Origin of the sequence: Streptomyces sp. NPDC048523 (assembly GCF_043199815.1) — a bacterium.
Taxonomy (GTDB): domain Bacteria; phylum Actinomycetota; class Actinomycetes; order Streptomycetales; family Streptomycetaceae; genus Streptomyces.
In genome coordinates, this window is the sequence record NZ_JBICWQ010000005.1 from 451,746 (window position 1) to 507,975 (window position 56,230).

Sequence of the window (56,230 nt, forward strand, 5' to 3'; positions counted from 1 at the left end):
GGCCGTGGCCGGCGACGAGGGCGGCGGGAACCTCGACGGCCCGCTGATCATCTCCGTCCAGCAGATCCACGATCACTTGGCCGGTGTTGTACTCGTAGTCCTTGGCGCACTCCTGCTTGGTGAGGTCGCGGGTGACGGGTATGGGTCCGTTGAAGGTGTCGGCGTGGGTGGTGCCGAGGACGGGGATGTCGCGGTGGGCCTGGGCGAAGGCGACCGCGTGGGTGGAGTGGGTGTGGGTGACCCCGCCGATGGAGGGGAACGCCCGGTAGAGGCAGCGGTGGGTCTCGGTGTCGGTGGACGGACGCAGGTGGCCTCCGACGACCGCGCCGTCGGACAGACGGACCGTCACCAGGTCGTCGATCGTCAGAGCCTCGTAGGGGACCCCGGAGGGCTTGATGACGAAGACTCCCGCCTCGCGGTCGACGCCGCTCACGTTGCCCCAGGTCAGGGTCGCGAGGCCGACCTGGGGGATGGTGAGGTTGGCCTCCAGGACCTCCTGGCGCAGACCCTCGCGGACACGCACGCTCTTGTCTCCCTCGATGCCGGTCACAGGGCCTGGGCCAGTCGGTGGTAGGCGGCGTTCCAGCGGATTTCCTTGGCGAACTGCTCGGTGCGGGTGTTTTCGTCGATGGTGAGGAGTTCGACGCCGGCCATCGAGGCGTAGTCGGTCAGCGTTTCGAGGTCGACGGCGGAGCTGAGGACGGTGTGGTGCGGGGCGCCGGCCAGCAGCCAGCTCTCGGCCGACTCCGCGAGCGAGGGGCGCGGCTTCCACACCGCCCGGGCCACGGGGAGCTGAGGCAGGGGCTCGCTGGGGCCTACGACGTCCACGGCATTGGCGGTCAGCCGGAAGCGGTCGCCGAGGTCCGAGAGGCCGACGACCACGGCGGGGCCTTCGGCCGCGTCGAAGACCAGGCGGACCGGGTCCTCGCGGCCGCCGATGGACAGCGGGTGGATCTCGCAGCTGGGGCGGTCGGCGGCGATGGAGGGGCAGACCTCCAGCATGTGCGCGCCGAGCACGCGGGGGGTGCCGGGGCCCAGGTGGTAGGTGTAGTCCTCCATGAAGCTGGTGCCGCCGGGCAGCCCCTGGCCCATGACCTTCAGGGTGCGCAGCAGGGCGGAGGTCTTCCAGTCGCCCTCGCCGCCGAAGCCGTAGCCGTCGGCCATCAGGCGCTGGACGGCCAGGCCGGGGAGCTGGCGCAGGCCGCCGAGGTCCTCGAAGTTGGTGGTGAAGGCGGTGAAGCCGCCCTCGGTGAGGAAGGTGCGCAGGCCGATCTCCTGGCGGGCCGCGTACAGGAGGGAGTCGTGGCGGATGCCGCCGGGGCGCAGGGCGGGCACGACGTCGTAGGACTCGACGTACTCGGCGGCGAGTTCGGCGGCTGCCTTGTCCTCGACGGCGTCGACGACGGCGACCAGGTCGTTGACGCCGTAGGTGTTGACGGAGAACCCGAAGCGCAGCTGGGCCTCGACCTTGTCGCCTTCGGTGACGGCGACGTCGCGCATGTTGTCGCCGAAGCGGGCCAGGCGCAGGGTGCGTGAGGCGTGGCGGCCCAGGGCGGCGCGGGTCCAGGCGGCGATGCGGCGGATGACGCGGGGGTCGGTGGCGTGTCCGGCGACGATCTTGCGGTCGACGCCGACGCGGGATTCTATGTGGCCGAACTCGCGGTCGCCGTGGGCGGCCTGGTTGAGGTTCATGAAGTCCATGTCGATGCTGGGCCAGGGCAGCGACAGGTTGTACTGGGTGTGCAGGTGCAGCAGGGGCACGTCCAGGGCGCTGAGGCCGGCGATCCACATCTTGGCCGGGGAGAAGGTGTGCATCCACACGATCACGCCGACGCAGCTGTCGGAGGTGGTGGCTTCCAGGCACATCCGGCGGATCGAGTCGGCGTCGGTGAGGACGGGCTTCCACACGATGCGGGCCGGGATCTTGCCGGGGCCGCCGAGGATGTCGGCGATGTTCTTGGACTGCTGGGCGACCTGCTGCAGGACGTCGTCGCCGTACAGGCCCTGGCTGCCGGTCAGGAACCAGATCTCCTGACCGGAGTGGGCGGTGATGTCGGTGGTGGTGTTGCTGTCCATGACGGTTTTCCTTTCAGGAGGAGGTGGAGACTTCGGTACGCAGGCGGCGCAGGCGGCGCATGACGTCGTTGGTGCCGCGGCCGAAGTAGTCGTGCAGCACCTGGTATTCGGCGTAGAGACGGTCATAGGCCGCGGCGCGCTCGGGGTCCGGCTGGTAGACGCCGCGGTCGGCCTTGCCCATGGACCGGGCGGCGGCCTGGATGTCGGGGTATGCCCCGGCCGCCACCGCGGCGTGCATCGCCGCACCGAGGGCCGGGCCCTGGGTGGAGCCGATGACGCCCAGCGGGCGACGCGTGACGTCGGCGTAGATCTGCATCAGCAGCGCGTTCTTCGTCAGGCCGCCTGCGATGATCAGTTCCGCCACCGGCACGCCGGCGGCCTCGAACGCCTCGATGATGATGCGGGTGCCGAAGGCGGTGGCCTCCAGCAGGGCGCGGTAGATGTCCTCGGGGCGGGTGGACAGCGTCTGGCCGACCAGCAGGCCGCTGAGGTCGTGGTCGACCAGCACCGAGCGGTTGCCGCTGTGCCAGTCCAGAGCCACGAGTCCGTGCTCGCCGACCTTCTGCCGGGCGGCCAGCTCGGTCAGGTACTCGTGCGCGGACTGCCCGGCCGCCGCGGCCTTCTCGGCATACTCGGCGGGGAATCCGGTGCGGACGAACCAGGCGAAGATGTCGCCGACGCCGCTCTGCCCGGCCTCGTAGCCCCACAGGCCCGGCAGGATGCCGCCGTCGACGACCCCGCACATGCCGGGTACGGTGCCGAGCTGGTCGGAGCTCATCACATGGCAGGTGGAGGTACCCATGATGGCGACCATCTGGCCCGGCTCCACGGCCGCTGCCGCGGGGGCGGTGACATGCGCGTCGACGTTGCCGACGCAGACCGTGATGCCCTCGGGCAGCCCCGTCCAGGCGGCGGCCTCAGCGGTCAACGTCCCGGCCCGATCGCCGAGTTGCCCGATCGGCTGGTCCAGCTTGTCGGTCACGAAACCGGCGAAGTCCGGGTGCAGGGTCCCCAGATGCGCGGGCGACGGATAGCCCCCGTCCTGGTACTGGCCCTTGTAACCGGCGGTGCAGGCGTTGCGGACGTACGTGCCGCACAGCTGCCACACGATCCAGTCCGCCGCCTCCACCCACCGCTCCGTGCGGCGGTAGATCTCCGGGTCCTCCTCCAGGACCTGCAGCGCCTTGGCGAACTCCCACTCCGAGGAGATCTTCCCGCCGTAGCGGTGGAGCCACGGCTCCTTCGTCTCGGCGGCCAGTGCGTTGATCCGGTCGGCCTGGCCCTGCGCCGCGTGGTGGCGCCACAGCTTGACGTAGGCGTGCGGGCGGGTGGTGTACTCGGGCAGCTCGCACAGGGGCGTGCCGTCCGCGAGCGCCGGCAGGACCGTGCAGGCGGTGAAGTCGGTGCCGATGCCGATGACCTGCTCGGGCGCCACACCGGCGCGGGCGAGGGCCTCGGGTACCGCGGTGCGCAGCACGTCGATATAGTCCGAGGGCACCTGAAGGGCCCAGTCCGGGGGCAGCCGGGTGCCGTCCGGCAGCTCGCGGTCCAGGACCGCGTGCGGGTAGACGTGCTCCGCCGACGCGAGCTCCTCGCCGTCACGGACGCGGACGACGACGGCACGGCCGGACAGGGTGCCGTAGTCGACACCCACGACGCAGGGTTCCTCGGGCATGGCGCCCCACCTCTCTTGTTCGATATCTCGACCACTGTTCGGGATCTAGAGCAGAGGATAAGGGGTCCGGCCTCGGCCGGACCCCTCCACGGGTCAGTTAATCCGCACGACCTGCCACAGTTCGTCATCGGCGCCGTTGTCCGCCGACTGCACGATCAGCGCGCCATTGGCGGTGGAGGCCGAGGCGACGTCCGCCACCAGGCCGCTGCCGCTGTTGACGAGCTTGTAGTAGCCGCCTCCCGCGTCCGTGAGCGTCCACTGCTGGGAGCTCGCGGTGGACGACGCCTTCTGGACGACGGCCGCGCCGGCCGGACAAGAAGATGATCGCGGAGACGGCGGTGACGCGACTCGCACCGGCTCGTCCCGCGGGCGAGCACTATGGGACGGCAGGCCGGGGACACGGCCGAGTGGGCGGCATCACCACCCCTTTTGCACTAATTGGGGAACGCGGAGGATTCCCCACCCCTCCTTCTGTGTGAAGGAAACCGCACAGGTAGGAAATCGGGGATCAACCGGTATGGGTCTGACCAGCGAGACGACCGTGTATGTGATGGCGGCACTCGCCGCCGTGTGTGTGGCACTGCTGGTCTGGTGGTGGCCACGGTTCGCCCGGCAGGGGCTGCTGCAGGTGCTAGGACGCCTGGTGGCCCTCGGTACGACCCAGGTGGTGATCGTCGCCGCGTTCGCCTGCTGGCTGAACTCGTCGTACCAGTTCTTCGGATCCTGGGGCGAACTCTTCGGCCACGTGGAGACGGCCCCCGTCGGGGTCACACAGGCGGGGAACTACGGAGGCACCGCCGGCGCGGGGACGGTGGACGGTGTCGCCGTGAAGGGCGCCCTGGTGCAGCCCGCCACCGACGAGCAGCTGCGCCGGGTCAGCGGACTGCCCACCGGCCCCGCCGCGGTGAACGGGCGGGTGGAGTCCGTGAAGGTCATCGGCCGCCGTACGGGCGTGGTCGACCCGGCGTTCGTCTACCTGCCGCCGCAGTACTTCCAGAAGGCGTACCAGCGCCAGCGCTTCCCGGTGATCGTCGCGCTCAGCGGTTACCCGGGCAGCATCTTCAACCTCGCGCAGTATCTGCGGGTGTCCCAGACGGCCGGGGCACTGCAGAAGAGCGGGCAGATGCAGCCGACGATCATGGTGATGATCCGGCCGACGATCGCCCCGCCGCGCGACACCGAGTGCGTGGACGTGCCGGGTGGTCCGCAGACCGAGACCTTCCTGGCCAAGGACCTCCCCGACGCCCTGAAGTCCGCCTACCGGGTCGGCCATGACGCCAGCGCGTGGGGGGTCATGGGCTATTCCTCCGGCGGCAGTTGCGCCCTGCAGCTGACGATGCGCGATCCGCAGGTGTACACGACGGCCGCCGCCCTGTCGCCCGACTACAAGGTCAAGGACGACCCGACGACCGGCAACCTCTTCGGCAACGGCCCGGAGCGCACCGAGCGGATCAACGGCCACGACCTGATGTGGCGGCTCAAGCACCTGCCCGTCCCCGCGGTCTCCGTCCTGGTGGCCGAGAGCAAGCACGGCGAGCGCGGCTATCCGCAGACGCAGGCCTTCATCAGGGCCGTCAAGGCGCCCATGCGGGTCGCGTCGATCGAGCCCGAGCACGGCAGCCACAACTTCCCCACCTGGGTCCAGGAGATGCCCCCCGCCCTGAAGTGGATGAACCAGCAACTGACGTTCCCCCAGGACGTCGTGCCCCGCCACCACAAGAAGGGCACGGTGGTCGCCGACCCACCGAAGCCCGGTCACGACCCCCTGCGCGCAGACGGCCCGGAGCCCACGCCGACGACCAGGACGCGCAGGTAAAGGTTGCCCCGGCCATCTGCGGCCGTCTGCGGGGAAACTCAACCACCAGAACCCCAAAAACTATGGCAAAGCAGTCTGGGAAGAGGGCGGTTGACCATGCCATCGTGCGGGCCATGACGACATCGCACCTCCTCGACGACCTGGACGACCCGGACGACCGGTCCCGCCGTGCCCTGCGCCCGATGGCGAACAAGGTGCCCGAAGTGACCGCCTGCTTCTGGGTCATCAAGGTGCTGACCACCGGCATGGGAGAGACGGCGTCCGACCTCCTGGCCCGCGTGCTCGGCCCGGTCCCGGCGGTCGCCGCCGGCGCCGTCGCCCTGGTCGCCGCCCTGGCCCTCCAGCTGGCCGTCCGTCGTCACATCGCCTGGGTCTACTGGACCGCCGTCGTCATGGTCAGCATCTTCGGCACGATGGCGGCCGACGTCCTGCACGTCGGCCTCGGCGTCCCCTACGCGGTCTCGGCTCCGGCGTTCCTCGCCGTCCTGGCCGCCGTCTTCGTCCTCTGGTACGCGAGCGAGCGCACGCTGTCCATCCACAGCATCCGCACCCGCCGCCGCGAGACGTTCTACTGGGCGGCCGTCCTCGCCACGTTCGCCCTCGGCACCGCGGCGGGCGACCTCACCGCCACCGCCGGCCTCGGCTACCTGGGTTCGGTCCTCCTCTTCGCGGCCGCGATCTGTGTGCCCGCACTGGCCCACCGCTTCAGCGGCCTGAACGCGGTGACCGCCTTCTGGGCCGCGTACGTCATCACCCGCCCCCTCGGTGCCTCGCTCGCCGACTGGATGGCGGTGAACCGCTCCCGCGGCGGCCTCGCGCTGGGCCTGGAGCCGGTCACGCTGGCGTGGACACTCGCCATCCTGGGCTTCGTGGCCTACCTGGCCGCGTCACAGCGCGACGGGCGTGGCGCCGCGGCGGCCTGACCGTCGTACGGCGGTCCTCCGGCGGGGCGGCCGTCGTCCGTTGTCCTTCGGCCAGGTCAGCGGACGCCCGCCGCGTCGAGCAGGGTGGTCACCGTGGGGGCGACGAGCCCCGGCAGCTTGTCGGCTCCGATTCCCGCCCGTGCGCTGGCACCGTCGAAGACCAGGCTGAGCTGCCGGGCCAGCAGGTCGGGATCGCCGGCCCCGCCCTGTTCGGCCTCTCCGCGGAAGTAGGCGGTCAGGTTCTCCTTGACCCGGTGGGCCACCCGGCTCGCGGGATGGTTCTGATCCTTGAGCTCGATCTGTGCGGCCAGGTAGGGACAGCCGTGGAACTCGGGCGCGGCCGACTGCGACTCCACCTGTGCGAAGACGTGCAGGATCCGCTCCCGGGGCGAACGGTCGTCGTCCGCCGCGGGCAGGAGGGTCGCCACATAGTCGGAAGTACGCTGCTCCAGACTCGCGGCGAGCAGCTCGTCCTTGCTCTCGAACAGCTGGTACATGGAGCGCTTGGACACCCCCGCCGCCTTGCACAGCGCCTCGACGCCGATGTTGACACCGGATCGGTAGGTCAGCGCGGCCGCCGCGTTCAGCAACCGCTCTCGGGGGCTCGGCTTCGCTTCGGTGGTCATACTGCGAGATTAACCCGATTCCGACAGAATAAAAACTGATCGGTTTCCAGGGGTGTCGGCCGGGGAGCATGGTGAGATGCCCGACTTCACGGATCCACCGCTCGTGGTCGACAACCGCGGCAACGCCCTGGTCACGTTCGTCCGCGGCACAGAGGGAGCGCCACCGGGTGACGCCCCGCTTCCCGCGTCGTTGGTCGCCCTCTGGCACGCCGACCGTGTCCTCCTGGTCCTCGACCGGTACCGCCGGCACTGGGAACTGCCCGGTGGGCGCATCGAGGACGGGGAATCTCCTCGTCAGGCGGCCGCACGCGAGCTGTCGGAGGAGAGCGGTCAGGTGTCCGACGGCCCGCTCCGGTTCATCGGATACGCGGGCTTCGTCCTCGCGCCGGACCGTCGAGCCGAGTACGCGGCCCTGTTCGCCGGCAGCACCACCACGATCCGGGGTTTCCAGGCCAACGAGGAGATCATGGCGATCCGCTGGTGGAACCCGGGCCCCCGGGAACCGTTGCCCGCGGGTGTTCACCCCCTGGACGCTCACCTGGCCCGACTCACACGCGACTGAGACACGACCCGGGGGGCCGGCGCTCACCGGGAAGCCGTCCGGCGTGAGACCGGCTTTTTTCGCGTGCCCCTTGTCATCACCGACACGTCCGGCTTCTGTGGCAGCCCCGGACTCGGCTCATCCGGAGCACAGGGCCGTCATCCCGGCCGCCCTCGGCGCGGTCGACGACCTGCGGGGCTGGACGGACGGGGGCCGTGTCGTCGTGTCGTGGTGCCGGAGATCGCGGGGGAACCGCCTACCGCCTGGGCGCGGCCCAGTCCGTCCGTGTCCGCTGCCAGGCGCTGACGCTCGACCCTGCCCTCGCCGACGCCGTGACCGCAGCGTTTTTCCGCCGGTGTGGAGCTCTCTCCCTCGGAGCCGGGCTCGGCCGGTCCGTCCGGCCAACTCAAGCTCACCGTCCGGGCGTTGCTCGTTCGCAGAGGGAACGACGGCAACGCCTCTTTGCCCATACTTTAGTCTGGGGCCCGCGTCGGCAGCTGGTGGAACGTCTGTCGCAGTCTCAGAAGGGGGTCGCCTCATGGCGGATGAATTCAAGGTCGATCTCGGCCAATTGGACTCTTTTGGCCGGGTATTGAAGCAGTCTGTGATTGATCTGGAGGAAGCCCGCAAAGCGCTCTCCGCTGTCGGCGCCGAGCAGATCGGAACTCCGCGGCTGGACGAGGCGTGTGAAACCTTCCAGAACAAGTGGAAGTACGGAACCGGCCAGTTGAAGGACATGATCAAAGCGGTGGACGAAGGCGTGGAAAAGACCGCGCTGAGCTACAAGCAGTTCGAGGAGAACCTCTCGAAGGCCCTCAAGAAGATGGAAGAGACCAACGCCGCGAATACCGGGGGGAAGTAACCGGTGGCCGACAACCCCTACCCGAGCCTCGGCTGGAACCCGGTCCCCGGCGTACCCGAGCAGGTCACCTCCCTCCACCGCAAGGTGAAGTCCGCGGCCGACACCCTCAACAACTGCCACCGTCAGATCGAGTATCTGCTCGGAGCGAGTTCCAGCTGGCAGGGAGACGCCGCGAGCGCGTTCCGCGACACCCTGGACGGCGACCTCAAGACCGCCATGAGGAACGCCGGGCAGTCGCTCGAGAAAGCCGCCGCGGCGCTCGGCACATGGGAAGGCGACCTCACCTCCCACCGCGACCTGGCCAAGAAGTACGACGATGCCGCGCGCGAGAACAAGGCCGACGCCGACAAGGCCCGGAGCCGCTACGACCAGGCCAAGGGGAACCCGGACCTCAAGCTCGCCGGCAAGGAATACCCCAGCCAGGCGGAGGCGGATGCCGCGACGGAGCGCCTGCGTACCGCCGAGCGCGAACTGAACGAGGCCACCACCCACCTCAACACCGCCAACACCGCCTACAACGACGTCATCGCGAAGGCGAAGGAGTTGGAGGGCACCCACACCGACGCGGCCGAGGCCGTCGCCCGCACCCTCGACGAGGCCGACGACAAGCTGGCCCCCAAGGAACCGGGGTGGTTCAGCAAGACCCTCAGCGCCATCGGCGAGGGCCTCAAGGCGGTCGGCGAGTTCCTCGTGGAGCACGCCGGAACGATCGGCGCCATCGCCGGGCTGCTGGCCCTGCTCCCCACCCCGCTGGCGCCGGTCTTCGCGGGTATCGCGGTCGCGGCGAGCGCGGTGTCCATGGCCAAGAACCTCGCCAGCGAGGACTTCAGAGACTCGCTGATGGGCGAGTACGGCTGGAAGGAGGGCGCGTTCGCGTGGGGCTCCATGGTCGGTGACACCCTCGGCATGGTGCCCGGAGTCGGCGCCCTCGCCAGGGCCGGCAGCGAGGCGGGTCTCGCGGCGGCGGTCGCACGAGAGGGCGGCGAGGCCCTGTCGGTCGGCTCGAAGCTGGGGGCATTCGGCAGGGAGATCGTGCCCGCGTTCAACTTCAAGGCTCTCGACGTGGCGACCGACCCCGCGACCGGAGCGCTCCAGTACGGCATCAACGGCGTCAACGTGGCGGCGAACATGGCGTCGTCCCTGGAAACCTTGGGTGTGTTCCCGAAGAACGGCCCCGGACACGACGCGTCCGAGATCACGAAGGGTGCGGCCGCCTCGACCGGCTTCAAGAGCGGCGCGCTGGCCATCGCGGAGGACATCGGTGAACTGATCGGAGGCATTCGGCTGTGAACGGATTCCTCGACACGGTGGAGGCCGAGCCCAAGCCGGAATTCTGGTACGGGCTGCCCTACGGATACCTCCGGCTGGACCTCCAGCCGTCACCCGAGGGCATCCAGGAGGTGGCCCGGCAGCTCGACGCACTGCCCGATGCCGTCCGGGACCGCGCCGACCAGGTGTTCCGGCTCTACTCCGTCGTCCTGACGATGCTGCGGAGCCAGGCCGTGATGGGGTGCGCTCTCGGCATGCACCCGGACGAGCGCGGCGAGCCCACGCTGTCCGTCCTCACCGTCTCCACCGTCCCGACTTCGGGAGCGCACCCCGAAGCCGTGCTCCTCCAGATGCTGGGGGACGGCGGGACGGGGCCGGACAACGGCATCGTGCCCGTGGAGCTGCCCGCAGGCACCGGATACCTGTGGGAGACGGAACGGACCACGGTCGCGCCGACAGCTCCCCCCGAGGGGCAGGAAGGCCCCGCGGAGGGGACCGTCTGGCAGGGCACGGTGGCGATCCCGGTTCCTCGCACCTCGTCGATCATCACCGTGCAGCTGGTCACCGCGTCGGTGGAGCTCGCCGACGACTACCGCGGCGTGCTGCTCGGCGTCGCGCGTACGGTGACGTTCGAAGACCCGGCGGCACCGGACCCGGCCGAAGTGGACAACGCGCCCGGGCCGTTCCCGGATTCCGGCTCAGGGGCAGAGGAAAGGAGCCCGTTCGGATGACGGAGCGAGATCGACGGAGAGATCATCTGGTCTCGGACACCCCGCCCGCGCCGTACCCGACCGACGGAACGGACTTCCGGGGCGCGGTGCGCTACCACTACGGCGTCACGCTGAAGAAATTCCTCAAGTTCTTCCCGGTGTTCCTGCTGCTGTGGGGCCAGATCTTCGTGACCCGGATCGGGTATCTGCTGCCGGTGGCCATCATCGGCATGCTCGGCCTCCTGTGGACGCTGTTCCTCTTCGCCGGTCGCATGGACCTGGCCCGGAAGTGCTCACGAGTGTTCAAGACCTACCCGCTGGAATTCCGCGCCCCGGTCGAGAAGATCGGCATGGAGTCGACCCACACCCTCTTCCTGCGCCTCGGAGATCAGAGCGGCACCCCCTTCACGCTGCGTGCGAGGGACGCCCTGGGCCGTGGTCGGTGGCCTGCCGGCATCACGGACGGCGTCTGGTTCGCCGGTGACGAGCCCTTCGGCGGCGCGATCATCGTGCCGGGCACCGGCGAGATGCTCTTCCTGCAGCCCAGGGACTGGGCCGCGAGGGACGAGGACCGCGACAACGCCGGACCGGAGCGGATCGAGAAGGCGGGGCGCGCAGGCATCAGGCGTCCCGCTCGTCTCAGGTAGTGCGCTGACCGGACGGAGCGGACGGGTCTGCGGGGTTCCCCTGCGGGCCCGTTCGCCGTACAGGATCCCGTGAGGGTCCGCAGCCCCCCCGACGGCGCAGTTCGGCGTTACGCGACCGCGGCGAGGGGTACCGGTGAGACGCGTGGACGCGTCAGGCGGCGGGGAGCGTCGGGGGGTTCGTCAGGGAGGCGGACATGGATGCTTCGGTGGACCGGATCGCCCGGCCGTGGGGAAGCCGGACTCCGTACGGCCGGCACGAGCCGTGGCCCGATCGCGTGGACGCCTTCCTGGAGGAGGGCGTCGACCAGGGCATGGTGCAGCGGTGGGTGCAGGCCGCGTCGATCCTGCACTCCGACGGGGACGCGATGGACATCGCGGTGATGGGCGGGCGGATGGTGGGCGTCCGCGGCCGGGCGCGGGACCGGGTCAACCATGGCCGGCTGGGCCCCAAGGACCTCTTCGGCTGGCAGGCGAACGCCTCGGCGGACCGGCTGACGACGCCGCTGATCCGGCGGGACGGCCGGCTCGTGCCGTGTGACTGGGACACCGCGATGCAGCGGATCGTCGCTCGCTCCCGGGAGTTGCTGGACGAGCGCGGCCCGGGATCGATCGGCTTCTACACCAGCGGGCAGCTGTTCCTGGAGGAGTACTACACGCTCGCGGTGCTGGCGAAGGCCGGGATCGGCACCAACCACCTGGACGGCAACACCCGCCTGTGCACGGCCACCGCCGCCGAGGCGCTGAAGGAGTCCTTCGGCTGCGACGGACAGCCCGGCAGCTACGACGACATCGACCACGCCGACGTGATCGCGCTGTTCGGACACAACATCGCCGAGACGCAGCCGGTGCAGTGGATGCGCGTCCTCGACCGGCTGGAGGGCGACGATCCGCCCCGCCTGGTGTGCGTCGACCCGCGCCCCACGCAGGTGGCGCGCAGAGCGGCCATACACCTGGCTCCGCGGCTCGGCACCAACGTGGCCCTGCTCAACGCGCTCCTCCACGAGATCATCCGTACCGACCGCGTCGACCACGACTACATCGCCGCCCACACCGTCGGCTTCGACGAACTCGCCTCCCGGGTGAAGAAGTGCACCCCCGCGTGGGCGGCCGGTGTCTGTGACGTGCCGGCCGCCCGGATCGGCGAGGCCGCGGAGATCCTCGGCACCGCCGACCGGCTGCTGTCCACGGTGCTGCAAGGGGTCTACCAGTCGCACCAGGCCACCGCCGCCGCCGTACAGGTCGACAACCTGCACCTGATCCGCGGCATGCTCGGCCGACCGGGCGCCGGCGTGCTGCAGATGAACGGCCAGCCCACCGCCCAGAACACCCGCGAGTGCGGAGCCGACGGCGACCTGCCCGGATTCCGCAACTGGCAGAACGACAGCCACGTCGCCGACCTGGCGAAGGTGTGGAACGTCGATCCCGGGACGATCCCGCACTACGCCCCGCCCACGCACGCCATGCAGATGTTCCGCTACGCCGAGCAGGGCTCCCTCCGCATGCTGTGGATCAGCGGCACCAACCCCGCGGTCTCCCTGCCGGAGCTGTCCCGCATCCGCTCGATCCTGGAGCAGGAGCGTCTCCTCGTCGTCGTCCAGGATCTCTTCCTCACCGAGACCGCGCAGCTCGCCGACGTCGTCCTGCCCGCCGCCACCTGGGGCGAGAAGACGGGGACGTTCACCAACGCCGACCGCACGGTCCACCTGTCCGACAAGGCCGTCGAACCGCCCGGCGAGGCCAGGCCGGACCTGGACATCTTCCTCGACTACGCGGCCCGCATGGACTTCCGGGACAAGGACGGCGGCCCCCTGATCACCTGGCACGACCCCGAGTCCGCCTTCGAGGCGTGGAAACGCTGCAGCGCCGGCCGGCCCTGCGACTACACCGGCCTCAGCTACGACCGGCTGCGCGGCGGCACCGGCATCCAGTGGCCGTGCAACGACGACGCCCCCGACGGCACGGAACGCCTCTACACCGACGGCATCACCTGGGCCCACCCGGACGTCTGCGAGAGCTACGGCAAGGACCTCGTCACCGGCGCCTCCCAGGAGGTCGTCGAGTACCGCTCCCTCAACCCCGACGGCAAGGCCATGATCAAGGCGGCCGGGTATCTGCCGCCCCATGAGACGCCCGACGACGCCTACCCCTTCCAGCTGACCACGGGCCGCACCCTCTACCACTTCCACACCCGCACGAAGACCGGACGTGCCCCGCAACTGAACGCGGCGGCCCCCGACGTGTGGGTGGAGGCGTCCGCCTCCGACGCGGCCGGGCTCGGACTGGACGAAGGGGACCTGGTCGAGGTGACGACGCCGCGGGGCGCCGTACGAGGACGACTGCGCCTCACCGACATCCGCCCCGGTCTGCTGTTCGTCCCCTTCCACTACGGCTACTGGGACACCAGGGCGGGGCACGCCCCGGACGGCGACACACCCGCCCGCGCAGCGAACGAGACCACCGTCACGGACTGGGACCCCGTCTCCAAGCAGCCCCTGTTCAAGACCGCCGCGGCCGCGCTGCGCCGGGTGGCACCCGCCGACGGCCACACCGCCCCGGCGCCGACCACCACCGCGTCCGCCCCCGCGCGCGCCGGCACCGTACCCGCCACGACCGGCGGCCCCAGCGCCCTGGCCACCCAGTCGGTCGCATCCTCCCGGGACCGCGACGAGGAGGGCACCGCATGACCGGCATCGACCTCACCCTGCGCGCGCTCCACCACGGCGAGCGGCACCTGGCCGAGGAGCTGACGACGGTGGCCGAACGCCACCGCACCGAACACGAAATCCACTACGTCGCCGCCGACCTCGCCCACTGGTCCCGCGAACACGCCCAACGCCTGGCCGACACCGGCCGGGACCGCGGCCTGCGCCTCGGCGACCTGTCGAAGGACCACTCGCCGGGCCTGCTGTCGGCGGTCCGGGAGAAGGCGGCCGAGTCACTCGGTCACCGGCCGGAGCCCGGTCTGCTCCTCCTGCGCGACCTGCGGGACCTCCATCTGGCCGCCGCGCAGAACTCCCTGTACTGGGAGATGCTCGCCCAGGCCGCACAGGCCACCCGGGACGACGGCCTCCTGGACCTGTCGTCCGCGTGCCATCCGCAGACCCTGCGGCAGATGCGCTGGACCAACACCATGATCAAGATCCTCTCGCCCCAGGTGCTGTCCAGCCTGTGACCCGGTGAGGGACGGCGGACCCGTCAGGGCCGGGGCCGCAGGGCTCGCCCCGGCGACGGCGGGCTCCCGCCGATGTCCCTGATCAACTCCGCGCACACGTCCCGGAGTTTGACGTTGCGGCGCTGTGAGGCGGCGCGCAGCAGGTTGAACGCCTCGTCGGCCACGCACCGCTGCTGCCCCATGATCAAGCCGATCGCCTGGTCGATGACACTGCGCGACTCCATCGCCGTCTGGAGGTCGGCGGCGTACTCCTGCGCGTCGGCGATGCGTTGCGCGAGTGCGAGGGCCCCGGTGGCCTGGGCGGCGAGCGCGCGCAGGCCGGCGAGGTCGGCGTCGGTGAACCCGGAGACCTTCGGCGAGTACAGGTTGAGGGCGCCGGCGGTGTGCGTGTGGGCGGCGATCGGCAGGGAGGCCGACGAACGCGTACCGCAGGCGGCCGCGTAGGCCGGATAGGGGCCCCAGCGCTCCTCGCCCAGCATGTCCGCGACGACGACTTCCTCGCCCGTGCGCAGCGCCTGGAGACAGGGCCCGTCGTCCTGCCCGTACTGGGCCTCGTCCAGTTCGGGAGCGCTCGTACCCACGCTGGCCACGGTCAGGGGCCGCCGCTGCCGCTCCAGGGTGATCCCGACCCCCTGGGCCATGGGCGCCATGGCCAGCGCACTCTCCGCGAGAGCCCGGAGGAACTGTTCGAGGGAGTCGGTGCTCACCAGGAGAGACGTCACGTCCGGCAGTGCATACGGTTGATCGGTCATGATCGCTGTGTCCTTCCGGGCGTGAGATCCGCCGGCCGGCGTGGTGGGGACCGCCAAAGACCACGGGGATCCAGCCCGAAGGGATACCTCCAGCGAGGTGGCCGACGCGCTCCGGCCAAAGACCTGAGTGACGGCCTGCTCCTCCCACTGTCCTCCCTTTTCCCGCGCACTCCTCTTTCCCGCGCACTCCTCGCTCGCAGGACCGCGGACGCAGGGCGTCGGCGGTCCTCAGACTGTCGGCTGAGTGCACCGTATGAGGGCTCACCCGCCCCGGTGATCATTGCGTCGCGCGGCTGTGCCACGCCGTCTTCATGCCGGTCGGCACCGCTTGACTGACGAGGGACCACCGTTCACGCAGTCAAAAGGAGTAGTGCATGTCGCAGCTCACCGACCCGGCCCCCGCTACCGTGTTTCCGCGTCTGGGCTGGGTTGACGACCTGCTGGTACCGGCGCTGCGGGCGGCCGTGGCCACCCTGCCCGCGAGCGAGAACAGGGTGGCCGGATACCACCGCGGCTGGTGGGAGGCGGACGGCACTCCGCTGGAGTCGGTCTCCGGTGGGGGGAAGACGGTCAGGCCCGCCCTGACCCTGCTGTCCGCGGTGGCGGTGGGCGGTACTGCGGACAGCGCGCTGCCGGGCGCGGTGGCCGTGGAGCTGGTGCACGATTTCACGCTTCTGCACGACGACGTCATCGACGGCGACGCCCTGCGCCGGCACCGCCCGGCCGCGTGGTCGGTGTTCGGCACCCCCGCGGCGGTACTGACCGGAGACGCCCTGCTGGTCGCGGCGGTCCGGACGGTCGCCGACGCCCCCTCGGAGCACGCGGCGGTGGCGGTCCAGGAACTCGTCGGCACGCTGGCGGACCTCGTCCGGGGACAGAGCCTCGACGTGGAGTTCGAGGAAGCGTCGGAGGTGTCGGTGGCGCAGTACCTGGCCATGGCGGAGGGCAAGACCGGGTCCCTGATGGGGTGCGCCTGCGCGCTGGGCGGGCTGCTGGCCGGTGCGCACAGCTCTCGGGTACGCGGGCTGCGGGAGTTCGGCCGCCGGCTGGGCACCGCGTTCCAGTGCGCGGACGACCTGCTGGGCATCTGGGGCCGTACGGCACGCAGCGGCAAGCCGGTCGGAGCCGATCTGGCGGCCCACAAGAGGTCGCTGCCCGTGGTGGCCGCTCTCGCGAGTACGGACCCCGCCGCACGGCACCTGCGGTCCCTGTACCGCCTGCCGCGCCCGCTGGACGGGCAGGAGGTGGAGCTGGCTCGGGAGCTGGTGGAGCAGGCCGGCGGGCGGCAGGCGGCCGAGGAGGAGGCACGCCGGCAGCTGGCGGCGGCGATGCGCGCGCTGGCGTGCGCCCAGCCGACGGCGGACACCTACCGGCAGTTGCAGGAGATCGCCTGGTCGATGATCCGGCGGGAGTCCTGACCGGCTCCCGCCTCCTCGCCTCCCCGGCTCAGGCGAAAGAAGGCGGCATGCGGGCGTGACTTCGCCATCCATGGGCCGTTGACCGTGCGGTGGCCGCCCCACGGTTGTGCCCGGCCATGCCGCCGCCACCACCCGAACGGGACATCTTCGTGACGAAACGCAGTGGAGTTGTGCAACAGACCGAACCCAGCGCGGCCTTCCCCGGTGACGGGCCGGCCGTGTCCGCCTACGGCCTCCAGGTCGTCCGAGGCAGCCACCCGGTCCTGTCGAACGTCACCTTCACCATCCCCCGTGGCTGCATCGTGGGTCTGCTGGGCCCGAGCGGCTGCGGGAAGACGACGCTGCTGCGGTCCGTCGTCGGCGTACAGCAGGCCACCGCGGGCCATGTCCAGGTCCTCGGGTACGCCGTCGGCGCGCCGCAGTTGCGCACCCGCGTCGGCTACGTCACCCAGGCCCCCTCGGTGTACGGGGACCTGACCGTGCTGGAGAACCTGCGTTATTTCGCCGCCGCGCTCGGGATGCGGGGCTGGCACCGGGAGGACGCCGTCGTCCGCGTGGTCAAGGAGGTCGACCTCGTCGGCTACGCGGACAAGCTCGTCACCCGCCTGTCGGGCGGCCAGTACTCGCGGGTCTCCCTGGCCGTGGCCCTGCTGAACAAGCCCGACCTGCTGGTGATGGACGAACCGACCGTAGGACTCGATCCGATGGTGCGCCGGGAGCTGTGGCTGGTGTTCCAGCGGCTGGCCAGGGAGGGCACCACCCTGCTGATCTCCAGCCACGTCATGGACGAGGCGGACCGCTGCGACCGGCTCCTGCTGATGCGCGCCGGCCGACTGCTGGCCAGCACGGATCGCGCCACGCTGCTGCGGCACACCGGCTGTACGGGGGTGGAAGAGGCGTTCATGCACCTGGTCGAGTCCGCGACCGCCGCCGAGGCGCGGGCCTGGCAGCGCGCCGCCGCGCAGAGCATGCTCCCCGAGCTGTCCGGCCTCATCGACCAGCCGGCCTCGCCCGACACGGAACGGGCCTTCTTCGCCACGGACGCCCGGCCGTGAACCGCGCCCGCCTGGCCGACCGGCTGCCGTTCTCCCCGAGCATCACCGGCGCCACCGCCGTCCGGGTCCTCCAGCAGGTCTCCCGCGACAAGGGCAGCACCGCACTGCTGCTGGGTATCCCCTGCATGCTGATGGTGCTGCTCAAGCTGATGTTCCACGGCTCCGAGCAGACCTTCCAGCGAGTCGGCCCCCAGGTCTTCGGCGTCTTCCCGGTCATCGTGATGTACCTGGTGGCCTCCGTCTCCACCCTGCGCGAACGCACCACCGGGACCGCGGAACGGCTGCTCACCATGCCGGTACGACGGCTCGACATCGTGCTCGGCTACAGCGTTGCCTTCGCCCTCCTGGCCCTGCTGCAGGCGGTGCTGTCCACGCTGCTGTCCGTCGGCCCCCTGGGCCTGGACATCAAGGGCCCCGCCTACCTGCTGATGGTCATCGCCATGCTCGGAGCCCTCCTGGGCCTGGCGCTGGGGCTGCTGGTGAGCGCCTTCGCCCGCAACGAGTTCCAGGCGGTGCAGTTCCTGCCGGCCGGGGTGCTGCCCCAGTTCCTGGTGTGCGGCCTGTTCGTGCCACGCGACGAGATGCAGGGAGCGCTGTCGGCCGCGGCCAGGATCATGCCGATGACCTACGCCGTCCAGGCCGCCGGCGAGGCCGCCACCCACTCCGGCGTCACCGGACTGTTCCTCCGGGACGCCCTGCTGATCCTGGCCTGCGTGATCCTGGTGCTCGTGGCCAGCGCCGCCACGCTCAAACGCTGACACACGTACGGCCCCCTGCCGGACGCCCGGGAGGAGGCCGTACGCGATGGGGCCCTCGCTAGTCCCGCACGCCCCACTGGAAGCCGCCGGAGATCGAGCCGCTGCGCGGGAACTCGAACGGCCCGAGGTGCAGAGGCCGTCCGTGTCCGCCCGGGTAGCCGCCCGGGCCGTCGTCGAAGCCGTCGCTCACGGTCCTGGGGTGAAGCGCCGAGGCGGAGGCGGCGGTGGCTGCGCCTCCCGCCGTCAGGGCCAGAGCGGCAAGTGACACGACGACCAGGCGGCGAAACCGCAATGACATGTAAATCCTCCCGGGATACAAATGGAGAATGGCGGGAAATGGAGCATTTTCACCCTAGCTGTTTCCGGGCGCGGTCCCGGACGGAAAATGCCGCGTTCCCTCGAAGGCAGGAAGGCGCGAAGGCACGAAGGCACGAAGGCACGAAAAAGAGAAAGTGAGAAAAGCATGACTGGAGCGGGCAGGACGGCGCTTTCCACGGGATGCGTCCTCCTCACGGTGCTGGCCTGCACGCCCATGGCCTGGGCCGGGCCACCCGTCCCCGGCCCGCCGTCCTACGAGATCCCCCGATGGCATCCGCCTGCTCCCACCCGATGGCAGCCGGCCCGTCGCCCCGCGGCCGACGTGACCGCCGCGGTCAACCGGCACCGCACCGAAGCGGGTTGCCCGCCGGTACGGCCGCGGGCCTCCCTCACCCGGGCCGCCCAGGCGCACAGCACCGACATGGCCCGCCACCGGCGGCTGACCCACACCGGCACGGACGGCAGCAGCCCGGCCGACCGGATGCGGGCGGCCGGATACCGCCCCGGCCGCACCGGCGAGGCCCTCACGGCCGGCCCCGCCACCGCCGGCGCCGCGGTCGCCCAGTGGATGGCCAGCGCCCCGCACCGCGCCATCATCCTCACCTGCGGCTACACCCACGCGGGCGTCGGCATCACCACCGGGCCGGGCGGTCCCTGGTGGACGCTGGACCTGGCCGCCCGGCGGTAGCGGGTGGTGGCTGGGTCCGTGCCGGATCAGCCGAGGTCCGTGTCCCACCACCAGGCGATGCCGGGGGCGCCCTCGACCGGGCCCGGCCGGGTGTCTGACGGCCCGTCGGCCCAGTTCAGCGAAGTGCCTTCCATCTCGTCCGGCCAGTGCCCGATGCTGAGATAGCGGGGTACCCGCAGCCCCCACTCGTTGTTGCCGCGCACTCCGTGACGCAGGCCCTGGAGGTAGGTCGCCAGATCCGCGCCGGCGGTCGGCCGGAGCCGGTCGTGCAACTCCAGGAAACGCAGCATCATCCGGTCGCGCAGCCTGTTGGCCTCCTCCGCCGCCTGTGGGAACGGCAGGCCCCGCTCGGCCATCAGCACCGAGTAGATGTTCTGGTCCGCGTGGTCGCGGGCCAGTTCCTTGCGCAGGGAGTGCCGGTCGTTGTCGAGGGAGGCCAGCATCATCGCCAGCTCGGTCATCGCCCGCACACGCGGATCGTGCAGGTCACGGTCGGGCACCTCGGCCCCGGTGGCCAGTTCCAGCAGGGCGAACGTCGGCTCCCCGCCCGCCGACAGCAAGCGCATGGCCAGGTACTCGTCCAGCCCCGGCATCCGGCCCGCGGCCTGGTTGCCGATCTGCCAGGCCACGCCCGAGAGCCAGGCCCGGTGAGCGTGCACGAACCGGCGGACCTGGGTGGGCGGCGCGAAGGAGCGGAAACGGCTCATGATGTCCTGCAACGCGCGGGCGTACCGGTCGTCGGGCAGGGCGGAGCCGCTCTCGCAGGCCCGCTGTACCTGGCCTGCCAGGGCGTTGAACTGTGCGGGACGGTTGCTGAGCGGTCCGTTGTCACAGCGGGCGTCGTCGAACGCGAAGCCCCAGTAGACCCATAGGGACGCGGCCAGCAGCCGGTCGTCCTCGGCCACCGGAGCGAACCGGGCGAAGAAGTCGGCGCTGTGCGTCGCCACGACCCAGGCCTCTTCCCGCTCCGACGCGCACATGCCACTGTCGGCGATCCACTGCACGGCCCGTTTCTCCACCTGGCGGACGCGGGGATGGACCGCGGATTCCAGTGGGCAGAAAAGGGGCGGCAGCTCCACGTCGGACAGACGGAATTCCATGGCAGCGTGAACCCTCCGGGGAAAGGACGAAGATCGGCCACGATCATCCGAGACGGGACAAGAGGATTCCGGTGAGGCGTGCCCGGTGGCCGCACGCATCCACCGAAGGAATGCAGTCAGGTGCGATGTTGACCGGAATGGGAATGTGCGAGTTCCGTGAGATCACACTTTCGGCGCCGCTGTGACCGGCTGGGATTCGCTTCGTTGAAGCGGGCATGCGATCTCGTACCCGCCTTGCTGCCACGGTCCTGCTCGTCGCTCTGGTCACCCTGCAAGGGGCTGCGCCCGCCCTGGCCGACGGACGGCAACCGAACACCCCCTCGGGTTCCGTCGACCCCTTCACCCCCTTCGCGCACGGCGCGTCGACACTCATCGACATGGCGGCACCGTTCGTGAACGCGGCCAGCGACACCGTGTTCCCGAGGGGGTGACGGGGCGTCGGGCTCCGTAGAGGCACGGTCCCAGGCCGCTTCCCGGCATCGATGCCGGGGCCATCACGTCCTGCCAGGTGCAACGCGCCGAGCTTCTTCACAGCGCATGTGCCGGTGCCGAAGAACGCGGGGCGCTGGATCCATGCGGTGCAGCACCGCATGGCCCGGGCGGGGAGCATCGATGTCGCGGTCGGCCCTCCACCGCCGTTCGAGGTGGATTTCCACACGGTCCGACGCGCGAAAATCTATCGTGGCCGGAGTAGACATTGGGTGCCGCCATGGTTATGGTTTCTCTCGTAGCCCAGAGAGACAGAAGGGCCCGGCAGACATGAACTGCCGGGCAGTAGCACGTAGTTGCAGTGCGCAGGACGGTCCGGTGGTGGAGTTCCGAAGCCAGGGTTTTTGCGGTACGGCGACGGGGCTGACGACCGGACCGGGTGGCCCGCAGTGATCAGGGGCCGCCGTTGGCAGTACCGAGTTGGCAGTACCCAGCAGTGAAGTCACTGAGCAGTACCTCGGTGAAGGCGTCGGCTGCGGGCGCGCGCACCGGGAGGTTCGGCAGTGGGGTTCCAAGCCAGAGCAGACGCAGGACGGGCGACGGGGCTGGCTGCCGGAGCAGTACGCATTACCCGTTTTGCCAAGTGATTTGGTTTCAGAGGGAAGAACGGAGGAGCAGAGCGCCATCAGGATCGCCCGGGCGGACGTCTCGAGCCCGGGTACCGCAGGACATCGACAGCGAGGTGGTCTCCGGTCAGGCAACAGCGATCCCAGCAGCCCCGACAGCATCTCGGTCGGGTCCGCGGAAACAGAAGGCCGGCGCAGTACCAGGGCCGGCAGATGGTGTAGCAGTTCCTCCGGGGTCCTGGTGCCGCACGGCACCAGGACCCCTCCACGCGTTCCGCAGAGAGGTGAGATGACAGCAGACGATCCCATCGGCCGTCTCGACGACGACGATTACCCCGCCTACACCATGGGCCGGGCTGCCGAGATGCTCGGCACCACCCCGGGCTTCCTCCGCGCCCTCGGCGAAGCGCGCCTCATCACCCCGCTCCGCTCCGAGGGCGGACATCGCCGCTACTCCCGCTACCAGCTGCGGATCGCCGCCCGCGCCCGGGAACTCGTCGACCACGGCACCCCCATCGAGGCTGCCTGCCGCATCATCGTCCTCGAAGACCAGCTGGAAGAAGCCCAGCGCATCAACGCCGAGTACCGCCGCGCCGCCTCCCGGCACACGGTCGGCATCTGACCCGCAGTCCGCAGCGAGTGGCAGGCCGCACTCATCCTCCGATCTCAGAATACGGGCGCATGATCGCCGAAGATGCTCAGCCGCCGGAACACAGGACCGATCCCCAGCCTCGTCCCGGCACCGCTCCCGACCTCCTGCGACCCGTGGTCGATGCGCCTGCCGACCCAACCGGCGCGACCGATCCGACCGGCGCGACCGATCCGACCGGCCGGCCGGCTGCCGCCGCTCCGGAAGGCGCGGCGGAGCGTGTGGCGGCCGCGCTGAAGCCGAGGATGCGTGGCTGGCTGCACGCCGGCGTGTTCCCGCTGTCCCTGGTCGGCGGCATCGTCCTGATCGCCGTCTCGCGCTCGGCGGCGGCAGTGGCGGCCTGCTCGGTGTACGCGCTGTCGGCCTGTCTGCTCTTCGGCACCAGCGGGGTCTACCACCGCGGAACGTGGGGTCCGCGCGGGGAGGCGGTCCTGCGACGGCTGGACCACGCGAACATCTTCCTGATCATCGCCGGCACCTACACCCCGCTGGCGGTCCTTCTGCTGCCCACAGGTCAGCAGCGGGTGCTGCTGGCCGTGGTGTGGGCGGGTGCCCTGGCCGGCATCGCCTTCCGCATCCTGTGGATCGGGGCCCCCCGGTGGCTGTACACCCCGTGCTACATCGCACTGGGCTGGGTGGCCGTCTTCAACCTGCCCGACTTCGCACGCAACGGCGGCACCGCGATCGTCGTACTCGTCGTCGCCGGCGGTCTGCTCTACACCGCGGGCGCCGTCGTGTACGGACTCAAGCGCCCCGACCCCTCACCGGCCTGGTTCGGCTTCCACGAGGTCTTCCACGCCCTCACCATCGCCGCCTTCGGCGCGCACTACACGGCCATCCTCCTGGCCGCCGCATGACCGCGGGTCGAAGGCGGCCCTGGTGAAGTCCTGGGCGTCATCGAGCAGTGAGGAACCGACGTGACCGCACGAGGGCCGGACGGCGGGCGGACCTCCCGCCCTCGTGGGGACGAAAGCCGCCAGGGCAGTCGCCAGGACAGGACGATGACTCTGGCCGGGACGTTGGCGGCGGCGGAGGCCGCGGCGCCCGTGGAGTCGCTCGACGTGGTCGCGCGCATGCTCAAGGAGCACCTCGGGGCGGTGTCGGTGTCGTTCCTCATCACCGACTTCACCGGCGACTCGGTCGTACGGCTGGGGGCGGCGGGCAGCGTCGAGACCGACGAACCTGCCCGGCGGATCATGCTGCGGGGCACCGTGTACGACGACGTGGTCCGCACTCAGCGGCCCAGCGTGGTGGAGCGGGGCGAGGGCGCGCTGGTGCGGATCGTCGCCCCGGTGACCAACCGCGGGGACGCCATCGGGCTCCTCGAACTGTTCCTGCCCGCGGCACCGGACGCGACGGTGATGCGGGAGATCGGCGAGACCGCGCACGCCCTGGCGTACATCGTCATCGCCAACCGGTCCTACACGGACGTGTACCAGTGGGGCCGCCGTACCGTCCCGCTGAGCCTGGCCGCGGAGATCCAGCACCGGCTGCTCCCGGCGTCGCTGGCGTGCGAGGCGGCGCAGTTCGCGGTGGCCGGGGCGCTGGAGCCGGCCGACCACGTCGGGGGTGACACCTTCGACTACGTGATCGACCGGGACACGGTCCAGCTCTCCGTCACCGATGCCATGGGTCACGATGTCGACGCCGCGCTGCTGGCCACCCTGCTTGTGGGCGCTCTGCGCCGGGCCCGCCGGGCCGGTGGCGGCCTGGACGATCAGGCGCGCCAGGCCGACCGGGCCATGCGCGAGCACGGCCGCCAGGGCTACGTCACCGGCCAGCTCCTGCGTATCAGCCTGATCGACGGCACCACCGAGTTCGTCAACGCCGGGCACCCCTGGCCGCTGCGGATGCGGGACGGACAGGTGCGGGAGCTCACTCCGAAGATAGACATGCCGTTCGGCTTCCCCGCCCCGCACAGCTACCGGGTCCAGTCGCTGGACCTACGGCCGGGCGACCGGCTGGTGATGCTGACCGACGGCATGCTGGAGCGCAACGGCAGCCTCGATCTGCCCGGCCTGATCGTGCGCACGCGCGATCTGCATCCCCGCGAGGCCGCTCGCACACTCATAGCGGCGGTCGTCGACGCCCACCACGGCCGTCTTCAGGATGACGCGACCGTCATGTGCCTGGACTGGAGGGGCGTCGGCCATGCCCGTCGTGTCGCCGCCACCGGAGCCGACCTCACCGACGCCTCCGCCGCGTCAGGGCCCGGCAGCGGTTGACCCTTTTGGCTATGGGCATTAGCTTCTAGCTAATCAAATTAGCTTACGGATGGCCGTGAGCGAGCTGGGAGATGTCATGGCTGAGTTCGTCTCCGTCCCGGGCGGCACCATCGCCTACGAGGTCGCCGGAGAAGGTCCGCTGATCGTCCTGGCCCACGGCATGGGGGACAGCCGCGCGGCGTACAGGTTCGTCCTGCCGCGTCTGGTGGCGGCGGGGTACCGGGTGGCCGCGGTCGACCTGCGGGGCTGTGGCGAGTCGAGCGCGCAATGGCCTTCGTACTCGCGCACCGACATCGCGGGCGATCTGCTCGCGGTGATCCGCCACATCGACAGCGGCCCGGCCGTCCTGGTCGGCCACTCGATCTCCGGCGGCGCCGCCACCATCGCGGCCGCTCAGGATTCCGGCCTGGTCAGGGGCATCGTCGAACTGGGCCCTTTCACGCGCGCGCAGTCGATCAAGCTCGGCGACTTCCGCTCGAAGAGCTACCGCAAGGGTGCCTTCCGGCTGCTCGGCGCCAGCCTCTTCGGCAGGGTGGGACTGTGGTCCCGCTACCTCGACCACGCCTACCCGGGCCGAAAGCCGGCCGACTGGACCGACCGGCTGGCCCGCGTCGAGGCGATGCTGGGCGAACCAGGCCGGATGCGGGCGCTGCAGAAGATGGGGCAGTCGGCACCGACCGACGCCGGCGCCCAGCTGGGCAACGTACGGTGCCCTGCCCTGATCGTGCAGGGCTCGCTCGACCCCGACTGGGTCGATCCGCGCGCCGAGGGCGAGGCGATCGTGGCCGCGATGCCGGACGGTGTCGGAGAGCTCGCGGTGATCGAGGGAGCCGGCCACTACCCGCACGACCAGTACCCCGAGGAGACGGTGTCCCTGATGCTGGCCTTCCTGGAAGCACACGCCCGTGCCTAGGGCGGGCCTCGACACGAGCGCTGTCGTCGCGGCGGGAGCGGAGCTCGCCGACGAGGTCGGTCTGGCCGACCTGACCATGGGGCTGCTGGCCGACAGGCTCGGCGTACGGCCGCCGTCCCTGTACAAGCACGTCGGCTCCCTGCAGGAACTGCGGCACGGCATCTCCGTCCGGGCCAAGCGCGAGTTCGCCCATCAGCTGGCCCGGGAGTCCGTCGGCCGTTCCGGCCCGGACGCGGTCCGGGCGTTCGCCGACAGCTACCGCCGCTGGGCCCTTGAGCATCCCGGCCGCTACGCCGCCACGCTCCCCGCTCCAGCGGCCGGTGACGAGGAGGACCGCCGCGTCAGCGAAGCGGCGCTGCAGGTTCTGCTCGACGTCCTCGCAGGTTTCGGCTTGCCCGACGAGCGCGTGGTCGACTCCGCACGGGCCATGCGATCAGCACTTCACGGGTTCGTCACCCTCGAGGGCGACGGCAGCTTCAGGATGTCCCGCGACGTCACGCGGAGTTTCCACTTCCTCGTCGACACCCTGATCGCCGGCTTCCAGGCCGACCCTCCCGATCACGCCTGCGGGGGATGACATGGCCGCCACGGATCCCTCCCTGCCCACTCCGCAGCCACCTGTCTAATTGACACAGCCTCAGTCGCTGGCAGGGGCTTCAAAAGAGCGGGTGACGAGAACCTGCGTAGATGGCATTTGCTCGGGCGGTCGCGTGCATCGGATCGCGCCGCTGTTGACCGTGGGGCGTCCTCTTACCGGCACGCTATGGGCACGAGGCGCGAAGACTGGCGGCCAGAGTGCGTTCTCGGACGGGCACGGTGTTGAGCCGGACTCGGTCGGACGTCCAGTCGGGGACGCCTTGGCGCGTGCACAGGGACTGCTGACGCGAGGTTGTCAGTGGCCGGCCCTAGTGTGCCCGCGTGACGACGTTTCGATCCAGCTTCACGCTCTGGCAACTGGTCCAGACGGCACGGGAACTGACCGAGGATGCGCGCGTCCGGGAGCGCATCGACGCGGTGCTGCACATCATGGGTGGCCTCGGTGGGACGTACGGCAAGGGCAGGCCGCTGGTGAACGCCTTGGAGGACGTGGCCCAAGAGGCCATCATCCGGGGCAACTTCGCATTCGCCCAGCGCTTTCAGCGCTTCGCCGCCTATGCCGGAGGCGAGCTGTTCCTCGACATCCTCACGCACTACTACGACGACGAAGCCCGACAGCGCAGTGAGAAACACATGCGCGGGATGGCCGCACTGGGTGCGGACAGGGCGGTCGCCGCCCTTGATGTCCTGTGCCGCGACAAGCCCGGTGCAAGCGCCGCCGACGCCCGTGACCTCTTTCGCGGCATAGCCCAGTCCGTCGACTACCTGGGCCTCGGGGACGGCGAGGGCGGGGTCCGGCTTTCCGCCAAGGAGGCGAGGCAGCTCCAGGCATACGGACACATGGAGTTGGTCCTCCGCAACCTGCCCCGGCCCGCCTCCGCCGAGGCCGCCCGGATGATGAGCGACGTCCTGGCCGATGTCGACGCCGGCATGCTGGCCCAATTGCTCGAACTGCGCGCCAGGCAGGTCGGCCTGGCGGCCCTGCGTACCGCGGTGGAAGACCCGGACAGCTCCGAGAGTGCCCTCCATGCCTGTCTGAAGAACCAGGAATGGATCTTCGGCGGGGCCTACGTGGCCGAGCTGGCACGCCGGCAGTACACCCCGGACGCCATCCTCGACATCCCGCTCCTGCGCGGCGACGGCTCCCTGCACGTGGTGGAGCTCAAGCGCGCAAACATCAACGACCTGGTCATACGACGCTCCGGCCACCTCATGTTGGGCGCTCCGGCGCACCGCGCGGTCTCCCAGGCGCAGAACTACCTCCGGGCCATGGACGAGAACCGCCCGAGCATCTTGGCCGAGCACGGAGTCGACACCCGCCGGGCGTCGGCGACGGTCGTGATCGGGCACCCGCGGTACGTAACCGGGAACGTCACCTCCCAGGAGATCGCGGAAACCCTGCGAACCTACAACACACACCAGGCGCGCATAGAAGTGATCACATACGAGACCCTGCTGGATTCAGCCTCCCGCATGCTGGCTCTGTCATCGGCACGGCAGGACGCAGATCCCGACCCGGACGAGGAGTCCGCCGTATGACCGACACACCACGTGAGATCGAACCACTCCTGGCCCGCTTGTGCGGCGGTGAGATCACCGACAAGGACTACGTCGGATACTTCATGAACGAGTACGGAGAGGAACTCGTGTTCGCCCAGCGGCGGGGCGAGAAGACCGCTCGGCTCTGGCACAGCGACGCGGACTGGAAGAAGTTCCTCGTCGGTGACCACTCGATTCGGCTCGACGGCCCGATGGACGGGATGATCACCGTTGCGGACCTGATCATCAACCGTGAGGAGGCGACATGGCTGTCCTCCTGCCTCGCCGCTTCCCGCCATCTACGGCGGGGACGGCCCTGACCACGCGCTGTGCTGAGGCCTCAACGGACGGGCTCGGTCGCCCACGGTCAGGGTGGTCGTCGTCCGCAGGTACGGCATCGCCGGTAACGTCGGCAGGCTTGGTCACGCTGTGCAAAACGGAGTGGGATGTCAGCGTCGTAGTTGCAGTCACCATGAGGCCGAGGCCCGCTCGGGTACTCCTGGCGACCTTCCGCTCTGATGGCAGGCTCCTACGGTTCAAGTGCCCGCCTCCGCAGGAGGTTTGCGTCCACCCACGACGAGGTGCGAGGGCAGGTCAGCGCCGTGCTGCGATGGGGGCGGCTTGCCTCTGGCCGTCGCCGCGTTTCGCGGGTCTCCCTCCGTCGGCGATTGGGCGCTGCGGTGACCTGGGCGAACGGCCTGGACACTGTCGTTCTGCACCCGGCGGCTTTCACCGTGGGTCCCTGCTGTTCCCCGTCCTATCTGGTGCGCCCGTGGTGCGCGCCTGGGTGGGGACCGCGGGCCTGATGTCGCCGGCCTTGGGTAAGGGAATCTGGTGCATGCGCTCCAGGAGCGGAGTGCGCCCCTGCGGGTGGAAGACGACGAGTTCGTCGGCGATGACAACTGGGCCGTAGGAGTCCAGGAAGATCTTGAAGTTAACCAATTGAGATGACCCGTAAAGCGCTCCGCAGTGAACGCGCGCGTGCCGGCCGCGGTCCCCATCGTGGCCGATGGGGCGCCGGTGGAGTGGGGACCTGCGTCGGTGCGGCGTGCCGCGGTTTCCCCCGAAATCCGGTGGAGTCTCAGCGGCCGGAAGTGGTTGGGTCCTCCTCAATGCTTCGCTGACACGGCCCGGCAGAGTGCGAGGCGCAAGGTCCGAATCGCAGGCGCGGTCCAGTCCGCGTGTCGTCGAGTGATGGAGGTTGTCGCGGTGGCTGGCTATGGGGCGCTTTCCGACGTATACGAGTGGCTGATCGGGGACGACAGGTTGACCCCCGCCAAGGCAGCCGCGGTTTACTACAGCGATGTCGTGGGCTCTCTGCCGCCCAACGCGCGCGTCCTCGACTGCGCGTGTGGAACCGGCCAGCTCGCCGTCGGTCTTGCGAGTCTTGGCCTTGACGTGGTCGCCGCAGACGCCAGCAGTGGGATGGTTCGCCGGACCGAGAAGGCCGCCGACGAGCAGGGTGTCTCGCTTCGAGCCCTCCACGTTAGTTGGGACGAGCTGCCCGACCACCTGGAGGACTCCACGTTCGATCTGGTGTTCTGTGTCGGCAATTCGCTCGGGCACGCTGAGGGCGCAGCCGGGCGCCTGACCGCACTGGACGCGATGTCGCGGCTGCTGAATCCGGGCGGACGCCTCGTGCTCACGTCACGCAACTGGGAGCTTGTGCGCTCCGCCGGCTCACGGGTGGACGTCCGCGATCGACTCATCCGCCGCAACGACCGTGATGCGGTCGTCAGCTACTACTGGCAGATCGAGCAGCGTTGGGAGCAGGAACACTTCCTCGAGATCGTGGTCGCCCAGATCGAGCCGGATGGGGCAGTGCGAGCCTGCTCGGAGCGGTTGTCCATCTGGCCCTACCGGTACGCGGACCTCGTGGCACAGTTGCGGAGCGTGGGGCTCACGGTGCAGTCCACCACCTTCGACCCCGAGAGCGATGGATACCTGGTGGTCGCCGGCCGTGACCAGGCGCGAGGCACGTCTGAGCCGGCGCGCTGATCCGCCTTTCGTCGTCGTTTCCGACCTGCCAGCTCGCGACCGCCTGCAGCGCTTCGTGAAGTGTTCAGCGCTTGAAGCGGTTGCTGCGGGTGCGGTCCTCACCTTGCATCTGACCTGCTCAAGCTGAGGTTGGAAACAGCTCACGGTGAACTTCCACCTGGGGAATTTCGCGGTCTTCCGCACTCCGCCTCGCCGGTGCCTGTGCTGGCTCTGACGACGGCGCAAGGGGCTGGCGTTGGGCCCCGGGGCGCCCCCACGGGTTCGTGGTCGAGGGATCGGCTGTTCTACGGAGCCGGGCTGATGTCGCCGTCGGTGTTCATGTTGAAGATGCCCTGGGTCTTGCCGGCGACCTTCAGGTGCTTGAGCCAGTGCTTCGAGAGGTCGTGCACGTTCTCGTGCTGCATCTCCCACACCACCGAATGCCCGGCGCAGTCCAGCTTGACCATCAGCTTGCGGTCGCCGGCGATGGCCTTGTAGAGCGCGGGGACCGAGAAGTTGAATTCCGGATCTTCGCTCGACGTGTTCACCTGCTTGTCGTACTCCCCGTACGCGATGAGGACCGGCACGCTGCCGCCGAGGACGCCGTCCTGCGCCGCGGTGGTCTTGTTCCAGCCCCACCGGACGAAGTTTCTGATGCGATTGAGCCCTTCACCCACCTTCCCCCACGTGCTGCCCACCGGATCGCTTTTCATGATCGCGTTCCACACCTGGTCGCGCATCTCATCGTCGCGCTGGCCCTCGCAGTGCACCTCGCTGCCCCACCCGTTCCAGGTGCCGTCTTTCGTGCTCACGAACGTCGGGAAGCCGGGCTGCGGCAGCGGGACGGGGGCGTTCGACGTGCCCTCGGGCGGGAAGATCGGCGCCAGCAGGAACAGGCTCGACACCTTGCCCGGGTTGTTGACCGCATAGGGCCCCATCGTGAACGCGGCCGCGGACCAACCGATGAAGGCGACCTTGTTCACCCCGCGCTCGCGGATGATCCAGTCCACGACGGCGTTCAGGTCGTCCCGGTCGCTGATCGAGTTGGTCAGCTGGAACGGATAGTTCGGCGGGCCCGGTGTGAAACCCGGAGGTCTCGGCTTCAGAAGGCCCTGCTGGCCAGGGCTGACGTTGCGAGGGTCGTCCATCTTCGGCCGCGGCGACAGCCCCGAGCCCTGGAGATCCATCATGAAGACGTCGTAACCGGCGTGCGCCAGCGCATCGGCCCAGCTGTACGACTTGAAATCGAGATCAAAACCCGCGAGTACCGGAACACTCCGGCCGTGGAGCATCAGGACGGCCTTGCGCTCGTCGAGGTGGCCAAGGGACGTGCCGTCGCGCTCCCGCACGAAGAGTTCGACGAACTCGTCCTTATTCGCGGGGACGGTGGACTGGTGGCGTACCCGGTGGTTTGTCACGGTGACGGGCATGAGGATCCGTTCTATGAGCTCGGCCGGGGCCGTCGTTGCCCCACCCCAACCACGCTCGATGCGCGGGACCGTCCGCGCCACAGCAGGAGACCAGTCGTGTGACGTGCACTTTCTCCGTACCGGCGGCGGCCAGCTCCTGCTCGTCGTCCTCCGACCCTTTAGACGCCGTTTCATTTGGAGGTAGTGTCACGGCGTGGCGGAGGGGTTGTGGCACTCGGGGTTGGGTGACTGGTACGGGCCCGGGACCCCGATCGTGCAGCGGATACGGGGCTACCGGCCGAATTGGCGAGCACAGATCAAGCTGGTGCGTTGGCTGCGTGTCGGGCTTCTGAGAGGGTTGTCCTGTGCTGCCGTCTGCGCTGGCCTGGTTTTGGCAAGGGACTCATTGATCGGCGGGGTCTGGCAGCGCGCCCTGGTGTGTGCCGTAGTGCTGGCCTGGGCGTCGTTCTTCTGGCGGTGCTCGCTGATCAGGGTGGTGCTCCGGCCAGGCGAGATCGTCCGCCATTACCTGTGGCGACATGTGGTGGTGCCCTGCTCGGCCGTGAAGGAGTGGCACCGCAACTCGTGGCGGGGCGGTCTTGTCCTGGAGACCCATGCTGGGGAGAAGATCGACTTTCTGTGGTTTGACAAGTCCGTGTGGGACATGCTCTACGACTTCTCCAGCGTCTGCGCTGATGCGATGCGGGCTCATGTGAGGGCCGCACCAGGGCTCGGACCAGCACAGAGTCCGGCTGGTCTTCAGCGGCGTTTCACGTGGTCAGTTGGTGCTGATTTGCTGGCTGCTGGTGCTGTGGCGTGTCTTGGTTTGCCCTGTTCGCAGCGGTTCGTGGCTGATGGCTGTCCAGCCCGGCGTTGTGCCAGGCGACGGTGGGCGATGAGAGCTGCGGCAATGGCGACGAAGGCGAGGAAGTGTTCGGCTTTGCGTTCGTAGCGGCGGTGTAAGCGGCGGCACCCGGCCAGCCAGGACACGGTCCGCTCGACCACCCAACGGTGCCGGCCGAGGCGCTGTGAAGACTCGATGCCTTTGCGGGCGATGCGGTGGCGGATACCTCTCTTGCGCAGCCATCGCCGCAGGCTGTCATAGTCGTATCCCTTGTCGGCATGGAGCTTGGCCGGACGTCGGCGGCGTGGTCCGCGGCGGGAGCGGATGGGCGGGTCCCGCACACCAGTGGCTTCAGACCGAGGCTGTCGTGCATGTTGGCGCCGGAGATACCCAGTGACAGGGGCAGACCGTTCCGGTCCGTGATCAGGTGGATTTTCGATCCCGGCTTGCCACGGTCGGTCGGATTCGGTCCGGTCAGCGGCCCCCTTTTGCCGCCCGGACACTGACGGAGTCGATGGCGCACCTCGACCAATCCAAGTCTCCTCTGGCGCCGAGTTCGTCGAGGATGACGCGGTGCAGCCTGGCCCACACCCGGTCCCGGCTCCACCGCGCAAAACGCCGGTAGACCGTCGGCCAGGCCGGGCCGAAAACCGGGGGCAACTGCCGCCACGTACACCCTGAGGTGGCTAGGAAGATGATCAACGCCAGGCATTCACGGTCACCAGCCCGCCGTCGCCCGCCGCCCTGTGGACGTATGACCTGCGTCGTCGGGACCACCCGCCGGAACAGCGTCCATAACTCGTCCGGCACCAACCGCTCAATCAGGTCCGGCGTGCACGGCTCAACGAACGATCACGCCATAAGAAACGGAGTCTTAGAGGAGCAGTCCTCTGCCGACGTCTGGGCTAACTGCCTTCGGGGCGCGGGCGGTCAGGCCAACGCCGTTCGCAGAGGGCTGCTGTTGTCTGCCGACGCTGATGTCAAAGGTGGATGTCAGCGAGCCGGCTCGCCGAGACCTCGGGACATTTGGCTTGCCAACTGCTCGATGGTCTGTGGCACGTAGTGTGGCGTGTCTTCGTGTGCCACTGCCTCGACGTGCCCGGCGGACTTCGTGATGCGTGAGAAGCGCGGGTCCGGTCGACTGCTGGTTCGAGGGAGGCAAGGTTGGCGGCCATGATCGGCTTTGCCTTTCGTACTCGCTGAGGCTGGTGGTCATGGCCCGGCTGATCAGGCGGGATTGGTTGCGCGACCATCGCAGCTTCTCAACAGCGGCATGGATCACTCTTTGCCGATGAGCGGGATGAGGATCAAGACCAGTTCCGCAGCATCCAGCAATTCGAAGTCTGAGTGATCGAAGAATCCGGCGAAGGCCTTTCCTAGCCTCTTGGTGTACACATAGTTGAGGGTGACATTGACGGACATTGCGGCGGCGGTTCCCATTCCGGGAAACCACCTGGCAATTTGAATGAAAACCTTACTCCCGGCTACGTATCCAGCAACGCTGGAAGCGACTGCTGTGGCGACCTTCATGGCGTATGCCCCGTCGATCGGATGGCCGGAATCCTCGGCGATTTTCATGAGCATTCCGACCCAAATTCCGCTTACCACTGATACGTCCAACCCGAAGGAGTAGACGCCCGGGACGCCGATTGCGCCAGCGGCTACGGCGGCACATTCAATGGTGTCAGAGTGCTGATCGGTCATTTCTTCTCTCTCCACTTCTGCAGTGCGGCTACGGTGTGGCTAATCCTGGTGATCCCGACGCGTCGTGCTATCTGGGACTGATGCTTCCCCTGTCTCACGCCACGAGCGCCTCACCTTGTGCCACGCTTCGAACAGTTCTGGCAGTTGTCGGAGTAGCGAAATGGCGAGCATTACACACAGTGCTACAAATCCGAAAATGGCCAAGGCCAGCAGGGTGGCAGTGTTCCAGTCCACGAGGCGGGTGTCCCTTCCCGCGTGGTTGTTAATCATGGGGGTCACAACATCAACAGCGCTCGCGCAGGGTGTCCCCTTGTGGATCGGCTTCAGTGGTTACCAGCGCCTTCAAGTGAGGGTAGGACCAGGAAGGATTTGATTACAAGTAGTAGAGCCAATGCGTGCTCTATTATTTAGTCGCATCGACCCCATCGATATCTTTGGAAACAATGGACGCGGCCGTTTCTCAAGGATTAACGATTCTGCGTAGAAGGTGCAGTTGACTGGTGTCCCCCGGTGCTTGCTGATCTCGCCCGGAGGCTGATCAATTCAGGTCGTGAAGAAAAGCGCCTTGGCAACCCGCATAGATCGTCCATTGCTTGCAGTGACTTCTTAGGGCGCTCCTCGGTGTAGAGAGGTCGCCACCTCATCGCCGGACTCGCCCCGCACCCGTTGCCTCGTGGGAATCGACTGCAAGCGCGGCGTCGAGCCGGCGCCCTTCGCCGACCACCTGTCCGCCCTCGCGCCTGACCAGGACGAAGCCGCAGAGCTGCTGCCCGTGTGGGTAAACGCTCTTTGACCCGCTCGGGGGCCACCCTCAAGGACACGATGGTCTGCGCGGGCCGGTTTTCCGAGAAGTCTCCGCTGATCTGTCAGCACTCCGACGAGGAGCGGCAGCGAGACGATGCCTCCCGGCCTCGACGACATGGTCCGTGCCGAGCGTGCGAAGCGTCACGAGCAACAGAGCAACCGTCCCGTGCACCACAGAGAGGAGCCACCTGGAGGCCAGATGTGGTGCGCGACCCGCCCGTCGGCCTAGACAACAAAGAACCCCCGGGCCGATGACCTGGGGGTTTCATGGAGCGGGTGACGAGAATCGAACTCGCACTCTCAGCTTGGGAAGCTGATGTTCTACCACTAAACTACACCCGCGCGTGACGCCGAACGGACCGGTGTCGGAACGCACTGTCACTTTACCTCATCCCAGGCCCCCGGCGCCGAAGCCGTGGGGCCTGAGTGTGTTCGTGGGGTGGGACGGGGCTGCGGGGCGCGGGAGTTGGGGCGTACGGTGGAGAGGTGGGAGAGGGGCCGGGCGGGGTCGGAGTGCCGCCTGGAGGACCGTCCCGTCCATCCCGTAATGTGGCTTTTGTCGTCAGGCGAGTAGCAGCCGGACGCGGCTCTTGGGGAAGGGACTCTAGGACTTGATGGAGCGCACCGTCGTCCGTTGTGCCGATGGGCACGTGTTCAGCACCGCTTCGTTCCCGATGCAGCAGGCCGAGCGCCTCGGCCCCGGACGGCTCGTCCGGTGTCCTCGCTGTGCCCGGCTTCGCAGCGTCGTTCCGGTGACCTTGGAGAAGCGCTGAAGATCAGGTACCAGGCGCGCGGGCCGTCCGATGGTGGTCGGTCCGCGCGCCTTGCGTATCCTCGGGGCGTGCTTCTCTCAGACAAGGACATCCGGGCCGAGATCGACGCCGGACGGGTACGGATCGATCCCTACGACGAATCCATGGTGCAGCCGTCCAGCGTCGACGTACGGCTGGACCGTTACTTCCGGGTGTTCGAGAACCACCGGTACCCGCACATCGACCCCTCCATCGAGCAGGCCGATCTGACGCGGCTCGTGGAACCGGAGGGGGACGAGCCGTTCATCCTCCACCCCGGGGAGTTCGTCCTCGCCTCCACGTACGAGGTCATCACGCTCCCCGACGACCTCGCCTCCCGTCTCGAGGGCAAGTCCTCCCTCGGCCGGCTCGGACTCGTCACCCACTCCACCGCCGGCTTCATCGACCCCGGCTTCAGCGGACACGTGACCCTGGAGCTGTCGAACCTCGCCACGCTCCCCATCAAGCTCTGGCCGGGCATGAAGATCGGCCAGCTGTGTCTGTTCAAGCTCTCGTCGCCGGCCGAGTTCCCCTACGGCAGTGAGCGCTACGGCTCCCGCTACCAGGGCCAGCGCGGCCCGACCGCCTCCCGCTCGTTCCTCAACTTCCACCGGACCCAGGTATGAGCAACGCGGACGTGCGGGAGAACCTCACCTACGAGGCGTTCGGCACCGCCGTGCGCGAGCTCGCGCAGACCATCGCCGACGACGGCTACGAGCCCGACGTCGTGCTCTCCATCGCCCGCGGCGGAGTCTTCGTGGCCGGCGGCCTCGCGTACGCCCTCGACTGCAAGAACATCCATCTTGTCAACGTCGAGTTCTACACCGGCGTCGGGACCACCCTGGAGATGCCGGTCATGCTGGCCCCGGTCCCCAACGTCATCGACTTCTCCGACCAGAAGGTCCTCATCACCGACGACGTCGCCGACACCGGCAAGACGCTCAAGCTGGTGCGCGACTTCTGCCTCGACGCCGTCGCCGAGGTCCGCTCCGCGGTCATCTACGAGAAGTCGCAGTCCCTGGTGAAGTGCGAGTACGTCTGGAAGCGCACGGACGACTGGATCAACTTTCCGTGGTCCGTCCAGCCGCCCGTGGTCCGGCGTACGGGGCAGGTTCTCGACGCCTGAGTGGCGTCCGTCGTAGCGGAAGAACCACGGAAGAACCGCCGAAGAACCGCCGAAGAACCTAGAACGTCCCCAGCTTCACGATCGACAGCAGTGCGATCAGCTGGATCGCCGACGCGCCCAGCGCCTTCGGCCAGGGGAGGTCGTGGGACCTGGAGACCATCAGGGTGAGCAGGGCGCCGGCCGCAACCCACGTCGCCCAGCCCAGGAGCTGGACGAAGGACGCGTCGCCGCCGAAGAACATGGCGACGATCAGGCGGGGCGCGTCGGTCAGGGACATGATCAGCATGGAGAGGCCGACCGTGGGCTGCCATGCTCCGTCGCCGCCGAGCTGGCGGGCCAGGGCGTGGGTGACGACGCCCAGGACGAACGCCGACAGGACCATGGCGACGGCCGTGGTCAGGACGATGGGGATCGCGTTCGACAGGGTGGCGCTGATCGCGTCCTTGCGGGCGTCCTCGAAGCCGAACACCGCGAGCAGGCCGTAGAGGAAGGTCACGACGAGGGCCGGGCCCCACATCGTGTAGTCCCGCATCCGGAGGAAGGTCTGCTTGGGCGAGAGCAGGATGCCCTTCAGGAGTTCCTTCCAGTGCAGGCGGGGGCCCACGGGGCCGGCCGGGGCCGAGCCCGCGCGGTAGGTGCCGCCCTGGTTGTAGGGGTCGTCACCGACCGAGAACGCCTGGGTGTGGCCCGGGTTGTTCGCCGCGTACGGGTCATGGCCGCCCTGCGGGTGCGGGGCACTACCGGGGCCCGCGCCGTCGCCGAAGTACTCCGGCTCGTCGTAGCCCCCACCGCCGCCCTGGGTCCACTGGCCCGGGTGGGGCTGGGGCGCGGGGGGATAGCCGTACGGCTGTCCCTGGGGCGCCTGCTGCCCGTACGGAGGTTGTTGCGGTCGCGTGTGAGGAGCGCCGTTGTCCCGGCCGCGTCCGATCCTGAATCCAGCCACGTCTTCGAACGTACCTGGTCCTGGAGAGTGACGGGCGCGGCCGGGCGTTTCGGGGACGGCTTTGCTGCCGAGCTGTGACATCCCCTAGGGGGCGGTCAGAGAGGAGTCGGGGGCCGCTCAGGGGGGTGCCGTACGGGGCGTACGCGGATGTGCGAGGCCGCACGGCTCCCCTCTCTACGTCCTCTACGTCACCTCAGCCGATGAGCCCCGTGCCGAAGCCGCCGTACACCCGCGGCCGGCCCACGCTCCCGGGCCCGAACGTCCGCGCCCCCGTCGTGGTCACACCCGTCAGGGCCGTCACCGCGCCGATGCCCTCGTCTTCGAACCCGGCCGCGACCGCGAGGTCGGCGTGGCCGTCGCCGGTGACGTCCGACAGGAGCACGTCCGAGCCGAAGTAGTCCGTCGCCTCTGCCGCGCCGGGTATGCCGGAGGTGTTCTGGGTGAAGGTGCGGGCACCTTCACGGGAGACGCCCGACGCCGCGCCGTTCATGACGATGGTCGCGCCGGCGTCCTCGGTCGTGCCGAGGTCCTCGAAGACGACGCCGATCGCCAGCTCGCCGTGTCCGTCGCCGTCGACGTCGGCGATGGACACCGCGCCTCCGAAGCCGTCGCCGGCTTCGTCCGCGCCCGGAACTCCCCTGGAGGACTGGGTGAGTTCGGCCATGGGGGCGTCGCCGTTGACCGGGCCGCCCTCCGAGCCGCGGATCACGACGACCCGGCCGCCCAGGCTGCCGCTGTGGTCGTCCTCCTCGCTGAAGACGTTGCCGAGAGCGATCTCGTCGTAGCCGTCGCCGTCGATGTCGCCCAGGGCGATGGAGGTGCCGCCGTTCAGCGGGCGCGGCACCGAGGTGTCCAGGCCGGAGGGCGAGCCAAGGTACGCGAGGCCCTTCGACCAGCTGCCCGACGGGTCCGTCGTCCGGTTCGTGCGGTAGGTGAGGACCAGGTCGGCCCTGCCGTCGCCGTTGGTGTCGCCCGCGTCCAACGCGTCGACGGCGTACGCCTGCTCGGGCACGTCGATCCGCTGAGCGGGCCCTGAGACGCCACCGCTGATGACGTACACGTGTGGGGAATCGCTGCCGACGGCGAGGTCGGCCGTGCCGTTGCCGTCGAAGTCTCCGGCGGTCAGCGTCCTGCCCCATTCGCCGTGTGCGGCGGGCGCCGGGTCCGTGACCGTGGTGCCGTTCGTGAGGCCGCTCGCCGAGCCCCACAGGACCGTCACCGAGCCCTCGCCGTCGTCCTCGCCGGATGCTCCCACCGCGAGGTCGGTGTAGCCGTCGTCGTTGAAGTCGGCCACGGCGAGGGCGGAACCGAAGGTGTCGTCGGTCTCCGCCGTGTCGGGCACGCCCGCGCTGTCCTGGCCGACCGTGGTGTGGTGGACGGGGTCGAGGCCGGTGGAGCCGCCGTGGACCACGGCCACGTAACCGGCGGATCCCTTGCCGTCGAGCTTCGCGTACGGGGCGGCGAAGGCGGCGTCGCCGTATCCGTCGCCGTTGAAGTCCGCCAGGTGGTGGTCGGTGTCCGCGGCCGTCGCCGGTGCGGCGGCGAAGGTGAGCAGACCGCCGGTCAGTGCGGCGGCGGTGGCCGTGGCGAGGGCGAGTCGCATCCGTCTCGGGTGCGGCTGGGGCATGCGGGTCCTCCTGCTCGGGTGCCGATCGTTTCGGTGACACGGAAGACCCTCGCCGGTGTACCGGGGTTGTACGGATGTCATGAATCAGTCAGGAACTCCGAGGTGGAGAAGGTGACGGACGGCTCAGCGGTGACCAGCCCCTTCTTCGCGCCGGAGAACACCGCGACGGTGTCCTTCGTCTCGCTCCGGTACGTCCGCACGGCGAGGTCCACGCGCCCGTCGCCGTCGAAGTCGCCGACCGCGACGACCCGGGTGGAGCCGGTGGCGGGGGGTTCGACGACGACCGTCGCCTTGGTGGACGGACCTGTCGTACGGCCCTGGAAGACGCGCAGGCGTGAGCCGCTGGAGACGAGTTCGCTCAGGCCGTCGCCGTCGAAGTCGGCGGCGTCCAGGACCGAGCCGGGGGAGGACAGGGAGCCCTTCGCCCCGGTCGGGAGGTCGTAGCGCAGTGACGTTCCTCCCATGGCGCCGACCGCCGCGTCCAGGGCCTTGCCGCGGCCGAAGGAGCCCAGGGCCACGTCGATGCCGGACGGCAGGACGGCTCCGGTGCGGGTCGGGCCCGCCGGACCGCCGAGGACGACGGCGGAGGGGCCGGTGCCCTGGGTCGTACGGACGATCAGGTCGTCGTAACCGTCGCGGTCGACGTCGGAGGCCGGGCCCGTGGGGACCTCGCCGGGCGACCGGATCGGGGCGCCGGCGGCGCTGGGGGCACCCGCGCGGGTGAACGGGCCGCGCAGGTAGGTGAGATGGCCGCCGGTCGCATGCAGGACCAGGTCCTTCGCGCCGTCGCCGTCGAAGTCGCCGCAGACCGGCTGGTCGGGCCAGTCGTTGCCGACGCGGGCGGCGGGCGGGACGGTGAGGTGAACGGCCTTGGCGGTCAGGCCGGTCGGGGAGCCGAAGAGGATCTGGAGCGGGACCGGGGGTTGGCCCTGGCCGTCGTAGGGCGGGTCGGTGGAGACGACGAGGTCCGTGAAGCCGTCCTTGTCCAGGTCGCAGGTGGCCTCCGCGTCGAACAGGGCGGGGAGTTGGCCGTCGGTGGCCGCGCCCTGCCGGGCCGGGGCGATCAACTGCCGAGCGCCCGGGACGAGTCCGCGCTCGCTGCCGTAGACGATCCCGATGCCGGGGTCGTCGGCGTGGGCCTGCTCCTTGACCAGGTCGCCCAGGACGAGGTCGCGGTGTCCGTCGCCGTTGAAGTCGTCCGGGGTTTTGCTGCCCTTGCCCTTCGGGACGGGGAGTCGGGCCGGGGCGTCGGCGTTCCGTACCGGGGTGCGGTCCGCGGATCCGGTGTGCGGGGTGGGACCGCAGGCGGCCAGGAGGAGGGTGCCACACAGGGCCGCCGTACCCACAACACCTCTACGCGCGCGCACCGTTCACCCCGTCAGCATCATGGACAACGACCCCGGCAATGATGCACGTGTTCGACAGGTGGCGACAGCCCCGTACGACCCTGGAGTCAAGTGGTGGACGTGGACGCGGTGTTGCACATCCTGGACCTGTTGCGGCGGGCCGGGGCGGAGGTCTGGGTCGGGGGTGGGTGGGGGATCGACGCGCTGGTCGGCGAGCAGACCCGGGACCATCGCGACCTGGACCTGATGCACCGGCGGGAGCAGGAGCCCGCTGTGGTGGCGGCCCTGGCAGGCGCGGGCTTCGTGGAGAGCCTCGACCTGCGGCCGGTGCGGTTCGTGGTCACCGCTCCCGGCGGACGGGAGGTCGATCTGCACCCGCTGGTCTTCGCCGGGGACGGTTCCGCCGTGCAGGCGTCGGGGGAGCCGGAGCGGCCCTTCGCGTACCCGGCCGCCGGCTTCGTGACCGGGAGCATCGGCGGGACGGCCGTTCCGTGTCTGTCCGCCGAGCAGCAGGTCTACTTCCACCAGGGGTACGAGCCCTCGGAGCATGACCGGCACGACATGGCTCAGCTCTGGCGGGTCTTCGGGATCGCCACCCACTTCTGAGCGGAGACCGCTTCTGCACGGAGACCTCAAAGACGCGGAGACCGCAAAGACGCGGAGACCGCAAAGACGCGGCGCCCCCGGGCCCGGTGGGACCCGAGGGCGCCGAACAGCACCGTCGTGAGCGCTACTTCACCGGCTCCGGCTCCGGCTCGCTCTCCGCCTCCGCCGCGTCCTGCGGGTCGCCCGGGGTCTTCACGGACTGCAGCAGCAGCTGGGCGACGTCGACGACCTGGATCGACTCCTTCGCCTTGCCGTCGTTCTTCTTGCCGTTGACCGAGTCGGTGAGCATGACCAGGCAGAACGGGCAGGCCGTCGAGACGATGTCGGGGTTGAGGGAAAGAGCTTCGTCGACGCGCTCGTTGTTGATGCGCTTGCCGATCCGCTCCTCCATCCACATCCGCGCGCCACCGGCGCCACAGCAGAAGCCGCGCTCCTTGTGGCGGTGCATCTCCTCGTTGCGCAGGCCCGGGACGCCCGCGATGATCTCGCGCGGGGGCGTGTAGATCTTGTTGTGGCGGCCCAGGTAGCAGGGGTCGTGGTAGGTGATGATGCCCTCGACCGGCGTGACCGGGACCAGCTTGCCCTCGTCCACCAGGTGCTGGAGCAGCTGGGTGTGGTGGATGACCTCGTAGTCGCCGCCGAGCTGCGGGTACTCGTTGCCGATCGTGTTCAGGCAGTGCGGGCAGGTCGCGACGATCTTCTTCGCGGACTTCGGCTTGGCGGACTCCGGGACCACCTTGCCGTCGTCGTCCAGCTCCTCGCCGAACGCCATGTTCAGCGCCATGACGTTCTCCATGCCGAGCTCCTGGAACAGGGGCTCGTTGCCCAGGCGGCGGGCGGAGTCGCCGGTGCACTTCTCGTCGCCGCCCATGATCGCGAACTTGACGCCCGCGATGTGGAGGAGTTCGGCGAACGCCTTCGTGGTCTTCTTGGCGCGGTCCTCGAGGGCGCCCGCACAGCCGACCCAGTACAGGTACTCGACCTCGGTGAGGTCCTCGATGTCCTGGCCGACGACCGGGACCTCGAACTCGACCTCCTTGAGCCACTCCAGGCGCTGCTTCTTCGCCAGGCCCCAGGGGTTGCCCTTCTTCTCCAGGTTCTTGAGCATCGTGCCCGCCTCGGAGGGGAAGGCCGATTCGATCATGACCTGGTAGCGGCGCATGTCGACGATGTGGTCGACGTGCTCGATGTCCACCGGGCACTGCTCGACACAGGCGCCGCAGGTGGTGCAGGACCACAGGACGTCCGGGTCGATGACGCCGTTCTCCTCGGCCGTGCCGATCAGCGGACGCTCGGCCTCCGCGAGAGCCGCCGCGGGGACGTCCTTCAGCTGCTCCTCGGACGCCTTCTCCTCGCCCTCCATCGTCTTGCCGCCGCCGGCCAGCAGATACGGCGCCTTGGCGTGCGCGTGGTCGCGCAGGGACATGATGAGGAGCTTGGGGGAGAGCGGCTTGCCGGTGTTCCACGCGGGGCACTGCGACTGGCAGCGGCCGCACTCGGTGCAGGTGGAGAAGTCCAGCAGGCCCTTCCACGAGAACTGCTCGACCTGGGAGACGCCGAAGACGTCGTCGTCACCGGGGTCGGTGAAGTCGATCGGCTTGCCGCCGCTCGTCATCGGCTGGAGACCGCCGAGGGCCGTCTCACCGGTCGCGTTGCGCTTGAACCAGATGTTCGGGAAGGCCAGGAAGCGGTGCCAGGCCACACCCATGTTGGTGTTGAGCGAGACGACGATCATCCACACGAAGGACGTGCCGATCTTGATCGTCGCGACGAGGTAGACGAGGTTCTGCAGCGCGGTGACGCTCAGGCCCTTGAAGGCCAGGACCAGCGGGTACGAGGCGAAGTACCCGGCCTCGTAGCCGTCCACGTGGTGCAGCGCGCCCTCCAGGCCGCGCAGCACGTAGATGGCGAGGCCGATGGTGAGGATGACGTACTCGACGAAGTACGCCTGACCCGCCTTGGAGCCCGCGAAGCGGGACTTGCGGCCGGGGCGGGAGGGCAGGCTCAGCAGGCGGATCACGATGAGCGCGGCGATGCCGAGCACGGTCATGACACCGATGAACTCGATGTACATCTCGAACGGCAGGAACGCGCCGATGACCGGCAGCACCCAGTCGGCCTTGAAGAGCTGGCCGAACGCCTGCGCGAGGGTGGGCGGCAGGGTCAGGAAGCCGACGGCCACGAACCAGTGGGCGAAGCCCACGACGCCCCACCGGTTCATCCGGGTGTGGCCGAGGAACTCCTTCACCAGCGTCACGCTGCGTGCGTAGGGGTTGTCGGTCCTGCTTCCGGCGGGGACCGGCTGGCCCAGCTTGAAGTACCGGACGAACTGGCCGATGGCGCGTGCGAGCAGTGCCACGCCGACCACGGTCAGGACCAGCGACACGATGATCGCGGCGAGTTGCATTTCGGGGCTCCTCGGGCCTGCGAGGGGTCTACGAGAGGTCCGCGAGGACGGATTCTCGTCATTACTAAGCGGTAACTTATGCAGTCCGTCTGAGACTACCCCCATCCTCCGCCGCACTGTAGCCGGGCACGCAGTGATCTGAATCGCTGAGGGTTACCTTAAAACCCGATCGTGTTATTCGTGATGAATTGGTACATACGGCGCTAATTTAGGCTCGTGCTCTACGGGATCCTTGCCGCCACCTCCGCCCTGCTCCTCGCCGCCGTGCTCACCGCCGTGCTGCGGGTGGCCGCCCTGCGCCTCGGGATCGTCGACCGGCGATGGCGACGGCCGATGCCGCTGTCCGGAGGTGTGGCGATGGTGGCGGCCACCTGTGGCGTGGCGTTCGTCGGGGACTGGCGGGGCGTGACCCCGCTCGGGCCCGATGTCGGACGGCTGCTCGTCGCGGGGGCCGGCGTGGCCCTCCTCGGGCTCGTCGCCGACGTACGGCGGGTCAAGGCACGGTTCCTCGTGGGCGGTACGGCCGTGGCGGCGGCGTGTGTCGTGCCGTACGAGGAGACGGGGGTGGCGGCAGGTCTCCTCGCGGCCGGCTGGATCGTCTTCGTCGCCCTCGGGTTCAAGGCGCTGGACCACGCCGACGGGCTCGCCGGGACCGTCGGGGTCGTCACCGCCTTCGGGGCGGGGGCCTGTGCGGCGGCCGAAGTGATGGACGGGCTCGCCGTGCTGCTGAGCGTGCTGGCCGCCGCGCTGACCGGGTTCCTGATGCACAACTGGCATCCCGCGCGTGCGGGACTCGGCGCGTGCGGGGCGCTGTTCACCGGGTTCGTGCTCGCGTCCGCGGCCGTGACGACCCGCGCGGGGCAGGAACTCGGCTCCGGCGCGGGGGTGTTGTTCGCGCTGACGGCGGTGGTGAGCGCCGACGTCGTGCTCGTCGTCCTGGCCCGGCTGCTGTCCGGGCGGCCGCTGCTGCGTGCCGCCCCCGACCATCTCGGCCACCGGCTGCGGCGGCTCGGGCTCACTCCGCAGGGCGCGTCCGTCGTGCTGGGTGTCGCGGCCTTCGGCGGGGTACTCGTCGCGGTCCTGGTGCACCTCGGGTGGATCGCCGCGACCGGCGCTCTCTGGGTGGCCGGGGGCGTCCTGGTCGTCGTACTCGCACTCCTTCGTGTGAAGTCCGGCAGTGCGCCTCGTCCGGTATCGACGCAGGTCAGAGGCCAGTTGCGTGTAAGGAACGGATAAGAGTTGAGCCTGGACGACTCAGGTCTGTTGACCGAGCCGGGGCTGTCGTGCACACTTGAGTCTGTTCCACTCAAGTCAGCTGGAGGAATCAACCATGGCACGTGCGGTCGGCATCGACCTGGGCACGACTAACTCCGTCGTCAGCGTTCTCGAAGGCGGCGAGCCCACCGTCATCACCAACGCCGAGGGTGCCAGGACCACGCCGTCCGTCGTCGCCTTCGCGAAGAACGGCGAAGTGCTGGTCGGCGAGGTGGCCAAGCGCCAGGCGGTCACCAACGTGGACCGGACCATCCGTTCGGTGAAGCGGCACATGGGCACCGACTGGAAGATGGAGCTGGACGGGAAGCCCTTCAACCCGCAGCAGATCTCCGCCTTCATCCTCCAGAAGCTGAAGCGGGACGCCGAGTCCTACCTGGGCGAGAAGGTGACCGACGCGGTCATCACCGTCCCGGCGTACTTCAACGACTCCGAGCGTCAGGCGACCAAGGAGGCCGGCGAGATCGCGGGCCTGAACGTCCTGCGCATCGTCAACGAGCCCACCGCGGCCGCGCTGGCGTACGGCCTCGACAAGGACGACCAGACGATCCTCGTCTTCGACCTCGGTGGCGGCACCTTCGACGTGTCCCTGCTGGAGATCGGCGACGGCGTCGTCGAGGTGAAGGCCACCAACGGTGACAACCACCTCGGTGGTGACGACTGGGACCAGCGCGTCGTCGACTACCTGGTGCAGCAGTTCAAGTCCGGTCACGGCGTGGACCTCGCCAAGGACAAGATGGCGCTGCAGCGTCTGCGTGAGGCTGCCGAGAAGGCGAAGATCGAGCTGTCCTCCTCGACGGAGACCTCGATCAACCTGCCCTACATCACCGCCTCCGCCGAGGGCCCGCTGCACCTGGACGAGAAGCTCACCCGGGCTCAGTTCCAGCAGCTGACCGCGGACCTCCTGGAGCGCTGCAAGACCCCGTTCTTCAACGTCATGAAGGACGCCGGCGTCTCCATCAACGAGATCGACCACGTCGTCCTCGTCGGTGGCTCCACCCGTATGCCCGCCGTCGCCGAGCTCGTCAAGGAGCTCACCGGCGGCAAGGACGCCAACAAGGGCGTCAACCCGGACGAGGTCGTCGCCATCGGCGCCGCCCTGCAGGCCGGTGTGCTCAAGGGTGAGGTCAAGGACGTCCTGCTCCTCGACGTGACCCCGCTGTCCCTCGGTATCGAGACCAAGGGCGGCATCATGACCAAGCTCATCGAGCGGAACACGACGATCCCGACCAAGCGGTCCGAGATCTTCACCACCGCCGAGGACAACCAGCCGTCCGTGCAGATCCAGGTCTACCAGGGCGAGCGCGAGATCGCGGCGTACAACAAGAAGCTCGGGATGTTCGAGCTGACCGGTCTGCCGCCGGCCCCGCGCGGTGTCCCGCAGATCGAGGTCGCCTTCGACATCGACGCCAACGGCATCATGCACGTGACCGCGAAGGACCTGGGCACGGGCAAGGAGCAGAAGATGACCGTCACCGGCGGCTCCTCGCTGCCGAAGGACGAGGTCGACCGGATGCGCCAGGAGGCCGAGCAGTACGCGGAGGAGGACCACCGCCGCCGCGAGGCCGCCGAGACCCGCAACCAGGGCGAGCAGCTCGTCTACCAGACGGAGAAGTTCCTCAAGGACAACGAGGACAAGGTCCCCGGTGAGGTCAAGACCGAGGTCGAGTCCGCCGTCGAGGAGCTGAAGGCCGCGCTCAAGGGCGAGGACACCGCGGAGATCCGTACCGCGACCGAGAAGGTCGCCGCGGTCTCCCAGAAGGTCGGCCAGGCCATGTACGCCGACGCCCAGGCCGGAGCGGCCGCCGGCGGCGAGGACGCCGGTGCCTCCGAGGCCAAGGCGGACGACGACGTCGTGGACGCCGAGATCGTGGACGACGAGCGCAAGGACGGTGCCGCGTGACGGAGGAGACCCCGGGCTTCGACGAGAAGCCCGACGTCCCCTCCGGCGCCACCCCCGACGACGCCGAGCCGAAGGCCGCCCCCGAAGAAGGGGCGGCCCCGGCCGGGGACGCAACAGCGCAGATCGCCGGCCTGACGGCCCAGCTGGACCAGTCGCGCAAGGCGCTCGACGAGCGCACCGCGGACCTCCAGCGGCTCCAGGCCGAGTTCCAGAACTACCGCCGCCGCGTGGAGCGGGACCGGATCACGGTCAAGGAGATCGCCATCGCGAACCTCCTGACCGAGCTCCTCCCGGTGCTCGACGACATCGGCCGCGCGCGGGAACACGGTGAACTCGTCGGCGGCTTCAAGGGCGTCGGGGAGTCGCTGGAGACCGTGGCGGCGAAGCTGGGACTCCAGCAGTTCGGCAAGGAGGGCGAGCCCTTCGACCCGACGATCCACGAGGCCCTGATGCACAGTTACGCACCCGACGTCACCGAGACGACGTGCGTGGCGATCCTGCAGCCCGGGTATCGCATCGGCGAGCGCACCATCCGCCCCGCGCGGGTGGCCGTGGCCGAGCCGCAGCCGGGCGCGCAGACGGTCAAGGCCGAGGACGGGTCCGAGGCCGGCGACGACAAGGACAACGGCCCTGAGGAGGGCTGAGGTCGAAGAGAACGATCGGGACACCGGAAAGGGGGCACGTCGAGGATGAGCACCAAGGACTTCATCGAGAAGGACTACTACAAGGTCCTCGGCGTCCCCAAGGACGCCACCGAGGCCGAGATCAAGAAGGCGTACCGGAAACTCGCCCGCGAGTTCCACCCGGACGCCAACAAGGGCAACACCAAGGCCGAGGAGCGCTTCAAGGAGATCTCCGAGGCGAACGACGTCCTCGGTGACCCCAAGAAGCGCAAGGAGTACGACGAGGCCCGCGCCCTGTTCGGCAACGGCGGCTTCCGTCCGGGGCCGGGCGGCGCGGGTGGCTCCTTCAACTTCGACCTGGGCGACCTCTTCGGAGGCGGCGCCCAGGGCGGGGCCCAGGGAGCCGGCGGCTTCGGCGGCGGACTCGGAGACGTCTTCGGAGGCCTGTTCAACCGGGGCAGCTCCGGAACTACGCGCGTCCAGCCGCGGCGCGGCCAGGACATCGACACCGAGGTCACCCTCAGCTTCACCGAGGCGATCGAGGGTGCGACGGTCCCGCTCAGGATGTCCTCGCAGGCCCCCTGCAAGGCCTGTTCGGGCACCGGCGACGCCAACGGCAACCCGCGCGTGTGCCCGACCTGCGTGGGCACCGGCCAGGTGGCGAGGGGCTCCGGCGGAGGGTTCTCCCTCACGGACCCCTGCCCGGACTGCAAGGGCCGCGGCCTGATCGCGGAGAACCCCTGCGAGATCTGCAAGGGCTCCGGGCGGGCCAAGTCCTCCCGCACCATGCAGGTCCGTATCCCGGCCGGGGTGTCCGACAGCCAGCGGATCCGGCTGCGCGGGAAGGGGGCGCCCGGTGAACGCGGCGGCCCCGCGGGCGACTTGTACGTCACCGTGCACGTCGCTGAGCACCCCGTCTTCGGCCGCAAGGGCGACAACCTCACGGTGACGGTCCCGGTGACCTTCTCGGAGGCGGCGCTCGGCGGCGAGGTCAAGGTGCCGACGCTGGGCGGCCCCTCGGTGACCCTGAAACTGCCCCCGGGCACGCCCAACGGCCGCACCATGCGGGCGCGGGGCAAGGGCGCGGTCCGCAAGGACGGCACCCGGGGCGATCTGCTGGTCACCGTCGAGGTGAGTGTCCCGACCGAGCTGTCGGGGAAGGCTCGTGACGCGCTGGAGGCGTATCGCGAGGCGACCGTGGGTGAGGATCCACGGGCGGAGCTGTTCCAGGCCGCGAAGGGAGCATGATCTAGATGGACGGTCGTCGACGCAACCCGTATGAACTGACCGAGGAGACCCCGGTCTACGTCATCTCGGTGGCGGCCCAGCTGTCCGGACTGCACCCGCAGACGCTGCGTCAGTACGACCGTCTGGGGCTGGTGTCTCCGGACCGCACCGCGGGCCGGGGCCGGCGCTACTCGGCCCGGGACATCGAACTGCTGCGCCAGGTGCAGCAGTTGTCGCAGGACGAGGGCGTCAACCTGGCGGGCATCAAGCGCATCATCGAGCTGGAGAACCAGGTCGCGGCGCTGCAGTCCCGGGTGGCCGAGCTCCAGGCGGCCGTCGAAGGGGCCGCGGCGGCCATGCAGCAGCGTGAGGCGGCGGTGCACGCGTCGTACCGCCGTGACCTGGTGCCGTACCAGGAGGTGCAGCAGACCAGCGCGCTGGTGGTGTGGCGGCCGAAGAAGGCCAGGGACTAGGCACAGCACGAAGAAGGGGCCCGGAGATCTCTCCGGGCCCCTTCTTCATGCGCCGTCAGCGGCTGTGGTGTGTGTCAACGGCCGCTGAAGAACTCCACCGAGGCGCTCTGCGTGCCCTGGCGGCCGTAGGCGTCCACGGCGTACACCTCGGCGACGCAGGGACCGTTCCAGGGGGCCGTCCAGGAGAGGGCGCCGGTGGTGGAGAACCGGATGCCGCTGTCGCCGCAGGCACCCGAGATCTCCCAGGAGTACCCCTTCAGGACGCGTCCCTCGTCACCCGTGCCCGGGGCCGCCGTGACCTGGACGGGCGCGCGCGCCGGCACTCCCTCCGTGACCAGGGTCAGCTTCGGCGCGGCCGGGCCGGTCGCGGTGGCCGGGGTGAGCCGGTCGACGGTGACCTCGGCGGAGGGCACCGAGTCGGCGCCCTGGGCGTCGACGGCGGCCACGTAGTAGTAGGCCTTGCCCTGCGGGGCGGAGGTGTCCTCGTACGACGTTCCCGCAGGGCTGTCCAGCAGGCTCCAGGCGCCGTTGACGGAAGTACGCCGGTAGACGCGGTAGCCGGTGGCGCCGTCGGCCGCGGGCCACGCGAGCGTGGTGGACGCGTCGGCGGGTGTGCCGGTGGCTCCGGTCGGGGCGGGCACCGCCGAGGCGACGGGGCGGGTGACGGTGGCCGGGTCGGAGACCGGGGCGAAGTTCCCGGCCGTGTCGACGGCCTGCACCTTGTACGCGTACGCCGTCCCGGCGTCCGCCGTCACGTCCGTCCATGAGGTCCCCCGGACCGGCTCGGGCCCGTCGGGGTCGGACTGCCCCACGGGCGCTCCCCACACCTCGTAGTGGTCGACGTCCTTGGACGAGGACGCCTGCCACGTGACGGAGTTGCCCGCCGTGGTGCCCAGCGCGGTCACCCCGGTCGCCGCGGCCGGGCCGGTGCGGTCAACCGTGGTCACGGCCTGGTCGGCGGTGCCGCCCGACTCGTTGCCGGCCTTGTCGTAGGCGCGGACCTCGTAGTAGTACGTGTCGCCGGTCACCGGCAGGGCGGTGTCGCTGTACGAGGTGGAGGTGGTCGTGCCGAGCGGCTTGGTGCCGAAGGAGGCCCCCTTGAGCCGCCGGTAGACCCGGTACCCGGCGAGGTCCATCTCCTTGTTCTTCGCCCAGGTGAGCTTGGCCTTGCCGGTGGCCTGGTCGTACGTGACGGAAGTGCCGGTCGGGGTGAGGGGCTTGACCTTGTCGACGTCGGCGGAGGTCCGCGGCGCGTACGTGACCTTGACCTTGGCGGCGCCGGTCCAGTTGGCGTAGTCGACGCGCAGGGTGTGCTTGCCGGACGGGATCGTCACGTTGGCGGTCTTGGTGACCGTGGTGGAGACGTTCTTCCACAGGTCGATCTTGCGGACGCCGTCGAGGTACACCCGCATCCCGTCGAGGCCGGTGGCGCTCAGCGCGAACGGGCCGCCGGAGCCGAAGTCGCGGGTCACGGTCCAGCGGACGCCGAAGTTGTCCTTGGGCAGGCCCGAGACGGGGGCGCCGCTCCAGGAGTCGTCGATCGCGCTGTCGCAGTCGGTCTTCTTCGGGGCGCCGGACAGGCTCGTGTTCGCGTAGAACTGGCGCTGGAACACGGGCGAGGCACACGACACGGCCGCCGGGGCGGGCGCCGCCGTCAGGGAGACGAGGGTGCCGGCGGTGGCGAGCACCAGCGCGCCGGCCGTCGTACGTCTGACAGGGTTCATACGTTCCTCTTGCTTTGAGCGATGAAAGGGTCGGTCGGGCGGGAGACGGTTTTCAGACCACGTCCGGCCTGATCCGAAAGGGATGGGCGGCAGCCGTCTCCGTGCCGTCGGTGCGGACACCGACGACCCGGTAGTACGAGACCTGTCCGAGCGGTTGGGTCTCGTCGAGGTAGGTGTAACGCGAGGTGCCCGGAACGGCCGGCTCGGTGTCCAGCAGGCCGTAAGTACGGGTCACCGGATCCCAGCGACTGATCCGGTACGTGGTGATGTCGGCACACACATCGCCCTCGCACCGCCAGTCGAACGCGGTGATGTCCTCGGAGGTCCAGATCCAGCCTCCGCTGCCCAGCAGCGGCGCGTTGTCCGCGTAAATGCTTTCGGCCGCTCTGGTGTCGAGTTCCGTCGAGGACACGGTAGGAACGGACGGGTCGGTGACCGGCAACGAGTTGCCCCACTTGTCTCGTGCGGTCACCGCGTAGACCAGCGTCTCGCCGTCCGGGATGTCGACACACAGCATCGCCAGCGGGTCACCTGCCCCGTCGTCGAAGCAGCTGTCGAGCCATCGCACGGTCCCGTCGTCGCGACGCGTGCCGATCCAGCCGTCGTAGTAGGCGATGTCGTCGTCGACGGGTGCGTTCCAGCGCAGCACCGTCCCGTCGGCTCGGGGAGTCGCGGTCAGACCCGTGACGGGAAGCGGCGCAGTGCGGTCGGCGGTGGTGACGGTGACCGTCGCGGAAACGGCCGACGCGTTGCCCTTGCCGTCGGTGAGGGTGACGCCGTAGGTGTACGCAGTGTCGAGTTCCCAGTCGAGGTCCTGGCACCCGAACGTGGAATAGTCCTCACCACCGCCTGTGCTGTGGTCCGGGTACTCGCAGGCGACCTTCACCGCGTCGGTCCCGAGCGTCGTTCCCTTCGAACGCAGCACCGTGAAGTGCGCGCCATTGGTCAGTTCGCCGTCGGTGCGATCGCGCGGCGCGTCCCAATGGAGGTCGACCGAGCCCCCGTAGACCACTGCCAGCAGCTTCTCCGGTCTGTCCGGGGCGGTGCGGTCGATGCCGTCGGCGCTGACCGGAGCCGAATACGCGCTCGTGTTTCCCGCGGCGTCGTGGGCGCGCACCACGTAGGTATGGGTGGCCTTCGTCTCCGGAACGCCATAGGTGTGGGATGTCCCCGCGAGCTCCTGGATCAGGATGTACGAGCCCGTGGCCGGGTCCTTCTCGTACAGCTCGTAGCCGGCCGCATCCGCCACCGCGTTCCAGACGACCACCATTCCGTACAGATCGACGTGTGCGGTGAGCCCCGAGGGCGCGGCCGGGCCGGTGCGGTCGGCGGTGGTCACGGCCTGGTCGGCGGTGCCGCCGGACTCGTTGCCGGCCTTGTCGTAGGCGCGGATCTCGTAGTAGTAGGTGTCGCCGGTGGGTGTCGGGACGTCGGTGTGCGAGGTGCCGGTCGTCGTCGTGAGGGGCTTGGTGCCGAAGGCGGTGCCCTTCAGGCGTCGGTAGACCCGGTAGCCGGCGAGGTCCATCTCCTTGTTCTTCGCCCAGGTGAGCTTGGCTGTGCCGGTGGCCTTGTCGTACGTGACGGAAGTGCCGGTCGGGGTGAGGGGCTTGACCTTGTCGACGTCGGCGGAGGTCCGGGGCGTGTACGTGACCTTGATCTTGGCGGCGCCGGTCCAGTTGGCGTAGTCGACGCGCAGGGTGTGCTTGCCGGACGGGATCGTCACGTTGGCGGTCTTGGCGACTGTGGTGGAGACGTTCTTCCAGAGGTCGATCTTGCGGACGCCGTCGAGGTAGACGCGGATGCCGTCGAGGCCGGTGGCGCCGAGCGCGAAGGGGCCGCCGGAGCCGAAGTCGCGGGTCACGGTCCAGCGGACGCCGAAGTTGTCCTTCGGGAGGCCGGTGACCGGGGCGCCGCTCCAGGAGTCGTCGATCGCGCTGTCGCAGTCGGTCTTCTTCGGGGCGCCCGACAGGCTCGTGTTCGCGTAGAACTGGCGCTGGAACACGGGCGAGGCACACGACACGGCCGCCGGGGCGGGCGCCGCCGCCAGCGAGACGAGGGTGCCGGCGGTGGCGAGGACGACGGCGGCTGCGGTCGTCCGTCTGGCTGACTTCATTCGGTCCTCTGGTCGTACGGGGAACAGCAGTTGTGCGGCTGCTGTGATCACGACTCGCGAGGTGTGAAGTTGGTTGTACTAGTGTTCGCGCCAAGTCTTCACACCATTGGCGGAGAGTGGCGTTGCGCACTCGTTAAGTGATTCCGCTTGACGTCGATGGGCGGCCCCGCGTTGGCTTTTCAGTCACATGGGCCGCAATGCCGCGCCCGCGTCCTGAAAGCACCAGAAGTGAGCAGCCCCATGCGTCGTATCGCCATAGCCGTGGCCGCGTCCACGATGACCCTCTCGCTGGCCGCCTGTGGCGCGCTCGGCGCCGCGAGCGGGAGCGAGGCGAGCCCGACCAAGGGCAACGACATCACCGTGGGCGTGCTCATGCCGGAGAAGACGAACACCCGCTACGAGGAGTTCGACTACCCGATCATCCAGAAGAAGGTCGCCCAGCTCACCAGCAAGCAGGGCAGGACCGTCTACGCCAACGGCGAGGCCAACGCCAAGAAGCAGGCCGGGCAGATGCAGCAGATGATCGACCAGAAGGTCGACGTCATCCTGCTGGACGCCGTGGACTCGCACGCCATCGCGGGCATGGTGCAGAAGGCCAAGGACGCGGGCATTCCGGTCATCGCCTACGACCGCCTCGCCGAGGGCCCGATCGACGGGTACGTCTCCTTCGACAACGAGCTCGTCGGCGAGGTGCAGGGCCGCTCCCTCATCGAGGCGATCGGCTCCGGCATCGACACCTCCGACAAGATCGTGATGATCAACGGCTCGCCGTCCGACCCGAACGCCGGGCAGTTCAAGGCGGGCGCGATGTCCGAGCTCAACGGCAAGGTGACGATCTCCAAGACGTACGACGTCGACGGCTGGAAGCCCGAGACCGCGCAGAAGGACATGGCCGAGGCGATCAGCGCGATCGGCAAGGGCAACATCAAGGCCGTGTACTCCGCCAACGACGCCATGGCCGGCGCCGCCATCCAGGCGATGGAGGACGCGGGCATGACCAAGCTCCCGCCCATCACGGGCCAGGACGCCGAGCTGTCCGCGGTGCAGCGGATCGTCGCGGGCGAGCAGTACATGAGCGTCTACAAGCCGTACCCGGACGAGGCCGAGGCCGCCGCCGAGATGGCCGTGACGAAGGTCCAGGGCAAGGGCATCCAGTTCGACGCCCTCGCCTCGGACAGCGTCGACAGCCCCACCGACAAGGACATCCCGGCCCAGCTCGTCCAGGTCGTCGCGCTGACGAAGGACAACATCAAGAGCACGGTCGTCAAGGACGGCATCTACACCGTCAAGGACATCTGCACCTCGGACTACAAGAGCGCCTGCGCGGCGGCGGACCTGCAGTAACCGGCCCCTCCCCGGAGTTCACGCCACCCGCGTGAACTCCACCGTCACCTCGGGCGGTGCCCCCGGCACCCCCCGGTAGATCCCCTTGTGCGGGGTCACGTCGTCGTAGTCCCGGCCCCGGCCCACCACCACGTGGGACTCGTCGGCCCGGACCCGGTTGGTGGGGTCGTAGCCGCACCACTCGCCCGCCCAGTACTCGACCCAGGCGTGGCTCTGTCCCGCGACCGGCCGGTGCAGCTCCGCGTCCCGCTCGGGATGCAGATAGCCGGAGACGTACCGCGTCGGCAGGCCCACGCCCCGCAGCAGCGCGAGGGTGACGTGGGCGATGTCCTGGCAGACTCCGGCGCCCTGCTCCCAGGCCTCGGCGGCGGAGGTGTTCACGCCCGTCGTGCCGGGGAGGTAGGAGACCCGGTCGGCGACGAGGTCGGACACGGCGACCGCCGTCGCGTGCACGTCGAGGCCGGCCGCGAGCTCCCGTGCCTTGTCGACCAGTGTGGCCGGGACGGTCGTCCGGACCGTCGGGTCGAGGAACTCCAACAGGCGTGAGTCCGCGGTCTGCCGGGCGAGCTCGGCCCAGGCGGGCGGTACGGGGAGCGGGCCCGCCGGGTGGGTCTCGACCAGACTGGAGGCCGTGATGGTGAGATGGCCGTGCGGGTCCATCAGGTCGAAGCCGGTGACCTGGGTGCCCCAGTAGTCCCAGTACGACCAGGTGGGCGTGGCCGGGCTGACGGTGACCCGGGAGTCCAGGGTGGTCTGGGCGGGCAGGGTCAGCGGGGTCATGCGGACCTCGTTGTGGGACGAGGCGACGGGCTGGGCGTACGAGACGTGCGTGACGTGCTTGATCCGGAGGCGGCTGGTCATGCTCACGCTCCTTCCTGGGCCCATTCGACGGGCCCCTGGTACGGGAAGAACCGCTCCGCCACCGCCTCCGCGGCAGCCATGCAGGCGCTCTGCAGGTCCCCGAGCAGCAGCGGGAGTTGTTCCTCCAGGGCGTGCAGGTCGAGGTATTCGAGGCGGGTGCGCATCCGGCCGATGGGGCGGCGCGCGGGGTCCTGACGGGGGCGGCCGAGCGCGGTCAGGCACTCCTCCGCCGTCGTCAGGGCGTGCAGCGCGGAGCGCGGGAAGTCCCGGTCCAGGAGCAGGAATTCGGCCACGCGCGGGGTGTCGCCGAAACCGCCGTACACGCGCGCGTAGGCCTCGTCGGCGCCCGAGGCGCTCAGCAGGGTCGGCCAGTCGGGCGCGTGGGCGGCGTCCAGGACCCGGACCGACAGCAGCCGCACGGTCATGTCCACCCGCTCCAGACTCCGGCCGAGGACGACGAAACGCCAGCTGTCGTCGCGGCTCATGGTGGAGTCGGCGAGCCCGAAGAAGAGGGCCGCACGCCGCCGTACGAGTTCCAGATAGGCGTAGGGGCCGGTACGGCGGGCCGCGAGCCGCTGGTCGGCCAGGGCGTGCCAGGTGGAGTTCAGGCACTCCCACATCTCCGAGGAGACGGCCTCACGGGCGCTCCTGGCGTTGAGCCGGGCCGCGCCGAGCGCGCCCTCGATGGAGCAGGTGGAGCGGGCGTCGAAGGCGAGCTGGTCGAGGACCTGCTGCATGTCGACCCGGGGGCCGCCCGCGTCGACGCCGAGGATCGCGTACAGCGACCGGCAGGCCAGGTCCTCGTCGCGCCACGGGTCCTCGAGGAGGCGGTGCAGATAGGCGTCGAGGATCCGGCCGGTGTTGTCGGCCCGCTCGACGTACCGGCCGGTCCAGGTCAGTGCCTCGGCTATCCGGGAGAGGATCACGTCGTTCACTGCTGTCCTCCTTCCTGTACGACGGTGGGAGTGCCGTCGGGACCGTGCTGACGTGGGGCGATGTCCAGGCGGGCGGTTCCGTTCGCGGGCGTGGGCGGTTCCGCGGGGCCCTCGGCGAGCACCCAGGTGTCCTTGGAGCCGCCGCCCTGGCTGGAGTTGACGATCAGGTTGCCCTCCTGGAGGGCGACCCGGGTCAGGCCGCCGGGCAGGACCCAGATGTCGTTGCCGTCGTTGACGGCGAAGGGGCGCAGGTCGATGTGACGGGGTGCCATGCGTTCGCCCGCCAGGGTGGGGGAGGTGGACAGAGCGACCGGGCGCTGGGCGATGAAGCCGCGGGGGTTCTCGGCCACGGCCTTGCGTGTCCTCTCCAGCGTTTCGCGGTCGGCCTTCGGCCCGATGACGATGCCCTGCCCGCCGGCCCCGTCGACGGGTTTCACGACGAGCTGGTCGAGCTGGTCGAGGACGGCCTGGAGCTGGCCGGGTTCGTCGGGCCGGAAGGACTCCACATTGGGGAGAATCGGTTCTTCGGAGAGGTAGTAGCGGATCAGGTCCGGCACGTAGGTGTAGAGCAGCTTGTCGTCCGCGATGCCGTTGCCGACCGCGTTGGCGAGGGTGACATGACCCGCCATGGCCGCGCCGAGGATGCCCGGGCAGCCGATCACCGAGTCGGGGCGGAAGTGGAGCGGGTCGAGGAAGTCGTCGTCCAGGCGCCGGTATACGACGTGGACGGGCACCTCTCCGCGGGTCGTGCGCATCCACACCCGGTTGCCCCGGCACACCAGGTCGT

Annotated in this window: 51 protein-coding genes, 1 tRNA gene and 2 pseudogenes (2 of these 54 only partly in view); 32 read left to right on the plus strand and 22 right to left on the minus strand. The window is 69.5% G+C overall.

The window, feature by feature from the left end; genetic code table 11:
- From araD to ACGFWE_RS27675, 4 genes are all read right to left on the minus strand, one after another.
- Positions 1-523: the 5' portion of an L-ribulose-5-phosphate 4-epimerase AraD gene (araD, locus tag ACGFWE_RS27660; protein ID WP_393602457.1), read on the minus strand. 200 nt of this gene lie to the left of the window's left edge; the window shows 523 of its 723 coding nt (coding positions 1-523); it begins with the start codon at positions 521-523; its stop codon lies off the left edge, out of view.
- Positions 524-546: 23 nt separating this feature from the next.
- Complete coding sequence (gene araA / locus ACGFWE_RS27665) at positions 547-2,076, minus strand: L-arabinose isomerase (protein WP_393602459.1); 1,530 nt, start codon at positions 2,074-2,076, stop codon at positions 547-549.
- A 13-nt stretch (positions 2,077-2,089) separates the two neighbouring features.
- Positions 2,090-3,751 (minus strand): ribulokinase, encoded by a 1,662-nt coding sequence (gene araB, locus ACGFWE_RS27670; protein ID WP_393602461.1) that lies wholly within the window; start codon positions 3,749-3,751, stop codon positions 2,090-2,092.
- A 93-nt stretch (positions 3,752-3,844) separates the two neighbouring features.
- A complete protein-coding gene (locus ACGFWE_RS27675) occupies positions 3,845-4,105 on the minus strand; it encodes an RICIN domain-containing protein (protein WP_352387507.1) in 261 nt (86 codons plus the stop codon).
- 163 nt (positions 4,106-4,268) lie between these two features.
- Here ACGFWE_RS27675 and ACGFWE_RS27680 point away from each other — a divergent pair, with 163 nt between their 5' ends.
- Both ACGFWE_RS27680 and ACGFWE_RS27685 read left to right on the plus strand, forming a co-directional pair.
- Complete coding sequence (locus ACGFWE_RS27680) at positions 4,269-5,567, plus strand: alpha/beta hydrolase (protein ID WP_393602463.1); 1,299 nt, start codon at positions 4,269-4,271, stop codon at positions 5,565-5,567.
- A gap of 113 nt (positions 5,568-5,680) precedes the next feature.
- A complete protein-coding gene (locus tag ACGFWE_RS27685) occupies positions 5,681-6,490 on the plus strand; it encodes a hypothetical protein (RefSeq protein WP_393602465.1) in 810 nt (269 codons plus the stop codon).
- Positions 6,491-6,546: 56 nt separating this feature from the next.
- Here ACGFWE_RS27685 and ACGFWE_RS27690 read toward each other — a convergent pair whose 3' ends face one another.
- Positions 6,547-7,116: a TetR/AcrR family transcriptional regulator gene (locus ACGFWE_RS27690; RefSeq protein ID WP_352387511.1), complete on the minus strand. Its 570-nt coding sequence runs from the start codon at positions 7,114-7,116 to the stop codon at positions 6,547-6,549.
- Positions 7,117-7,192: 76 nt separating this feature from the next.
- Between ACGFWE_RS27690 and ACGFWE_RS27695 the strand changes: the two genes are divergently transcribed.
- The 7 genes from ACGFWE_RS27695 (at position 7,193) to ACGFWE_RS27725 (ending at position 14,317) form a co-directional block, all read left to right on the plus strand.
- A complete protein-coding gene (locus tag ACGFWE_RS27695) occupies positions 7,193-7,678 on the plus strand; it encodes an NUDIX hydrolase (protein WP_352387513.1) in 486 nt (161 codons plus the stop codon).
- 517 nt (positions 7,679-8,195) lie between these two features.
- Positions 8,196-8,519 (plus strand): hypothetical protein, encoded by a 324-nt coding sequence (locus tag ACGFWE_RS27700; protein ID WP_352387515.1) that lies wholly within the window; start codon positions 8,196-8,198, stop codon positions 8,517-8,519.
- A 3-nt stretch (positions 8,520-8,522) separates the two neighbouring features.
- A complete protein-coding gene (locus ACGFWE_RS27705; RefSeq protein ID WP_352387517.1) occupies positions 8,523-9,809 on the plus strand; it encodes a WXG100 family type VII secretion target in 1,287 nt (428 codons plus the stop codon).
- The gene (locus tag ACGFWE_RS27710; protein WP_352387519.1) at positions 9,806-10,519 is read left to right on the plus strand and encodes a hypothetical protein; all 714 of its coding nucleotides are present in this window, start codon (positions 9,806-9,808) and stop codon (positions 10,517-10,519) included. The genes ACGFWE_RS27705 and ACGFWE_RS27710 overlap by 4 nt, the downstream gene beginning before the upstream one ends.
- The gene (locus tag ACGFWE_RS27715; protein ID WP_393602468.1) at positions 10,516-11,145 is read left to right on the plus strand and encodes a hypothetical protein; all 630 of its coding nucleotides are present in this window, start codon (positions 10,516-10,518) and stop codon (positions 11,143-11,145) included. The genes ACGFWE_RS27710 and ACGFWE_RS27715 overlap by 4 nt, the downstream gene beginning before the upstream one ends.
- 194 nt (positions 11,146-11,339) lie before the next feature.
- Positions 11,340-13,829 (plus strand): molybdopterin oxidoreductase family protein, encoded by a 2,490-nt coding sequence (locus ACGFWE_RS27720; RefSeq protein WP_393602470.1) that lies wholly within the window; start codon positions 11,340-11,342, stop codon positions 13,827-13,829.
- Positions 13,826-14,317, plus strand: a complete 492-nt coding sequence (locus ACGFWE_RS27725) for a hypothetical protein (RefSeq protein WP_352387524.1) — start codon at positions 13,826-13,828, stop codon at positions 14,315-14,317. The genes ACGFWE_RS27720 and ACGFWE_RS27725 overlap by 4 nt, the downstream gene beginning before the upstream one ends.
- Before the next feature lie 23 nt (positions 14,318-14,340).
- On the opposite strand, the gene ACGFWE_RS27730 is transcribed toward ACGFWE_RS27725, so the two are convergent.
- A complete protein-coding gene (locus ACGFWE_RS27730; RefSeq protein ID WP_393602472.1) occupies positions 14,341-15,069 on the minus strand; it encodes a GAF and ANTAR domain-containing protein in 729 nt (242 codons plus the stop codon).
- 374 nt (positions 15,070-15,443) lie between these two features.
- Between ACGFWE_RS27730 and ACGFWE_RS27735 the strand changes: the two genes are divergently transcribed.
- The 3 genes from ACGFWE_RS27735 to ACGFWE_RS27745 all read left to right on the plus strand — a co-directional run bounded on the left by ACGFWE_RS27735 (position 15,444) and on the right by ACGFWE_RS27745 (position 18,300).
- Positions 15,444-16,487, plus strand: a complete 1,044-nt coding sequence (locus ACGFWE_RS27735) for a polyprenyl synthetase family protein (RefSeq protein ID WP_393602474.1) — start codon at positions 15,444-15,446, stop codon at positions 16,485-16,487.
- Positions 16,488-16,657: 170 nt separating this feature from the next.
- Positions 16,658-17,542, plus strand: a complete 885-nt coding sequence (locus tag ACGFWE_RS27740; protein WP_393602476.1) for an ABC transporter ATP-binding protein — start codon at positions 16,658-16,660, stop codon at positions 17,540-17,542.
- The gene (locus ACGFWE_RS27745) at positions 17,539-18,300 is read left to right on the plus strand and encodes an ABC transporter permease (protein ID WP_352387532.1); all 762 of its coding nucleotides are present in this window, start codon (positions 17,539-17,541) and stop codon (positions 18,298-18,300) included. Before ACGFWE_RS27740 ends, ACGFWE_RS27745 begins: the two co-directional genes overlap by 4 nt.
- Positions 18,301-18,358: 58 nt before the next feature.
- Here the strand turns inward: ACGFWE_RS27745 and ACGFWE_RS27750 are convergent, their stop codons facing one another.
- On the minus strand, positions 18,359-18,598 hold the full coding sequence (locus tag ACGFWE_RS27750) for a hypothetical protein (protein ID WP_352387534.1): 240 nt from the start codon (positions 18,596-18,598) through the stop codon (positions 18,359-18,361).
- 165 nt (positions 18,599-18,763) lie between these two features.
- Between ACGFWE_RS27750 and ACGFWE_RS27755 the strand changes: the two genes are divergently transcribed.
- A complete protein-coding gene (locus tag ACGFWE_RS27755) occupies positions 18,764-19,306 on the plus strand; it encodes a CAP domain-containing protein (RefSeq protein WP_393602478.1) in 543 nt (180 codons plus the stop codon).
- 26 nt (positions 19,307-19,332) lie between these two features.
- Here ACGFWE_RS27755 and ACGFWE_RS27760 read toward each other — a convergent pair whose 3' ends face one another.
- Complete coding sequence (locus ACGFWE_RS27760; protein WP_352387538.1) at positions 19,333-20,406, minus strand: hypothetical protein; 1,074 nt, start codon at positions 20,404-20,406, stop codon at positions 19,333-19,335.
- Between the two features lie 215 nt (positions 20,407-20,621).
- Here ACGFWE_RS27760 and ACGFWE_RS27765 point away from each other — a divergent pair, with 215 nt between their 5' ends.
- The 8 genes from ACGFWE_RS27765 to ACGFWE_RS27800 all read left to right on the plus strand — a co-directional run bounded on the left by ACGFWE_RS27765 (position 20,622) and on the right by ACGFWE_RS27800 (position 27,704).
- The gene (locus tag ACGFWE_RS27765; RefSeq protein WP_352387540.1) at positions 20,622-20,837 is read left to right on the plus strand and encodes a hypothetical protein; all 216 of its coding nucleotides are present in this window, start codon (positions 20,622-20,624) and stop codon (positions 20,835-20,837) included.
- A gap of 913 nt (positions 20,838-21,750) precedes the next feature.
- Entirely contained in the window at positions 21,751-22,083 is a 333-nt protein-coding gene (locus tag ACGFWE_RS27770) for a MerR family transcriptional regulator (protein WP_352387542.1), read from the plus strand.
- A 59-nt stretch (positions 22,084-22,142) separates the two neighbouring features.
- On the plus strand, positions 22,143-22,967 hold the full coding sequence (locus ACGFWE_RS27775) for a hemolysin III family protein (RefSeq protein ID WP_393602481.1): 825 nt from the start codon (positions 22,143-22,145) through the stop codon (positions 22,965-22,967).
- Between the two features lie 144 nt (positions 22,968-23,111).
- Positions 23,112-24,335: a PP2C family protein-serine/threonine phosphatase gene (locus tag ACGFWE_RS27780; protein WP_393602483.1), complete on the plus strand. Its 1,224-nt coding sequence runs from the start codon at positions 23,112-23,114 to the stop codon at positions 24,333-24,335.
- Positions 24,336-24,411: 76 nt separating this feature from the next.
- Entirely contained in the window at positions 24,412-25,248 is an 837-nt protein-coding gene (locus tag ACGFWE_RS27785; RefSeq protein ID WP_352387548.1) for an alpha/beta hydrolase, read from the plus strand.
- Positions 25,241-25,825 carry a WHG domain-containing protein gene (locus ACGFWE_RS27790; RefSeq protein ID WP_352387550.1) on the plus strand — a complete coding sequence of 195 codons (585 nt, stop codon included), beginning with the start codon at positions 25,241-25,243 and terminating at the stop codon, positions 25,823-25,825. Before ACGFWE_RS27785 ends, ACGFWE_RS27790 begins: the two co-directional genes overlap by 8 nt.
- Positions 25,826-26,166: 341 nt before the next feature.
- Positions 26,167-27,384: a Shedu anti-phage system protein SduA domain-containing protein gene (locus ACGFWE_RS27795; RefSeq protein ID WP_393602486.1), complete on the plus strand. Its 1,218-nt coding sequence runs from the start codon at positions 26,167-26,169 to the stop codon at positions 27,382-27,384.
- The gene (locus ACGFWE_RS27800; RefSeq protein WP_352387554.1) at positions 27,381-27,704 is read left to right on the plus strand and encodes a hypothetical protein; all 324 of its coding nucleotides are present in this window, start codon (positions 27,381-27,383) and stop codon (positions 27,702-27,704) included. Before ACGFWE_RS27795 ends, ACGFWE_RS27800 begins: the two co-directional genes overlap by 4 nt.
- A 409-nt stretch (positions 27,705-28,113) precedes the next feature.
- Here ACGFWE_RS27800 and ACGFWE_RS27805 read toward each other — a convergent pair whose 3' ends face one another.
- Complete coding sequence (locus ACGFWE_RS27805) at positions 28,114-28,326, minus strand: hypothetical protein (protein ID WP_393602488.1); 213 nt, start codon at positions 28,324-28,326, stop codon at positions 28,114-28,116.
- Between the two features lie 252 nt (positions 28,327-28,578).
- On the opposite strand from ACGFWE_RS27805, the gene ACGFWE_RS27810 reads away from it, so the two are divergent.
- Positions 28,579-29,382 carry a class I SAM-dependent methyltransferase gene (locus tag ACGFWE_RS27810; protein WP_393602489.1) on the plus strand — a complete coding sequence of 268 codons (804 nt, stop codon included), beginning with the start codon at positions 28,579-28,581 and terminating at the stop codon, positions 29,380-29,382.
- 284 nt (positions 29,383-29,666) lie between these two features.
- Here ACGFWE_RS27810 and ACGFWE_RS27815 read toward each other — a convergent pair whose 3' ends face one another.
- The 3 genes and pseudogenes from ACGFWE_RS27815 to ACGFWE_RS27825 form a co-directional block, all read right to left on the minus strand.
- A complete protein-coding gene (locus tag ACGFWE_RS27815; RefSeq protein WP_352388046.1) occupies positions 29,667-30,710 on the minus strand; it encodes an alpha/beta fold hydrolase in 1,044 nt (347 codons plus the stop codon).
- Positions 30,711-31,655: 945 nt separating this feature from the next.
- A pseudogene (locus tag ACGFWE_RS27820) lies at positions 31,656-32,439 on the minus strand (IS5 family transposase); the annotation flags it as partial.
- A gap of 453 nt (positions 32,440-32,892) precedes the next feature.
- Positions 32,893-33,318 carry a hypothetical protein gene (locus ACGFWE_RS27825; protein WP_352387562.1) on the minus strand — a complete coding sequence of 142 codons (426 nt, stop codon included), beginning with the start codon at positions 33,316-33,318 and terminating at the stop codon, positions 32,893-32,895.
- Between the two features lie 633 nt (positions 33,319-33,951).
- Between ACGFWE_RS27825 and ACGFWE_RS27830 the strand changes: the two are divergent.
- Positions 33,952-34,108, plus strand: a pseudogene (locus tag ACGFWE_RS27830) (conjugal transfer protein TraS); the annotation flags it as partial.
- 282 nt (positions 34,109-34,390) lie between these two features.
- Here the strand turns inward: ACGFWE_RS27830 and ACGFWE_RS27835 are convergent.
- A tRNA-Gly gene (locus tag ACGFWE_RS27835) sits at positions 34,391-34,464 on the minus strand.
- Positions 34,465-34,963: 499 nt separating this feature from the next.
- On the opposite strand from ACGFWE_RS27835, the gene dcd reads away from it, so the two are divergent.
- Both dcd and ACGFWE_RS27845 read left to right on the plus strand, forming a co-directional pair.
- Complete coding sequence (gene dcd / locus ACGFWE_RS27840; RefSeq protein WP_352387564.1) at positions 34,964-35,539, plus strand: dCTP deaminase; 576 nt, start codon at positions 34,964-34,966, stop codon at positions 35,537-35,539.
- Entirely contained in the window at positions 35,536-36,039 is a 504-nt protein-coding gene (locus ACGFWE_RS27845; RefSeq protein WP_352387566.1) for a phosphoribosyltransferase, read from the plus strand. The genes dcd and ACGFWE_RS27845 overlap by 4 nt, the downstream gene beginning before the upstream one ends.
- 58 nt (positions 36,040-36,097) lie before the next feature.
- On the opposite strand, the gene ACGFWE_RS27850 is transcribed toward ACGFWE_RS27845, so the two are convergent.
- The 3 genes from ACGFWE_RS27850 to ACGFWE_RS27860 all read right to left on the minus strand — a co-directional run bounded on the left by ACGFWE_RS27850 (position 36,098) and on the right by ACGFWE_RS27860 (position 39,955).
- Positions 36,098-37,063, minus strand: coding sequence for a YIP1 family protein (locus tag ACGFWE_RS27850; protein ID WP_393602492.1), 966 nt, complete (start codon positions 37,061-37,063; stop codon positions 36,098-36,100).
- A gap of 112 nt (positions 37,064-37,175) precedes the next feature.
- Positions 37,176-38,609, minus strand: a complete 1,434-nt coding sequence (locus ACGFWE_RS27855) for an FG-GAP-like repeat-containing protein (protein ID WP_393602494.1) — start codon at positions 38,607-38,609, stop codon at positions 37,176-37,178.
- Positions 38,610-38,686: 77 nt separating this feature from the next.
- The gene (locus ACGFWE_RS27860) at positions 38,687-39,955 is read right to left on the minus strand and encodes an FG-GAP repeat domain-containing protein (protein WP_393602496.1); all 1,269 of its coding nucleotides are present in this window, start codon (positions 39,953-39,955) and stop codon (positions 38,687-38,689) included.
- Between the two features lie 114 nt (positions 39,956-40,069).
- Here ACGFWE_RS27860 and ACGFWE_RS27865 point away from each other — a divergent pair, with 114 nt between their 5' ends.
- Positions 40,070-40,561 carry a nucleotidyltransferase domain-containing protein gene (locus ACGFWE_RS27865; protein ID WP_393602793.1) on the plus strand — a complete coding sequence of 164 codons (492 nt, stop codon included), beginning with the start codon at positions 40,070-40,072 and terminating at the stop codon, positions 40,559-40,561.
- Between the two features lie 124 nt (positions 40,562-40,685).
- On the opposite strand, the gene ACGFWE_RS27870 is transcribed toward ACGFWE_RS27865, so the two are convergent.
- On the minus strand, positions 40,686-42,968 hold the full coding sequence (locus ACGFWE_RS27870; protein ID WP_393602498.1) for a (Fe-S)-binding protein: 2,283 nt from the start codon (positions 42,966-42,968) through the stop codon (positions 40,686-40,688).
- Positions 42,969-43,184: 216 nt separating this feature from the next.
- Here ACGFWE_RS27870 and ACGFWE_RS27875 point away from each other — a divergent pair, with 216 nt between their 5' ends.
- The 5 genes from ACGFWE_RS27875 (at position 43,185) to ACGFWE_RS27895 (ending at position 48,466) form a co-directional block, all read left to right on the plus strand.
- Complete coding sequence (locus ACGFWE_RS27875) at positions 43,185-44,204, plus strand: MraY family glycosyltransferase (RefSeq protein WP_393602500.1); 1,020 nt, start codon at positions 43,185-43,187, stop codon at positions 44,202-44,204.
- Between the two features lie 94 nt (positions 44,205-44,298).
- On the plus strand, positions 44,299-46,143 hold the full coding sequence (gene dnaK, locus ACGFWE_RS27880; protein ID WP_352387576.1) for a molecular chaperone DnaK: 1,845 nt from the start codon (positions 44,299-44,301) through the stop codon (positions 46,141-46,143).
- Positions 46,140-46,787, plus strand: coding sequence for a nucleotide exchange factor GrpE (grpE, locus tag ACGFWE_RS27885; protein WP_352387578.1), 648 nt, complete (start codon positions 46,140-46,142; stop codon positions 46,785-46,787). The genes dnaK and grpE overlap by 4 nt, the downstream gene beginning before the upstream one ends.
- 45 nt (positions 46,788-46,832) lie before the next feature.
- On the plus strand, positions 46,833-48,014 hold the full coding sequence (gene dnaJ, locus ACGFWE_RS27890; RefSeq protein ID WP_352387579.1) for a molecular chaperone DnaJ: 1,182 nt from the start codon (positions 46,833-46,835) through the stop codon (positions 48,012-48,014).
- Between the two features lie 5 nt (positions 48,015-48,019).
- The gene (locus tag ACGFWE_RS27895; protein ID WP_352387581.1) at positions 48,020-48,466 is read left to right on the plus strand and encodes a heat shock protein transcriptional repressor HspR; all 447 of its coding nucleotides are present in this window, start codon (positions 48,020-48,022) and stop codon (positions 48,464-48,466) included.
- A 74-nt stretch (positions 48,467-48,540) separates the two neighbouring features.
- Here the strand turns inward: ACGFWE_RS27895 and ACGFWE_RS27900 are convergent, their stop codons facing one another.
- A complete protein-coding gene (locus ACGFWE_RS27900; RefSeq protein ID WP_393602503.1) occupies positions 48,541-50,190 on the minus strand; it encodes a fibronectin type III domain-containing protein in 1,650 nt (549 codons plus the stop codon).
- Positions 50,191-50,242: 52 nt separating this feature from the next.
- Positions 50,243-52,303, minus strand: coding sequence for a PA14 domain-containing protein (locus ACGFWE_RS27905; protein WP_393602505.1), 2,061 nt, complete (start codon positions 52,301-52,303; stop codon positions 50,243-50,245).
- A gap of 240 nt (positions 52,304-52,543) precedes the next feature.
- On the opposite strand from ACGFWE_RS27905, the gene ACGFWE_RS27910 reads away from it, so the two are divergent.
- Complete coding sequence (locus tag ACGFWE_RS27910) at positions 52,544-53,647, plus strand: sugar ABC transporter substrate-binding protein (RefSeq protein ID WP_393602506.1); 1,104 nt, start codon at positions 52,544-52,546, stop codon at positions 53,645-53,647.
- Between the two features lie 18 nt (positions 53,648-53,665).
- Here the strand turns inward: ACGFWE_RS27910 and ACGFWE_RS27915 are convergent, their stop codons facing one another.
- The 3 genes in view from ACGFWE_RS27915 to ACGFWE_RS27925 are tightly spaced (at most 2 nt apart) and all read right to left on the minus strand, a layout consistent with a single transcriptional unit that may run on beyond the window.
- Entirely contained in the window at positions 53,666-54,508 is an 843-nt protein-coding gene (locus ACGFWE_RS27915) for a transglutaminase N-terminal domain-containing protein (protein WP_393602508.1), read from the minus strand.
- A 2-nt stretch (positions 54,509-54,510) separates the two neighbouring features.
- Positions 54,511-55,443 (minus strand): alpha-E domain-containing protein, encoded by a 933-nt coding sequence (locus ACGFWE_RS27920; protein WP_393602510.1) that lies wholly within the window; start codon positions 55,441-55,443, stop codon positions 54,511-54,513.
- Positions 55,440-56,230 carry the 3' portion of a circularly permuted type 2 ATP-grasp protein gene (locus tag ACGFWE_RS27925; protein WP_352387593.1) on the minus strand. Its footprint extends 751 nt past the window's final position, so the window shows 791 of its 1,542 coding nt (coding positions 752-1,542); the start codon falls outside the window, past its right edge; its stop codon occupies positions 55,440-55,442. The genes ACGFWE_RS27920 and ACGFWE_RS27925 overlap by 4 nt, the downstream gene beginning before the upstream one ends.

Excerpts from the sequence above, each read along its gene's own strand:
- araA (WP_393602459.1), bottom strand. The coding sequence starts at position 2,076 with ATGGACAGCAACACCACCACCGACATCACCGCCCACTCCGGTCAGGAG.
- araB (WP_393602461.1), bottom strand. The coding sequence starts at position 3,751 with ATGCCCGAGGAACCCTGCGTCGTGGGTGTCGACTACGGCACCCTGTCC.
- ACGFWE_RS27680 (WP_393602463.1), top strand. The coding sequence starts at position 4,269 with ATGGGTCTGACCAGCGAGACGACCGTGTATGTGATGGCGGCACTCGCC.
- ACGFWE_RS27685 (WP_393602465.1), top strand. The coding sequence starts at position 5,681 with ATGACGACATCGCACCTCCTCGACGACCTGGACGACCCGGACGACCGG.
- ACGFWE_RS27690 (WP_352387511.1), bottom strand. The coding sequence starts at position 7,116 with ATGACCACCGAAGCGAAGCCGAGCCCCCGAGAGCGGTTGCTGAACGCG.
- ACGFWE_RS27695 (WP_352387513.1), top strand. The coding sequence starts at position 7,193 with ATGCCCGACTTCACGGATCCACCGCTCGTGGTCGACAACCGCGGCAAC.
- ACGFWE_RS27700 (WP_352387515.1), top strand. The coding sequence starts at position 8,196 with ATGGCGGATGAATTCAAGGTCGATCTCGGCCAATTGGACTCTTTTGGC.
- ACGFWE_RS27715 (WP_393602468.1), top strand. The coding sequence starts at position 10,516 with ATGACGGAGCGAGATCGACGGAGAGATCATCTGGTCTCGGACACCCCG.
- ACGFWE_RS27720 (WP_393602470.1), top strand. The coding sequence starts at position 11,340 with ATGGATGCTTCGGTGGACCGGATCGCCCGGCCGTGGGGAAGCCGGACT.
- ACGFWE_RS27725 (WP_352387524.1), top strand. The coding sequence starts at position 13,826 with ATGACCGGCATCGACCTCACCCTGCGCGCGCTCCACCACGGCGAGCGG.
- ACGFWE_RS27730 (WP_393602472.1), bottom strand. The coding sequence starts at position 15,069 with ATGACCGATCAACCGTATGCACTGCCGGACGTGACGTCTCTCCTGGTG.
- ACGFWE_RS27735 (WP_393602474.1), top strand. The coding sequence starts at position 15,444 with ATGTCGCAGCTCACCGACCCGGCCCCCGCTACCGTGTTTCCGCGTCTG.
- ACGFWE_RS27750 (WP_352387534.1), bottom strand. The coding sequence starts at position 18,598 with ATGTCATTGCGGTTTCGCCGCCTGGTCGTCGTGTCACTTGCCGCTCTG.
- ACGFWE_RS27755 (WP_393602478.1), top strand. The coding sequence starts at position 18,764 with ATGACTGGAGCGGGCAGGACGGCGCTTTCCACGGGATGCGTCCTCCTC.
- ACGFWE_RS27760 (WP_352387538.1), bottom strand. The coding sequence starts at position 20,406 with ATGGAATTCCGTCTGTCCGACGTGGAGCTGCCGCCCCTTTTCTGCCCA.
- ACGFWE_RS27765 (WP_352387540.1), top strand. The coding sequence starts at position 20,622 with ATGCGATCTCGTACCCGCCTTGCTGCCACGGTCCTGCTCGTCGCTCTG.
- ACGFWE_RS27770 (WP_352387542.1), top strand. The coding sequence starts at position 21,751 with ATGACAGCAGACGATCCCATCGGCCGTCTCGACGACGACGATTACCCC.
- ACGFWE_RS27775 (WP_393602481.1), top strand. The coding sequence starts at position 22,143 with ATGATCGCCGAAGATGCTCAGCCGCCGGAACACAGGACCGATCCCCAG.
- ACGFWE_RS27780 (WP_393602483.1), top strand. The coding sequence starts at position 23,112 with ATGACTCTGGCCGGGACGTTGGCGGCGGCGGAGGCCGCGGCGCCCGTG.
- ACGFWE_RS27785 (WP_352387548.1), top strand. The coding sequence starts at position 24,412 with ATGGCTGAGTTCGTCTCCGTCCCGGGCGGCACCATCGCCTACGAGGTC.
- ACGFWE_RS27800 (WP_352387554.1), top strand. The coding sequence starts at position 27,381 with ATGACCGACACACCACGTGAGATCGAACCACTCCTGGCCCGCTTGTGC.
- ACGFWE_RS27810 (WP_393602489.1), top strand. The coding sequence starts at position 28,579 with ATGGAGGTTGTCGCGGTGGCTGGCTATGGGGCGCTTTCCGACGTATAC.
- ACGFWE_RS27825 (WP_352387562.1), bottom strand. The coding sequence starts at position 33,318 with ATGACCGATCAGCACTCTGACACCATTGAATGTGCCGCCGTAGCCGCT.
- ACGFWE_RS27845 (WP_352387566.1), top strand. The coding sequence starts at position 35,536 with ATGAGCAACGCGGACGTGCGGGAGAACCTCACCTACGAGGCGTTCGGC.
- ACGFWE_RS27850 (WP_393602492.1), bottom strand. The coding sequence starts at position 37,063 with ATGTCACAGCTCGGCAGCAAAGCCGTCCCCGAAACGCCCGGCCGCGCC.
- ACGFWE_RS27855 (WP_393602494.1), bottom strand. The coding sequence starts at position 38,609 with ATGCCCCAGCCGCACCCGAGACGGATGCGACTCGCCCTCGCCACGGCC.
- ACGFWE_RS27870 (WP_393602498.1), bottom strand. The coding sequence starts at position 42,968 with ATGCAACTCGCCGCGATCATCGTGTCGCTGGTCCTGACCGTGGTCGGC.
- dnaK (WP_352387576.1), top strand. The coding sequence starts at position 44,299 with ATGGCACGTGCGGTCGGCATCGACCTGGGCACGACTAACTCCGTCGTC.
- dnaJ (WP_352387579.1), top strand. The coding sequence starts at position 46,833 with ATGAGCACCAAGGACTTCATCGAGAAGGACTACTACAAGGTCCTCGGC.
- ACGFWE_RS27895 (WP_352387581.1), top strand. The coding sequence starts at position 48,020 with ATGGACGGTCGTCGACGCAACCCGTATGAACTGACCGAGGAGACCCCG.
- ACGFWE_RS27900 (WP_393602503.1), bottom strand. The coding sequence starts at position 50,190 with ATGAACCCTGTCAGACGTACGACGGCCGGCGCGCTGGTGCTCGCCACC.
- ACGFWE_RS27905 (WP_393602505.1), bottom strand. The coding sequence starts at position 52,303 with ATGAAGTCAGCCAGACGGACGACCGCAGCCGCCGTCGTCCTCGCCACC.
- ACGFWE_RS27910 (WP_393602506.1), top strand. The coding sequence starts at position 52,544 with ATGCGTCGTATCGCCATAGCCGTGGCCGCGTCCACGATGACCCTCTCG.
- ACGFWE_RS27915 (WP_393602508.1), bottom strand. The coding sequence starts at position 54,508 with ATGACCAGCCGCCTCCGGATCAAGCACGTCACGCACGTCTCGTACGCC.